General features: G+C 56.0%; 47 protein-coding genes, 1 pseudogene and 1 riboswitch (2 of these 49 only partly in view). Of the genes and pseudogenes, 28 read left to right on the forward strand and 20 right to left on the reverse strand.

Translation table 11 applies throughout. The features are described 5' to 3' along the window. Both ACXIZX_RS24345 and ACXIZX_RS24350 read left to right on the forward strand, forming a co-directional pair. On the forward strand, positions 1-606 hold the 3' portion of the coding sequence (locus tag ACXIZX_RS24345) for a Gfo/Idh/MocA family oxidoreductase (RefSeq protein ID WP_479405305.1). 420 nt of this gene lie to the left of the window's left edge; 606 of the gene's 1,026 nt are visible here — the last part of the coding sequence; its start codon lies beyond the left edge, outside the window; it ends in the stop codon at positions 604-606. A gap of 118 nt (positions 607-724) precedes the next feature. Then, on the forward strand, positions 725-1,216 hold the full coding sequence (locus tag ACXIZX_RS24350) for a GNAT family N-acetyltransferase (RefSeq protein ID WP_479405306.1): 492 nt from the start codon (positions 725-727) through the stop codon (positions 1,214-1,216). Between the two features lie 38 nt (positions 1,217-1,254). Here ACXIZX_RS24350 and ACXIZX_RS24355 read toward each other — a convergent pair whose 3' ends face one another. Beyond that, positions 1,255-1,962: a phage antirepressor KilAC domain-containing protein gene (locus ACXIZX_RS24355; protein WP_479405397.1), complete on the reverse strand. Its 708-nt coding sequence runs from the start codon at positions 1,960-1,962 to the stop codon at positions 1,255-1,257. A gap of 335 nt (positions 1,963-2,297) precedes the next feature. On the opposite strand from ACXIZX_RS24355, the gene ACXIZX_RS24360 reads away from it, so the two are divergent. Further along, positions 2,298-3,290, forward strand: coding sequence for a glycosyltransferase family 32 protein (locus ACXIZX_RS24360; protein WP_479405307.1), 993 nt, complete (start codon positions 2,298-2,300; stop codon positions 3,288-3,290). Positions 3,291-3,294: 4 nt separating this feature from the next. Here the strand turns inward: ACXIZX_RS24360 and ACXIZX_RS24365 are convergent, their stop codons facing one another. Beyond that, a complete protein-coding gene (locus ACXIZX_RS24365; RefSeq protein WP_179452404.1) occupies positions 3,295-4,149 on the reverse strand; it encodes a helix-turn-helix transcriptional regulator in 855 nt (284 codons plus the stop codon). Between the two features lie 115 nt (positions 4,150-4,264). On the opposite strand from ACXIZX_RS24365, the gene ACXIZX_RS24370 reads away from it, so the two are divergent. Further along, complete coding sequence (locus ACXIZX_RS24370) at positions 4,265-5,674, forward strand: MFS transporter (protein ID WP_479405308.1); 1,410 nt, start codon at positions 4,265-4,267, stop codon at positions 5,672-5,674. Between the two features lie 215 nt (positions 5,675-5,889). Beyond that, positions 5,890-8,322: an outer membrane protein assembly factor BamA gene (bamA, locus tag ACXIZX_RS24375; protein ID WP_479405309.1), complete on the forward strand. Its 2,433-nt coding sequence runs from the start codon at positions 5,890-5,892 to the stop codon at positions 8,320-8,322. A 380-nt stretch (positions 8,323-8,702) separates the two neighbouring features. Here the strand turns inward: bamA and ACXIZX_RS24380 are convergent, their stop codons facing one another. From ACXIZX_RS24380 to ACXIZX_RS24405, 6 genes and pseudogenes are all read right to left on the reverse strand, one after another. Then, complete coding sequence (locus ACXIZX_RS24380) at positions 8,703-9,788, reverse strand: ABC transporter ATP-binding protein (RefSeq protein ID WP_479405310.1); 1,086 nt, start codon at positions 9,786-9,788, stop codon at positions 8,703-8,705. A 3-nt stretch (positions 9,789-9,791) separates the two neighbouring features. Then, the gene (locus ACXIZX_RS24385) at positions 9,792-10,736 is read right to left on the reverse strand and encodes a carbohydrate kinase family protein (protein ID WP_479405398.1); all 945 of its coding nucleotides are present in this window, start codon (positions 10,734-10,736) and stop codon (positions 9,792-9,794) included. Then, positions 10,736-11,575 (reverse strand): carbohydrate ABC transporter permease, encoded by an 840-nt coding sequence (locus ACXIZX_RS24390; RefSeq protein ID WP_008108069.1) that lies wholly within the window; start codon positions 11,573-11,575, stop codon positions 10,736-10,738. The genes ACXIZX_RS24385 and ACXIZX_RS24390 overlap by 1 nt, the downstream gene beginning before the upstream one ends. After that, positions 11,565-12,473 carry a carbohydrate ABC transporter permease gene (locus ACXIZX_RS24395; protein ID WP_008108071.1) on the reverse strand — a complete coding sequence of 303 codons (909 nt, stop codon included), beginning with the start codon at positions 12,471-12,473 and terminating at the stop codon, positions 11,565-11,567. Before ACXIZX_RS24395 ends, ACXIZX_RS24390 begins: the two co-directional genes overlap by 11 nt. 9 nt (positions 12,474-12,482) lie before the next feature. Next, entirely contained in the window at positions 12,483-13,730 is a 1,248-nt protein-coding gene (locus tag ACXIZX_RS24400; RefSeq protein ID WP_061719064.1) for an extracellular solute-binding protein, read from the reverse strand. A gap of 610 nt (positions 13,731-14,340) precedes the next feature. Next, a pseudogene (locus ACXIZX_RS24405) lies at positions 14,341-15,248 on the reverse strand (LysR family transcriptional regulator). A gap of 140 nt (positions 15,249-15,388) precedes the next feature. Here ACXIZX_RS24405 and ACXIZX_RS24410 point away from each other — a divergent pair. The 3 genes from ACXIZX_RS24410 (at position 15,389) to ACXIZX_RS24420 (ending at position 18,079) form a co-directional block, all read left to right on the forward strand. Next, entirely contained in the window at positions 15,389-16,285 is an 897-nt protein-coding gene (locus tag ACXIZX_RS24410; protein WP_218889401.1) for an SDR family NAD(P)-dependent oxidoreductase, read from the forward strand. 29 nt (positions 16,286-16,314) lie between these two features. Continuing rightward, positions 16,315-17,415, forward strand: a complete 1,101-nt coding sequence (locus ACXIZX_RS24415; protein ID WP_218889399.1) for a Gfo/Idh/MocA family protein — start codon at positions 16,315-16,317, stop codon at positions 17,413-17,415. A 148-nt stretch (positions 17,416-17,563) separates the two neighbouring features. Continuing rightward, on the forward strand, positions 17,564-18,079 hold the full coding sequence (locus ACXIZX_RS24420) for a DUF2867 domain-containing protein (protein WP_179452399.1): 516 nt from the start codon (positions 17,564-17,566) through the stop codon (positions 18,077-18,079). Positions 18,080-18,136: 57 nt separating this feature from the next. Here ACXIZX_RS24420 and ACXIZX_RS24425 read toward each other — a convergent pair whose 3' ends face one another. Further along, a complete protein-coding gene (locus tag ACXIZX_RS24425) occupies positions 18,137-18,430 on the reverse strand; it encodes a DUF1330 domain-containing protein (protein ID WP_179452398.1) in 294 nt (97 codons plus the stop codon). Between the two features lie 168 nt (positions 18,431-18,598). Then, positions 18,599-19,672, reverse strand: a complete 1,074-nt coding sequence (locus ACXIZX_RS24430) for an enoyl-CoA hydratase/isomerase family protein (RefSeq protein WP_479405311.1) — start codon at positions 19,670-19,672, stop codon at positions 18,599-18,601. Positions 19,673-19,775: 103 nt separating this feature from the next. On the opposite strand from ACXIZX_RS24430, the gene ACXIZX_RS24435 reads away from it, so the two are divergent. Both ACXIZX_RS24435 and ACXIZX_RS24440 read left to right on the forward strand, forming a co-directional pair. After that, positions 19,776-20,042, forward strand: a complete 267-nt coding sequence (locus ACXIZX_RS24435; protein ID WP_479405312.1) for a hypothetical protein — start codon at positions 19,776-19,778, stop codon at positions 20,040-20,042. A 190-nt stretch (positions 20,043-20,232) separates the two neighbouring features. Next, positions 20,233-21,402: an ROK family transcriptional regulator gene (locus ACXIZX_RS24440; RefSeq protein ID WP_479405313.1), complete on the forward strand. Its 1,170-nt coding sequence runs from the start codon at positions 20,233-20,235 to the stop codon at positions 21,400-21,402. Positions 21,403-21,410: 8 nt separating this feature from the next. On the opposite strand, the gene ACXIZX_RS24445 is transcribed toward ACXIZX_RS24440, so the two are convergent. Beyond that, entirely contained in the window at positions 21,411-22,838 is a 1,428-nt protein-coding gene (locus tag ACXIZX_RS24445) for an amino acid permease (protein WP_353655904.1), read from the reverse strand. Positions 22,839-23,331: 493 nt separating this feature from the next. Between ACXIZX_RS24445 and ACXIZX_RS24450 the strand changes: the two genes are divergently transcribed. Continuing rightward, positions 23,332-24,606 carry a Glu/Leu/Phe/Val family dehydrogenase gene (locus tag ACXIZX_RS24450; RefSeq protein WP_008108085.1) on the forward strand — a complete coding sequence of 425 codons (1,275 nt, stop codon included), beginning with the start codon at positions 23,332-23,334 and terminating at the stop codon, positions 24,604-24,606. A 75-nt stretch (positions 24,607-24,681) separates the two neighbouring features. On the opposite strand, the gene ACXIZX_RS24455 is transcribed toward ACXIZX_RS24450, so the two are convergent. Then, the gene (locus ACXIZX_RS24455; RefSeq protein ID WP_479405314.1) at positions 24,682-24,972 is read right to left on the reverse strand and encodes a hypothetical protein; all 291 of its coding nucleotides are present in this window, start codon (positions 24,970-24,972) and stop codon (positions 24,682-24,684) included. 689 nt (positions 24,973-25,661) lie between these two features. Further along, positions 25,662-26,561 carry a LysR substrate-binding domain-containing protein gene (locus tag ACXIZX_RS24460; RefSeq protein ID WP_479405315.1) on the reverse strand — a complete coding sequence of 300 codons (900 nt, stop codon included), beginning with the start codon at positions 26,559-26,561 and terminating at the stop codon, positions 25,662-25,664. A gap of 99 nt (positions 26,562-26,660) precedes the next feature. On the opposite strand from ACXIZX_RS24460, the gene ACXIZX_RS24465 reads away from it, so the two are divergent. Then, positions 26,661-26,969 (forward strand): carboxymuconolactone decarboxylase family protein, encoded by a 309-nt coding sequence (locus tag ACXIZX_RS24465; RefSeq protein WP_479405316.1) that lies wholly within the window; start codon positions 26,661-26,663, stop codon positions 26,967-26,969. Further along, the gene (locus tag ACXIZX_RS24470; protein WP_479405317.1) at positions 26,969-27,349 is read left to right on the forward strand and encodes a tautomerase family protein; all 381 of its coding nucleotides are present in this window, start codon (positions 26,969-26,971) and stop codon (positions 27,347-27,349) included. The genes ACXIZX_RS24465 and ACXIZX_RS24470 overlap by 1 nt, the downstream gene beginning before the upstream one ends. 48 nt (positions 27,350-27,397) lie before the next feature. Here ACXIZX_RS24470 and ACXIZX_RS24475 read toward each other — a convergent pair whose 3' ends face one another. Genes ACXIZX_RS24475 through ACXIZX_RS24485 form a run of 3 tightly spaced genes read right to left on the reverse strand, consistent with a single transcriptional unit; the run spans position 27,398 to position 31,784 of the window. Then, positions 27,398-29,200, reverse strand: coding sequence for an ABC transporter ATP-binding protein (locus ACXIZX_RS24475; RefSeq protein WP_479405318.1), 1,803 nt, complete (start codon positions 29,198-29,200; stop codon positions 27,398-27,400). Then, positions 29,197-30,639, reverse strand: coding sequence for a M81 family metallopeptidase (locus ACXIZX_RS24480; RefSeq protein ID WP_479405319.1), 1,443 nt, complete (start codon positions 30,637-30,639; stop codon positions 29,197-29,199). Before ACXIZX_RS24480 ends, ACXIZX_RS24475 begins: the two co-directional genes overlap by 4 nt. Before the next feature lie 11 nt (positions 30,640-30,650). Further along, positions 30,651-31,784 (reverse strand): ROK family protein, encoded by a 1,134-nt coding sequence (locus ACXIZX_RS24485; RefSeq protein ID WP_479405320.1) that lies wholly within the window; start codon positions 31,782-31,784, stop codon positions 30,651-30,653. 340 nt (positions 31,785-32,124) lie between these two features. Here ACXIZX_RS24485 and ACXIZX_RS24490 point away from each other — a divergent pair, with 340 nt between their 5' ends. The 5 genes from ACXIZX_RS24490 to ACXIZX_RS24510 all read left to right on the forward strand — a co-directional run bounded on the left by ACXIZX_RS24490 (position 32,125) and on the right by ACXIZX_RS24510 (position 37,788). Continuing rightward, complete coding sequence (locus ACXIZX_RS24490; protein ID WP_154156575.1) at positions 32,125-33,660, forward strand: ABC transporter substrate-binding protein; 1,536 nt, start codon at positions 32,125-32,127, stop codon at positions 33,658-33,660. 18 nt (positions 33,661-33,678) lie between these two features. Continuing rightward, positions 33,679-34,599, forward strand: a complete 921-nt coding sequence (locus tag ACXIZX_RS24495) for an ABC transporter permease (RefSeq protein WP_479405321.1) — start codon at positions 33,679-33,681, stop codon at positions 34,597-34,599. After that, the gene (locus ACXIZX_RS24500) at positions 34,599-35,465 is read left to right on the forward strand and encodes an ABC transporter permease (protein ID WP_479405322.1); all 867 of its coding nucleotides are present in this window, start codon (positions 34,599-34,601) and stop codon (positions 35,463-35,465) included. Before ACXIZX_RS24495 ends, ACXIZX_RS24500 begins: the two co-directional genes overlap by 1 nt. Then, positions 35,462-36,397, forward strand: a complete 936-nt coding sequence (locus ACXIZX_RS24505; protein WP_179452386.1) for an ROK family protein — start codon at positions 35,462-35,464, stop codon at positions 36,395-36,397. Before ACXIZX_RS24500 ends, ACXIZX_RS24505 begins: the two co-directional genes overlap by 4 nt. A 158-nt stretch (positions 36,398-36,555) precedes the next feature. Continuing rightward, positions 36,556-37,788 carry an MFS transporter gene (locus ACXIZX_RS24510; RefSeq protein ID WP_008110705.1) on the forward strand — a complete coding sequence of 411 codons (1,233 nt, stop codon included), beginning with the start codon at positions 36,556-36,558 and terminating at the stop codon, positions 37,786-37,788. A 102-nt stretch (positions 37,789-37,890) separates the two neighbouring features. Here the strand turns inward: ACXIZX_RS24510 and ACXIZX_RS24515 are convergent, their stop codons facing one another. Continuing rightward, positions 37,891-38,766, reverse strand: a complete 876-nt coding sequence (locus ACXIZX_RS24515; RefSeq protein ID WP_479405323.1) for a LysR family transcriptional regulator — start codon at positions 38,764-38,766, stop codon at positions 37,891-37,893. Between the two features lie 123 nt (positions 38,767-38,889). On the opposite strand from ACXIZX_RS24515, the gene ACXIZX_RS24520 reads away from it, so the two are divergent. Further along, positions 38,890-39,615: a pirin family protein gene (locus ACXIZX_RS24520; RefSeq protein WP_479405324.1), complete on the forward strand. Its 726-nt coding sequence runs from the start codon at positions 38,890-38,892 to the stop codon at positions 39,613-39,615. A 187-nt stretch (positions 39,616-39,802) separates the two neighbouring features. Then, positions 39,803-41,116: an MFS transporter gene (locus tag ACXIZX_RS24525; protein ID WP_479405325.1), complete on the forward strand. Its 1,314-nt coding sequence runs from the start codon at positions 39,803-39,805 to the stop codon at positions 41,114-41,116. A gap of 93 nt (positions 41,117-41,209) precedes the next feature. On the opposite strand, the gene ACXIZX_RS24530 is transcribed toward ACXIZX_RS24525, so the two are convergent. Further along, positions 41,210-41,647, reverse strand: coding sequence for a 6,7-dimethyl-8-ribityllumazine synthase (locus tag ACXIZX_RS24530; RefSeq protein ID WP_061719087.1), 438 nt, complete (start codon positions 41,645-41,647; stop codon positions 41,210-41,212). 175 nt (positions 41,648-41,822) lie between these two features. Then, positions 41,823-41,942: riboswitch (TPP riboswitch) on the forward strand. Between the two features lie 129 nt (positions 41,943-42,071). Here ACXIZX_RS24530 and ACXIZX_RS24535 point away from each other — a divergent pair. From ACXIZX_RS24535 to fepB, 8 genes are all read left to right on the forward strand, one after another. Further along, positions 42,072-43,016, forward strand: coding sequence for an FAD-dependent oxidoreductase (locus ACXIZX_RS24535; RefSeq protein WP_479405326.1), 945 nt, complete (start codon positions 42,072-42,074; stop codon positions 43,014-43,016). Beyond that, positions 43,000-43,197: a sulfur carrier protein ThiS gene (thiS, locus tag ACXIZX_RS24540; RefSeq protein WP_179452382.1), complete on the forward strand. Its 198-nt coding sequence runs from the start codon at positions 43,000-43,002 to the stop codon at positions 43,195-43,197. The genes ACXIZX_RS24535 and thiS overlap by 17 nt, the downstream gene beginning before the upstream one ends. A 3-nt stretch (positions 43,198-43,200) precedes the next feature. Continuing rightward, complete coding sequence (locus ACXIZX_RS24545) at positions 43,201-43,959, forward strand: thiazole synthase (RefSeq protein WP_008110718.1); 759 nt, start codon at positions 43,201-43,203, stop codon at positions 43,957-43,959. 11 nt (positions 43,960-43,970) lie between these two features. Next, complete coding sequence (locus tag ACXIZX_RS24550; RefSeq protein ID WP_479405327.1) at positions 43,971-44,936, forward strand: ThiF family adenylyltransferase; 966 nt, start codon at positions 43,971-43,973, stop codon at positions 44,934-44,936. Then, a complete protein-coding gene (locus tag ACXIZX_RS24555; protein ID WP_479405328.1) occupies positions 44,933-45,649 on the forward strand; it encodes an ABC transporter ATP-binding protein in 717 nt (238 codons plus the stop codon). Before ACXIZX_RS24550 ends, ACXIZX_RS24555 begins: the two co-directional genes overlap by 4 nt. After that, a complete protein-coding gene (locus tag ACXIZX_RS24560) occupies positions 45,633-46,367 on the forward strand; it encodes an ABC transporter permease (RefSeq protein ID WP_061719093.1) in 735 nt (244 codons plus the stop codon). The genes ACXIZX_RS24555 and ACXIZX_RS24560 overlap by 17 nt, the downstream gene beginning before the upstream one ends. Before the next feature lie 9 nt (positions 46,368-46,376). Next, on the forward strand, positions 46,377-47,309 hold the full coding sequence (locus tag ACXIZX_RS24565) for an ABC transporter substrate-binding protein (protein ID WP_179452378.1): 933 nt from the start codon (positions 46,377-46,379) through the stop codon (positions 47,307-47,309). A 133-nt stretch (positions 47,310-47,442) separates the two neighbouring features. Next, positions 47,443-48,393 carry a Fe2+-enterobactin ABC transporter substrate-binding protein gene (gene fepB / locus ACXIZX_RS24570; protein ID WP_479405329.1) on the forward strand — a complete coding sequence of 317 codons (951 nt, stop codon included), beginning with the start codon at positions 47,443-47,445 and terminating at the stop codon, positions 48,391-48,393. On the opposite strand, the gene entS is transcribed toward fepB, so the two are convergent. Both entS and ACXIZX_RS24580 read right to left on the reverse strand, forming a co-directional pair. After that, positions 48,390-49,652 carry an enterobactin transporter EntS gene (gene entS, locus ACXIZX_RS24575; protein ID WP_479405330.1) on the reverse strand — a complete coding sequence of 421 codons (1,263 nt, stop codon included), beginning with the start codon at positions 49,650-49,652 and terminating at the stop codon, positions 48,390-48,392. The genes fepB and entS overlap by 4 nt on opposite strands. Positions 49,653-49,756: 104 nt before the next feature. After that, positions 49,757-57,671, reverse strand: partial view of an amino acid adenylation domain-containing protein gene (locus ACXIZX_RS24580; protein WP_479405331.1) — the 3' portion only. It continues 476 nt past the right edge of the window; 7,915 of the gene's 8,391 nt are visible here — the last part of the coding sequence; its start codon lies off the right edge, out of view; its stop codon occupies positions 49,757-49,759.

Raw genomic sequence — 57,671 nt, forward strand, 5'->3', positions numbered from 1 at the left:
GGCAAAGTATGGCGCTTGCATAATCGCATGGATTTTGATGATGCGTTGACGCTGGAAGGCGGTGAAACCGGCGGATTGCTGCGCGATCTCGGTAGCCACATCGTGGACCAGGCTATCTGGCTGATGGGGCCGGTGAAATCGGTGTATGCGCTGCTGGATATTGTCGAATTACCCGAAGGCCCCACCGATGCCAGTTTTGTGCTGACGCTAACGCATCACAATGGTACGCACTCCTATGTTTCTGCCACCAAACTCAATCGCATGGTTTGCCGCGAACTGCGCTTATACGGCGAAAAGGGCAGCTATCTGTCGCAAGGCACCGATGTGCAGGCGCAGGCGATTTTTGCCGGTAAACGACCGGTGGATGATTTAGCGGGTTGGGGCTACGAGCAGCGCGATCGTTGGGGCATTTTGCATCATGCTGAAGGCGACGAAGCGGTGCCATCGGAGCAGGGCGCTTATCATGCCTATTATGAAGCGTTTGCCGACGCGGTGCGCAACGGCACCGAACCGCCGGTGACCACTGATCAGGCGATTGAAGTGTTAGAGGTGCTGGATGCGGCTTTTGTCAGTGCACGGGAAAACCGAGTGGTGACGCTGGAATGATCATTTTTCTGGTCGCCATAAATGGCGACCCTACAAAGAATTAGCGCATTTATGCGCACCGGAAAATTCGGCCTGTTAAACTGACCGCCGTTCAGAAGTGACTCGAAGAGGTTTAGTTGTGTCGACGTTAGTATTGAGAGAAGCCAGGCTGGCCGATGTGGATCGTTGTTACGCGATTGAGATTGAGGCTTACGAAGGTGATGAAGCCGCCACGCGTGAAAAGATTGCTACCCGCATCGCGCAGTATCCGCAGGGATTTTTATGTCTGGAAACCGACGGCAAGGTGATTGGTTTTATCAACGCTGGTTGCGCGTGGGATGTGGTGATGTCGGATGAAGCGTTTAAAGAGTTAATCGGCCACGATCCGGCAGCGCCTAACGCCGTCATTATGTCGGTGGTGCTTGATCCTGCTTATCAGGGCAAAGGTTATGCGTCGCTGCTGATGCGCCAGTTTCTCGACCTGATGAAGAAAATGGATAAGCGAACCATTCATCTGATGTGCAAAACCCAGCACGTCGAGCTGTATAAAAAATGGGGCTATCAGTACGTCAAACCGTCCGAATCAGACCACGGCGGCATGGCGTGGCATGAGATGCTGATGACACTGTAATTCGTCGGGTCGCCATTCACGGCGGCCCGAATCTCACCTCACGCAGCCACACTTTTCGGCTGAGCCGATAGATGTCCCGCCCATAAACTGGCCACCCATTTGACACCTTTGGCGGTGAAACGCGCTTGTGAGAAAGCATGCTGATTCTCGCCACGCCCGGAACGCAAGGTGAAATAACCTGCCTGCATATGGTGCTGCTGCGGTGCCAGCGTGCCTTTTTCGCGATACATGATATTGCGTTCTAACAGGAACTCACGAAACTCGGTTTCCTTGACCTTCAACATCTTGCACAGCTGACGAAAGCCGAGCGAATCTTCGATCTCAACAAAGCGATCAAAAAACTCAGCCTTGGGTGCAGACAATGCAAGTTGTTGCTCAGCCGCACGGCGCTGCTCAAACTGTTCCGCCCAGGCGCGGGCCGCTTCCGCCGGATTAGTGAAATCAGGCAGATGAGTAAATTGTTCGCGCTGCTGCCAAAGATCGAGTAGTTCCGCAGTGAAGCCAGGCGAAAGCCGGGCAACGGCAAGTAATGAATCGCGTTTGTTGTGATGAAACTCCTGACGCACTTCACCCTGATGCTCATACAGATTCACCGTCAAAGGTTGGGAAAGACGCTGTGCGGTTTCCAGGCTTTTAACCAGGCGCTTCACTTCGCCATGCGTAATGCCAGTGACACTGGCAATTTCGCGGCTGCTCATCATCATCGATGCATTCAAAGCAGACAGACTTTCCGTTGAGATCATCATCATTATCACCTCTTGCAGACTTACTCAGCCTTGTAGCTGTTGAATAAGTATACTCAGTACTGTTTATATATCCAGTATTATTTTTAACCGTTCACCTAAGTTGTTCGGCTTTGCGTAACGTTTCACAAAGCCAGCTCAGTCCCACGTAATCCCTGCGTATTCTCTTAAAGTGAGGTTTTAGCGGTTTATTAAATTGTCGCGATGAGGGCTGTTTGATAGTTTTGAGCCAATTTTCCGGGCTTTTATCGGCTTTCTGCAGCATTACGTGCAGGGCTGATGTGTGCCTTTTTAACAGCAATAAGTAGTTAACTGGCGGCTATGCTGCTGGAGAAACGATGAAAAAGAATAAATTTAAAACCCATCTGGTCTCATTAGGTTTACTGGCGGAAAAAAAGCTGACCAAACGCCGAACGCTGCCCGATTACAATCCCGCCGCAGAGCAGGATATCAATTTGATTGCGCACCAGACCGCACCCGAAGCCATTCCGCGTCAGATTTGGATGTACTGGGAAAGCGAAACGCTGCCGCAAGAAGTGCAGATTTTTGTTGATAAGATCGTGCGTGAAAATCCCGGTTATCTGGTAACGGTCATCAATAACCTGAATATCCAGCACTATCTGCCCGATCTACACTTCGTGCATCAGGATATGCGTCCTTCTCATAAAAGTGACGTCATCAGGCTGGAACTGCTGCATCGCTATGGCGGAATCTGGATGGATGCCACCATCATTCTCAATCGCACAATGGACGAATTGCTGGCGGTGAATGTTGACGATCGTTATGACCTGATCGCCTTCTACCGCGACAGTTCCACGCTGGATAAAGCCTATCCGGTGATTGAATCCTGGTTCCTGGCCGCGCCGAAAAATAACGCCTTTATTGCGAGCTGGCTGCATTTTTTCCGCCCGATTGTCGAAGTGGGCGCCGACGAATTTTTCCGTCGCCTGCTCGCACTGCCCGATTACGAAACCATTGTTCAGGGCATTACGCCACCGGATTATCTGGTGGTGTATATCGCGCAGCAGCAGGCGTTGCGTGATAATAATCAGTACAACTTCTATCTACGTAAATGCGAGGCCAGCGCGTTGCTGTATCAAAGTCTGGTGGAGTGGCGTCCGGTGAAGCTGAGCCGCATGTTGATGGTGGATCGTCTGCCGGCAGTGTTGCCGCCGCTGACCAAACTGACGGGATTTGATCGCAAATATCTCGACACCAACCTGAAATATGGCGTGGTGAACAAAGACAGCTTGTTGGGTCAGATTCTGTTAACCAGCCAGAAAGGTGCCCGCCCGCAGACACCGATTCCAGCGCTGACGAGCAAGGCATAATACATCAGGGATTGATCAACTGTTGTAGTGCCGCGGCGCTGGTTTCATCGTCCGGCACATACACCAGCAGGCGATCGCCGTTGCGCGACGCTGACCACCAGTTATTTTGCCGCAGTGTAAGTTCACCCACTTCGTCGCGGTAAAAGCGTTTCACGCGATTCTCCACCTGGCCCAATTCATAGCGCTGCCAGGTGTGCGCAAACTCATCTGAACTGTTTAACAGGCGGGCAAGAAAGCTTTCCCAGTGCGGATCGCCAAGGTGCTCGCCCATCTGCCCGCGAAACATCGCCACCATCTGTGGCATTACTTCATCCCAATCATTCAGCGCTTTGCGCCATGCGGGATGATTGAATGCCAGCCAAATGCAGTTGCGATCTTCCAGCGCGATCTCGGCCAAATCGACGCCCATCAAGGCACACCACGCGGCGTTATAACCGAGAATATCAAAGCGCGGTGTCTCAATAATTGCCGGTAACTGGATAGCGTCGAGCATCTGTTGATTGTGCGCGGCAATTTTGCAGCAGGCCGCTACCACGCGTACCGAAGGTAACGCATGTCCGGCAAGCGAAAACAGGTGCTGCGTTTCCACATCGTTGCACTGCAACGCGCTAGCAATCGCCGTCAGGGTTTTCGGCGAGGCTTTAATATCACGCCCCTGTTCCAGCCACGTATACCAGGTCACGCCAACATCCGCTAACTGCGCGACTTCTTCACGGCGTAAACCCGGCGTGCGGCGATGGCGCATGCGCGGCAAACCGAGCCGATTGGGATCGAGGTTTTCGCGGCGCGTGCGCAGAAAAGTACCAAGTAATTTGCGGTTGTTTTGTTCGGTGGTAACAGGCGCGGATGCCAGGCTCATAAGCAGATCCTTCGACAAGACGGGTAGTATTTATACCATGATAAACAAGAACTGGTACCCGTTTAATGGTTAGGTGATGCTATGCCGTACTGACAGCAAAAACAAGGTAAAACCGATGCAGACATCGCAACTTCAACGCACAGGATTGATGGTCCTGCTTGCCGGGCAGCTGCTGCCCATGATTGATTTTTCTATCGTTAACGTAGCGTTAGACGCGATGGCCCACACGCTGCAGGCCACGGCGATCGAGCTGGCGCTGATCGTCGCGGTATACGGCATCGCCTTTGCCATCTGTTTGGCGATGGGCGGGCGCCTCGGTGACAATTATGGCCGCCGCCGCGTGTTCCTCGCCGGAGTATGGATCTTTGGTATTGCATCTTTATTATGCGGCATCGCCAATAGCGTCGGCCTGTTGATGTTTGCCCGTGCGCTGCAAGGTGTGGGCGCGGCCTTTATCGTGCCGCAAATCCTCGCCACGCTGCACATCACGCTGAAGGGCAGAGCGCATGCGCGCGCCATCGGTTTGTACGGCGGCATTGGCGGGCTGGCGTTTATCATCGGTCAGGTGCTGGGCGGATTTCTTATCAAAGCGGATATCGGCAGCTACGGCTGGCGCAGCGTGTTCCTGATCAACCTGCCGATCTGCCTGTTTGTGCTGATCACCGCGCGCCGCTTTGTGCCGGAAACACAGAACACCCAGCGCGTGCCGGTGGATGTCAGTGGCACCTTGCTGCTGGCGGGCGCGATTGGCTGCCTGATGCTGGCACTGGCGCTCGGTCCGCTGCTGCATTGGTCGTGGCCGTGCATCTTGCTGCTGGTGCTGTTCCCACTGTTTCTGCATCGTTTGCGCCAGAGTTCGCTGCGTCTGGAAGCGGCCAACGGCGCGCCGCTGCTGCCGCCTTCACTGCTGCGTCTGCCGAGCGTGCGATTTGGCCTGACGCTGGCGGTGCTGTTCTTCTCCTGCTGGAGCGGCTTTATGTTCTCAGTCGCGCTGACGTTGCAGGCCGGTTTAGGGCTGACGGCGTTTCAGTCCGGGAATGCGTTTATCGCGCTGGGCGTGGCCTATTTTATCGGCGCGATGCAATCGACACGTATCGTTGAGCGTTTAGGTAAGCGCGGTGCCTTGCTGATGGGCTGCGGCATTCAGATGGTTGGGCTGCTGGCCCTGATCGCTACGCTGCAACTCGCCTGGCCGCAGGTCGGTATCTTCACGCTGATCCCCGCGACGGTACTGATTGGTTTTGGTCAGTCGTTTATTGTCAGCACCTTCTATCGCATTGGCATGAGCGGCGTGCCGCATCATCAGGCGGGCGCGGGCAGCGCGGTGCTTTCAACGGTACAGCAGTCGGCGCTGGGTTTAGGCCCGATGCTGCTGGGCGGTGTATTCACGCAGATCTACACGCACGGCAATCATCTGGCGGCAATCACCGGTACGCTCGGCGTTGAGCTGGCGATGATGGCATTGCTGATGATTTTCACCAGCCTCAATCGCCGCACGTTTCAGCCGGTAACGGCGGAAGGGTAATTCTTGTGAACAGTTTTCAGCAGGAGCTTTCCACCTTATTGTAAAACAACCGAAAATCCGTGAGTCGCGCTGAATTTACCTTTGGCTCAGCGGTCTTTTTTCCGGAACATATCGCCGCAGTAAACGGGCTGAACCGCGTGTTTAGCCCGTTTTTTATGTGGTGCGGAAGCAAGGCGCTTGAATCAGGCACAGGAAAAACGGCAGGCTCACAACAGATGAAGAAGATGTTAACCGGGTTACTTTTCATGGTAACCACCACCGCCTTTGGTGCAGATGATTTCACCCTAAAGGATATTCACTTTGCTGGGCTCCAGCGCGTCGCACCCGGCGCGGCACTGCTGCATATGCCGCTGCGTATTGGCGATCGCGTCAATGATGATGATATTCGCAACACCATCCGTGCGCTGTTCGCCACCGGCAATTTTGAAGATGTGCAGGTGCTGCGTGATGGCGATGCATTGCTGATTAAAGTTAAAGAGCGCCCGGCGATTGCCAGCATCTCGTTCTCTGGCAACAAAGCGATTAAAGAGGATCAGCTCAAGCAGAACCTTGATGCCTCAGGCGTACGCGTGGGTGAAGCGCTGGACCGCACCACGCTGGCGGATATGGAAAAAGGGCTGGAGGATTTTTACTACAGCGCCGGGAAATACACCGCCAGCGTCAAAGCGGTGGTCACGCCATTGCCGCGCAACCGCGTCGATCTGAAGTTCATTTTCACCGAAGGCGTGTCAGCAAAAATTCAGCAGATCAATATTGTAGGCAACCAGGCTTTTTCATCGGATGAACTGATTTCGCATTTCCAGCTGCGCGATGATGTGCCGTGGTGGAATTTCATCGCCGACCAGAAATATCAGAAGCAGAAACTCTCCGGCGATTTAGAGACGCTGCGCAGTTATTATCTTGATCGTGGTTACGCACGATTCAATCTGGATTCCACACAAGTCAGTTTAACGCCGGATAAAAAACATATTTACGTTACGATAAATATTCATGAAGGCGATGTTTACCATGTTAGCGGCGTAACGCTAACCGGAAATATGGCCGACTATTCCGCCGAGATTGAAAAACTGGCGCAGTTGCCAGCGGGCACCTTATACAGCGGAGCAAAAATCACTGAAAACGAAGAGGCGATTAAAAGCCTGCTCGGTCGTTACGGCTATGCATTCCCGCAGGTGAATACCCAATCGGAAATTAACGACAGCGATAAAACCGTACAGTTACATGTGAATGTCGATGCCGGGCGACGCTTCTCGGTGCGGCAGGTGCGTTTCTCGGGCAACGACACTTCGAAAGATGCGGTGCTGCGTCGTGAAATGCGCCAGATGGAAGGCGCATGGCTGGCGAGTAATCAGGTAGAGCAGGCCAAGGCGCGACTCAATCGTACCGGCTATTTTGAGAGCGTGGATGTTGATACACAGCGCGTGCCGGGCAGCCCGGATCAGGTTGACGTGGTGTACAAAGTGAAAGAGCGCAATACCGGCACTTTCAATGTTGGATTGGGCTACGGCACCGACAGCGGCATCAGCTATCAGCTTGGCGTCAGCCAGGATAACTGGATGGGCTCCGGCAATACCGTAAGTTTTAGCGGCACCAAAAACAGCTATCAAACTTATGTCGAAATCGCTGCCACCGATCCCTATTTCACTGTGGATGGCGTCAGTCTGGGCGGCAAGCTGTTCTATAACGATTACAGTGCGGAAGATAACGATCTTTCCGAATACACGCTGAAAAGCTTCGGTGCAGGCAGCACCTTAAGCTTCCCGATCGGAGAAAACAGCAGCGTTAACAGCGGGTTGGATTACGTCTACAATCGTGTCAGCAATATGGCACCGCAGGTGGCAATGTGGCGCTATCTGGGTTCGCAGGGGATTCATCCAAAAGTCATCAGCAGTGATGACGACGATGACGATGCCACCGTGGCGGACAAATTTACCGCTAACGATTTCTTCTGGAATATTGGCTGGAGCTACAACTCACTGGACCGCGGCTTCTTCCCCACCTCGGGCGTGAGCGCCGGTTTCAACACCAAAGTGACGATTCCAGGTTCCACCAACAGCTATTACAAAAGCACGCTGACCGCCAACGGCTACTTGCCGCTGAGCAGCGATCATCGCTGGGTGTTAATGGGTCGCAGTAAAGCCGGTTACGCCGACGGCTTAGGCGGCAAAGAAGTGCCGTTCTACGACAACTTCTATGCCGGCGGCTCTAGCACAGTACGCGGATTCTCCTCCAACACCATCGGGCCAAAAGCCGCCTATTACCGCTGCAGCGGCAGTGAAAGCAGTTACGGTGCTTGCCCAGTGGAGAAATCGGATGATGCGGTGGGCGGCAATGCGATGGCGGTGGTAAGCGCAGAACTGATTGTGCCAACGCCGTTTATCAGCGAGCGCTATGCCGATTCGCTGCGCACCTCATTCTTCGTCGATGCAGGCACCGTGTGGGATACCGGCTGGCAGAACACTGCCGCCACCAAAGCGGCGGGTATTCCCGATTATGGCGATCCCAGCCAAATTCGCGTGTCGAGCGGCGTGGCTTTGCAATGGCAATCACCGTTGGGTCCGCTAGTGTTTTCTTATGCCTTGCCGATTAAGAAATATGAGGGCGATAAGTCGGAGCAGTTCCAGTTTAATATCGGTAAAACCTGGTAGCTGTATTTAAATCGTTAAATAATGAGGTGAGTTTTACATTATCTTTAAACGGTGAAGACAGAACAAATTAGCCATCAGCGTAAAATACCGCTTGTGAAATGCTTAAGGAATGAGTGTTCGCGAATATCGTTGTTATGCATCTGATTAATTGTATTTCGCCACCCAGAGTTGGGTGGCTTTTTTATTTGTTAGAGTGGTCGCCATAAATGGCGACCCTACAGAATGTGCAAATGCGCACGATCGCTGCGATGACGATCACAACGGGTCAGGAAAGGCCAGCCCGAAGAGCAAAGCGTCCGAGCCATGGATGGCGAGGCCGATCTGCATGGATGCAGGGTTTCTTTGCGATCGGGCTGGCCTTTTCTGGCCTTAGCATCAACTTAAAGCGACTCAACCAACCTCAGCCCTGTTTCGGCATCAAACAAATGAATTTTCTCGGCGTTAAAGCCCAGCATAATGCTCTCGCCGCTCACCGCCGGATGGCGGCCAGCGATCTGCATATGCAGCGGCTGACCGTGCCATTCGAGATGCAGCAAAGTGGATTCGCCGGTGATCTCCACCACTTTCACCAACGCCGCTGCATTGCTGTTGGCTTCCAGCAGATCGTGCGGGCGAACGCCGAGCGTCACGGCTGCACCTGCACGCTCGCGCGCCGCCGCTTGCCAGCGCGCGGGCAGCGGCTGCCACAGATCCTGACACTGCACGCCAGGCACGCCATCGCGGGCGATCAGCTGTGCCGGTAACAGATTCATCGGCGGTGAGCCGATAAAGCGCGCGACAAAGGTATCCGCCGGACGATCGTAAATTGCCAGCGGTGCGCCTTGCTGCACGATGCGCCCATCCTTCATCACCACAATTTGATCGGCCAGCGTCATCGCCTCAACCTGATCGTGCGTCACATAAACCATGGTGGTTTTGAAACGCTGATGCAGCGATTTGATCTCGGCGCGCAACTCCATGCGCAGCTGCGCATCAAGGTTCGACAGCGGCTCATCGAACAGGAATACTTTGGGATTTCGCACCATCGCACGGCCCATCGCTACACGCTGACGCTGTCCGCCCGACAGCGCACGCGGATAGCGTTGCAGCAGCTTATCGATACCAAGAATCCCGGCGATGCGCGCAATTTTAGTTTGCTGCTCCTCGCGCTTCACCTTCTTCACCTGCATGTGAAACGCCAGATTCTCCGCCACGGTTAAGTGCGGATAGAGCGCATAGCTCTGAAACACCATGGCGATATCGCGGTCGGCCGGATCGCGGTCGTTGATCTGCACTTTATCCATCAGGATCGCGCCATCCGACAAGCTCTCCAGCCCGGCCAGCAAACGCAGCAACGTCGACTTCCCGCAACCGGATGGGCCCACCAGCACGGTAAAACTGCCGTCAGGAATAGTGAGATCGAGCGGATGAAGCACCGACTGTTTTGCGTAGCGTTTGGCCACTTTTACGAGTTCAACACTGGCCATAATTTAAAACTCCTGGGAAAGTTGCAGTTGATGCCAGTCGGGATAACGACGCGGCAAGGTGCTGATAGCCAGTGACGCCACCGAAATACCCCATTGCAAAGCCGTATTGAGATCTTGCTGATGCAGCAGGGCGGTGAGGAATCCAGCGTTAAAACTGTCGCCCGCGCCGATGGTATCCACCACCGTGACCGGACGCGCAGGCTGACTCACTGCATGTTCAGCCTGCCAGCAACGCGCGCCCTGCGGGCCGCATTTCACTACGCAGCCGCCGCGTCCGCTCAGCTGTTGCGCCAGCATGTGCGCGCTGGCAGGCAAGTCGTCTTTCGCCGCCAATCCCAGCGTTTCCACTTCATTGAGCAGCAGCCAGTCACACAGCGGCAGCCATTGCGTGACCTGCTGACGCACCTCGTCCGTCCAGCCCTGCGGCGGCCAGCCGGTATCAACAGCGGTGATAAAGCCGCGCTGCTGTAGCTCAGCCAGCAACGCCGGATATTCGTCATACAGATGCAGGCACAAAAAGGTGCCGCACAGCAACACGATATCGCCGTCAGCCGCTTTAGCAGGCAGCTGATCCAGCACATCCTGCGCGGTGAGTTGCACGATATGGCCGAGATTACTCAGGAAGGATCGCTCGTGATCCGAATGCGTTACGCCAACGGTAAGCGAGGTTTCGCAGCTGTAGCGCGTCCAGTGCGCGGCGCTGTGCGGAAAATGACTCGCCAGCCAGGCGCTCAGGCCATCATCGCCCTGATTAGCCACCGCGCGATGGCGCACCTGCATCGCTTCCAGCGCCAGCGCGCAGTTGCCCGCCGATCCGCCAGGACGCAGTTCGCTGTGATTCAGCATCACTTCGGTACCGCGCTGCGGCCAGTTATCCAGCGTGCCCATGATCAAATCGACATTAATATTGCCCACCACATACAGCGTGGCGGTGAGTTTATGTTCCATCATCCTTTACTCCCGCCACTGGCAAGGCCGCTGACCAGCGTCTTTTGCAGCCAGATGGCAATAAATAGCGGTGGCACCGACGCCAGAATGCCGACGGCAGCGATTAAGCCATCATCGGTGGCGCGCCCGGCGGTGAATCCGGCAATGGTGACCGGCAAGGTTTGTGCGGCGATATTGCTGGTAAACAGCAGCGCATAGAAAAACTCGTCCCACGCCAGTAGCCAGCCAAACAGCGCGGCGGCACCTAGCACCGGCTTCGCCAGCGGCAACGTAATGCGCAGCAGCACTTGCCAGACGCGCAGGCCATCGAGTCGCGCCGCCTGTTCAATATCCTGCGGCAGCGTATCGAACTGGTTTTTCAGCATCCAGGTGAGGAACGGCAGAATCAGCGAGCAGTAGACGATGATCAAACCGGGCCGCGTGTTAAGCAGATCGAACTGCTGCAACAGGAAGTAGAGCGGTAGCACGAACGCCACCGGCGGCACCATATAGATGGCAAGTGAGGCGAACAGCCAGCCGTCGCGCCCGCGATAGCGCGAGAAGCTGAACGCCGCTGGAATCGCCAGCAGCAAGCAGATGATTGTCGCGCCCGTGGCGACTAACAAACTGTTGCCGAGCGCATGCAGGAACAGCACGCCGGGCTGGCCTGGCTCCAGCGACAACAGCTTGCCGTAGCGGGTGAAATCCCACTGGCGCGGTAGCCACTCGAGCGGCACGCGGGTGAGATCGCTAGCGGCGCTGACGCTCATCAAAAACAGCCAGCCCATTGGCGCTAACACCGAAAACGCCACCAGCAGCGCGGCGGCGTATTTGCCAACATGGCGCATTTTAACCTTCATGAGCGCTTCCTTTGCGGCGCTGGCGCCACAGTAACAACATGTAAAGCGTGATCAGCACCGCGCACAGCAAGGTCATCAACATGGCGTAAGCCGCGCCGCTGCCGGCTCGCAAGTAGCTAAACGACTCCTGGTAAACGTAGAAACTCAGGGTTTTGGTGCTATCGACCGGGCCGCCGCGCGTCATCACATAGATAATGTCGAAGATTTTGAAGGCGTCGATGGTGCGCAGAACCAGCGCCACGCTGAGCGGGCCAACAATCGCCGGGAAGGTGATGGCACGAAAACGCCGCCACGCCGACGCGCCATCCAGCCGTGCGGCTTCAAACAGATCGTCGGGAATCGATTGCAGTGCCGCCAGCACCAGCAAGGTCACCAGCGGATAGTTTTTCCAGATATCGGCGAACATCACCGCGTTAAGTGCAGAATCCGGCGATCCCAGCCAGCTGCGATAGCCATCAATAATGCCCAACTGCGTCAGCAGCGCGTTGATGCTGCCGTAATCTGGGTTGAAGTTCAGACGCCACATCATGGCGTTAACGATGGTCGGCAGCGCCCACGGCAGAATCACCAGCACGCGCAACAGGTTGCGACCGGCAAATTTCTGGTTCAGCAACAGCGCCACCAGCACACCGATCACGCCTTCAATCGCCACAGATACCACGGTGAAATAGAGCGTGCGCCACAGCGAGCTGCGAAAATCCGCATCGGTGATCGCAAACAGGTAGTTTTCAAAGCCAATCCAGCCCGGCGCTTCACCGCTGCCAATCAGGGCGGCATCGGTGAAACTTAGCCAGATAGTGCGTAACAGCGGCCATGCGGTGAGCAACAGCATCACCAACAGCATGGGTGCTAGCAGCACCCATGCCTGCCGTTGTTCGCGTTGACGCAAACTCAGCATTGTTGCCCCTTAGCGCAGACGCGCCGCACTCTTATCAACCGCTTGCAGCGCGGCATCTGGCGTTGCGCTGCCAACCAGCACCTGCTGCAACTGCTGCTGCAGCGTGTTGGAGAGACGCGAATAGTCGGCGGTTTCCGGACGCGACAGCATCACGTTGAGCGACTTATCCGCCGCCGCGATCAGGCTTTCCTGGTTTTTCAGCACCGCCGGATCCTGATAAGAGCTTTTCCAGATCGGCAGACTCAGCGTGGCGTATTTATTCTGCACCGGCTGCGAAGTCATGTAGCTGATGTATTGCCATGCCTGATCCGCGTGCGTGCTGCCTTTGGTGATGCCAAGGCCCATCGAACCGTTTACGGCACCGAATTTGCCCGGCGCATCGCCTGGCGCAGGAACAATGCCCACCTGACCGGCGACCTTACTTTGCTTCGGATCGTTGGCCATGTTGTACATGTAGGTCCAATTGAGCGCGAAAGCCGCATCGCCATTGGAGAAGGCTTTACGCACATCTTCTTCCAGATATTCGCGTGACGCCGGGTTGCTCAAGCCTTCATCCAGCGAACTTTTCATCAGCTTCACCGCTTGCAGCGAGGCCGGGGAGGAGAAATCGAGTTTGTCGTTGTTATAGAATTTGCCACCGAAACCCGACACCAGCGTGGTGTAATCGCATACCAGCGCTTCGGCCTGCGACCAGCTCCACACCAGCGGATATTTCACGATGTTCTTCTGTTTGATGATGCGTGCGTCATCCATCACCTGCTGCCAGGTTTGCGGCGGCGTAGTGATACCGGCTTTTTCCAGCATCGCTTTGTTGTAGTAGAGATATTTGGTGTCGAGGATCCACGGCATGCCGAGGGTTTTGCCTTTGAACTCAACGGTGTTCATCGCGCCAGGGAAAATCTGCCCCTTTTCGTCGGCGCTGATGCGGCTGCTGACGTCCTGCAACAGATCAAACTTGGTGAATTCTGCCGGCCAGATGGCATCGAACAGCACCACATCGTAGCCGTTACCGCCCGCGCCACGCGCCGCGACAATTTTGTCGTGCAGCGCTTCGTACGGTACAAACTCAAGATTAACCTGCACGTCCGGGTGCGCTTTCTGAAACTCCTGCGTCATAGCGCGGATATCATTTTCGCTATACGCCGCCTGCGTCATAAACAGCGCATTCAACGTGGTTGCTGCTGCTGCGTTGCCCACGCTGGCTAACAGAACCGCTGCAAAACATCCTTTTATGACTGGGTTGAATCGGATTTTCATGGTGTTTTCCGCCTTGATGCAAAAAGAGGGTGTTTTATTAAATCAATTTGATGGATTTAATAACGCGCACAGGTTGTCAGGTTGCTGCGGCTGACATCGGTTAGCTAAAGCAATTGACGTGCCAGGGCATAAATCTCGTTTGCCACTGGACATTACTTTGCACTGATTTTTGCCGCTGTCATGTAAACAGGTTGTAAAATGTGTGGGTGATCATAGATATTTGTATGGGTTTGAAGCATGCCGATTGTGAAAAGGTGGCGATAACTCTTTTCAGGATGCATTGTTTAGGTGCAGATGCGTTGGGACTTGCTACATGAACGTGCATTCCACAGCGGAAAAATAGCGTTCGTGGTAGCTGGTTATGCTGAGCATGTTCATGCTGATAGAACAGATTTTAGGTATTCATGCCGAGCATGATAACGAGCATTAGCAGCGCTGAGTAGCTGGATAAACAACGTTCGATATCCAGCTAAACAAAATAACCTTTAGTCCGCTATGAGCGAAAAGCGGACGTTCTTACTCAATCTATGAAAGTATGCATCGGTTCTGGCGTCAGGGGATGTTTATCTAATGTATATCGAGTTATAGCTGGCAGACTGATGTAATCATCCTATTTATTTTTTTTAACCAAATACTGATTAAATACTTCTGTAATGAAATCCACGAAAACGCGGACTTTTGGCGTCATTTGACGGGTGCTGGGCCAGAGAACATGAAATGTGGTTATCCGGGACATATAGCTGTCCAGTACCGTCTGTAACTGGCCATGAGAAAGTCCATTCCTGATGGCAAAGTCTGGCAGGCAGGCAATGCCCCGTCCTTCTTCCACCAGAAACAGTAACGCTTCCAGACTGCTACAAATCATTGTTGAAGGTAGAGCGTGTCCACCCAGGGTTGCTGTTTTAAGTTTAAGCGGCCACTGTTCCAGTTTTCCGGAACTGGGGTAGCGATAATGCAGGCAGGCATGGGTAGCCAAATCGTCTGGGCGAACAGGAACACCGTGCTTCCCGAAATAGCTTACCGATCCCGCCAGGCAAAGACGAAATGAACCCAGCCGTCGTGAAATCAAGCGGGAGTCATTGAGTTCTCCCCCCGGATAACGACATCCATTCCCTCATCGATGACGTCACTGAGACGATCGGAAAAGTCGAGATCCAGCTCAATCTCCGGGTATCTCTGCATAAAGTCCGAGATCATCGGCAACATCAGTCCTCCTGCCAACGGAAGTCCGATACGGAGCCGGCCTCGCGGCTGTTCGGTCATAGCCAGCAGTTCATCCTCAGCAGCCTGAATTTCATCAAAAATCCGGCGGCATCGTTCCAGAAACACCTCACCCTCAGGCGTTAAATGCACCGAACGCGTGCTGCGCTGAAAGAGACGAACACCAAGTCGGTCTTCCAGTCTGGAGATACTTTTGCTGACTGCTGAGGATGAAATGCCTTTGACGCGGCCGGTGGCGATAAAGCTGCGGGTTTGTGCTACATGAACGAATACTTCCATACCGTTCAGGCTTTCCATCGTACTCTCTCGTAAATGATATTGATGACACTTTTGTCACATATGTTATGCCTGACAACTGCGTTAATTTCAACAGATAATCAGATTAGTATCTTTCTACAGGCAACAACCTGCGTGCTGTGGCCTCAATAGATAACGTAATGATGCTCGTCTTTAAACGCATCAGCGTTCAGACGCATAAAACTTTTCAGGAGTGGGCAAATATGTCATCAGAAAACAGCGGTAAAGTCTGGTTCATTACCGGGGCATCCAGAGGCTTTGGCTTGCTGTGGGCAACCGCAGCACTCGAACGCGGCGATCGGGTGGCTGTGACTGCGCGAAATGTGGATGCGCTTGATCATCTTTCGCAGAAGTACGGTGACGCCGTATTACCGTTGTCGCTTGACGTCACAGATCGTGGTGCAACTTTTGCTGCAGTTAACCTGGCAACTCATCACTTTGGTCATCTGGACATTGTTCTGAACAATGCGGGTTACGGCCATCAGGGAACCGTGGAAGAGGCAAGTGAAGAAGAAGCGAGAGCACAGATGGAAACCAATTATTTTGGCGTGCTCTGGATCACTCAGGCAGCGTTACCTGTTTTCAGAGCTCAGGGTTTTGGTCACCTGCTGGCCGTTTCTAGTGTGCTGGGTGTATTTTCCGTGCCGACTTTCGGAATTTACAGTGCCTCCAAATTTGCCGTTGAAGGGCTGTTCGACGCACTTTCCCAGGAAGTTAAAAATTTTGGAATCAACGTAACACTGATCGAACCAGCCGGTTATGCCACCGATTTTGGCAACGCTTCTTCCGCTAAGTATTCCGAGCAGATACCCGCCTATGCGCCGGTGCGTGAATCGCTGGCTAAGATGGCAAGCGGCTACGCTTATGGCGATCCGGCTGCAACGTCTCCAGCCATTCTTGCTCTGGTTGACAGCACCAATCCGCCGGTGCGACTTGGTCTGGGGCAAACAGCAGTGCCCGACATGACGGCAACCAGCCAGCAAAAAATTACGACTTGGGAAGCCTGGCGTGACGTATCTGCTGCCGCCCAGGGATAACTTTTTCAGTATCCAGATAATGAGAGGACATGATGAATAACGGTAGAATTCGCGTCGGCATCATCGGTACCGGCGGCTGGGCACGTTACGGCCATATTCCGGCCCTGCAGGCGCTGGATAATTTCGAGGTTGCGGCTCTGGCGGGCAGAAATAAAGACAAGGTAGAGAATTACGCGAATCAGTTTGATATTGGCAAGGCCTACGGCAGCCCGGAGGCTTTGCTGGCCGATCCTGACATTGATCTGGTAGTGGTTCTGGCCCCCACGCCTGAGCACGGGCGTTTGGTGCGGGCGGTGATTGAAGCAGGTAAAGATGTTTACAGTGAGTGGCCGCTTTCCACCTCCACAGCGGAGTCGGAACACGTCATGAGAATGGCGCGTGAAAGAGGGGGCAGGCATATTGTGGGGCTGCAGCGCCGGTTTTCACCCAGCTCACGCTACTGGCATGATTTGCTGAAGCAGAACGCTATCGGACAGATTAGGGCCGTACGCATGTCTGTTGGTGTGAACGCCTTTGGTCAGGTGATGCCGGAGTTTGCTAAATGGGCGCTGGATGCAGCTAACTTCACAGAGCTCTTGTCGATTTATGGCGGCCACTTCAACGATATGCTGTTTCACGGCGTCGGTTTTCCGCAAAAACTCACTGCAGTGATGGAAAACCAATTCCCGGTTACGACGATCGCGGAAACGGGTGAGAAGGTGCCTTATACCAGCCCGAATGAGGTAATGATAATTGGGTCTCTTTCTCACGGAGGGTTGTTCTCAATCCAGTTAGAGGGAGGGCAGAAGCACCGTACCGGTCTTCAGATTGACATTACCGGAACAGAAGGCGTTTTGCGTATCACCAATGCGCGCGGCTTTGAAAACGAAAACGACAACGAGATTGCTATTATGCGTAATGGCATTGAAACGTTTGAAACCCTGGCGGTGCCTGCGGCATACGCATATTTACCCGTATCCCATCTTGATGCCAGCTCACAGGATGTAGCTTATCTCTACGCGGCTTACGCGCGGGACAAAGCGACGGGAACTCATGACGCGACTACTTTTGAGGACGCGTTGCGTCAACATCAGCTTATCGATCAAATCACTGAATCATCCGCACGCTTTTCAGCTGAACAGTCGCTATAAATGCGACTGCTGGAAGGAGCAAGTAATAAAGCGCCAGCGATTGGCATGAGTGGCGGGTTTATCATATAACATTGCGAAGTTAACCCGTCCGGACAGCCGCTATGCTGTCGGATGGGTTTCACTCTGATAAAGGCTGCGAGGTAGTGCTATGCAAACCATTCGTGCTGTTACCCTACCGTCTGAAAGCCGGATCGCTGGCCTTTTTACTTCACCCGAACTGGCCGATGCGTTTGCCATAACTCTTCCATCAGATGCCCCTTCCGGAGTCGAAAGCCTGGCGCGTATTCTGCTGGAAACGCCGCCTCTATGGTTCAGAATGCTACTCGGCTGTCGGGATGCTTTCGTAAAGCCATTCGGAATTCAGACCTCATCTCAGTTACGCAAAAAGCTTATTGACAGCGCAGCGGCACATATTGATTTCTTTCCGGTCATATCCGTGGAGCCACATGAACTCGTTATTGGTGAAAATGACACTCACCTTGATTTCAGGACTTCTGTTCTGGTGCGTAAATGCAGAGAATCAAATAAACAAGAAGTGGTAGTGACGTCAGTTGTGCGTTGTCACAACACATTGGGGAAAGGGTATATCTTACTGATAGCGCCTTTTCATCGCATGGTTGTCCGCTCGATGCTGAAAAGAGCGGCCAGGAAAGGCTGGCGGTGATGCTGTTAACTGGCGGAAGTCGGGTACGGCCTTTGAAAATACAGCCGTACCTCACCACTATCCCTTAATGCCTTCGACGATGAAGACCCGATATTCTGCCCCTTTCAGCCGGTGTTTAAGCGCCTCCTGATAGAGCGGGCTTTCATATGACGCTCTGGCATCGGCAACAGTAGGAAATTCAAGAATGACCGCACCGTCTACCGGCGCGCCCTCCAGAGTTTCAACTGCGCCATAAAATGCCAGTGGTGTAATGGGATGTCCTACCGAAGCGGCCGGAGCACTTTCCTCATATTTTTTGAACTCATCCGGATCGGTAATACGGTCGCGGACATAAACAATGTAAGCACTCATAGAGACTCCTTCACAATAAAAGGGGTGTCAGAACTTCCTGAACAAACATGCTTTCTGCCGCACTGGATTTGTCCACGCAGACAGTAGTCGCTGGCAGTTCTGATAAAATTTGTATCGCGACCTAACAGATCGCGATTACACAGCGCCATATCAGCTATGCGGACTTTTTCAGGCTGCAGGTTCGTCGCCCAGACGTTCACCCATGTTAAGTTCAAAATCGCCGACCTCTCCGAAACCGGCAGCGGTAAGTCGGGTAAAAGCTTTTTGCGCTTCAGGCCAAGAATCCACACCCTGCAAAATGTGGTTAGATGTCCACAGCTCTCCTTCAGACGGAACTCCGGCGCGTGCGTTGACCATTTTTTTCCCCGTTTCCAGCGCTCTCTTTTCAAACCGCGACATACGGCGAGCAAAGGCATCGACGAAGTCATCCAGCTCGGCGTCAGGAACGGCGCGGTTAACGAAGCCGTAGCGCTCGCCAGTCTCAGCATCAAAGTCGTCGGCACCGCAGACAATTTCCAGTGCTCGTGAACGGCCCGTAAGCGCGGAAAGCCATTCCACACCACCACCTCCGGGAATAGATGAGCCGCCTACCTCAATCAGGGCAAACTTTGCGCGCTCTTTTGATGCAAAACGCATGTCACAGGCCAGCGCAAATTCAAAGCCCTGAGCCCGGGCACGTCCGCGCACCTTGGCTATGCTGATAACGGAAGACTGCACCAGACGCGTAACAAACGTAGGCCAGTGATTAAAAAACGGGGCGGCACCCGGCTGGTCGGGAATAATGGTGCGGCTGACAACGTCATGATGGTTCATAAAGAACTCTTCATCGCCGCTTTCAAAAACGACCACTTTAAGATCCTTATCTTTCTCAATATCGTCCATAAGAACGTTCAGCTCAGCGAACATCCACGGATCAAAAAGGTTAAGCGGAGGATTATTAATGATGATGCGCCAGTAAGCCTGTGATTCACGTACAATATTTAAGCGTTTAGCAGTGTTCATAATGATTTCCAGCCTGAGATGACCTTGCGCAAGGTCACTGATGTTGAGTTTCAGATGCAGCAACCTCTGCAAAGAAGGGCATGCACTGACAAGGTTTACGTGCTCAATATAATGCTTTGGCTGAAAGTGATTAAGATGAGGAAACCTCAGAACACCTGTGACAAAAATGTCATTAATAGCATTCGTAGTTGTGCTGATGAGAATAAAAACTTGCCGGGTGACATCGGCAAAAATCGCCAATGTCCGCTTATAGCACTATGCGGACATTATGCGGACATGATGACGCGGTCATACCTGCTCAGATATGTTATTTCAGACATCAACTTTTTCCTCGGAGGTTCTCATGCCAGAGTACTTCTTTTTTAAAAAGGGTAATCACATCAATGCGCTGGAGAGATCTGATATAGCAGGCGCTTCCGATCTTACGGCTAAAGGCTATGAAAAGCAGTTTGAAGAATTAAACGCCCCGGATGTAAAACGCGCGCTGGCCAGGTTTACTGACATCCGCAAGGAAGAGCAGACTACAACTCATTCATTCGTAACAGGCGCGGTATTCGCATCGTTGTTAGTGGGCGTGGTAGCCGTGGTTAGTTGGTTCTTTGTCAAATAACAGTCGGGATGGTTACTCAACGTTAAAATTATCGAAATCCCCGCCCAAACCCTCAAAACCACCTTGCCAGTTCATGGCCGTAAAGGCGTTAATCCCATTCACCTTACCGAAAGGGTTGTAAAATGTGTGGCCGATCATAGATATTGATGCGGCTATCCGCAGCGCGTGGAATTAAAGGGAAGGGAGCAAGGTGAAAACGTCGGGAACCAATCTGGAACATGCACGGGCGCACAATCGCCGCGTGATCATTGAAGCCATTCGCCTGCACGGTGAACTGACCCGCGCCGAGCTGGCTCGTCTCACCGCTCTGACGCCGCAAACCGTGTCGAATATTGTGGCGGAGCTGGAGCAGGCCGAACTGCTTACCAGCCGCGCGCCGCGCAAACAGGGACGCGGTCAACCGGCGATTCCGGTGACGCTTAATCCCGCCAGCGCCTTTTCGATCGGCATCCATCTTGATCATCAAACACTGCTGATTGTGCTGGTGGATCTCACCGGCGAAATTCACTTCCGCCGCCTTATTCTGGTACAAAAGCCGCAGCCGGATGCCACATTAGCGCGCATTGCCGAGGTGCTTAGCGAGATCAAATCCCAACTGGGTGATCGCTGGCAGAAAGTGCTGGGAATTGGCGTGGTGATGCCTGGTCCGTTTGGCGTTGAGGGCATCTCTTCGATGGGGCCAACCACGCTGCACGGCTGGGAACAGGTGGATATTGAAACCAAACTCGCTGCGATGAGCGGCGTGCCGGTGACGCTGGAAAACGATGCCACCGTGGCGGCAATTGGCGAACGCTTTCATGGCGTGGCGCGACAGCTCAATTCGTTCGTCTATCTCTACATCGGCACCGGGTTGGGCGCGGGAATCATTATGGATGGCCACGTCTATAGCGGCCATGCGCATAACGCCGGTGAAGTCGGTCATGTGGTGGTGGAGCCGGGCGGACGCGAATGTTACTGCGGTAATCAGGGCTGTCTGGAACGCTACGTCTCTTTGCAGGCAGCGTACGAGTTTTGCGGGCTCGATCCGATGACCGCTTTGCCGGAAGATTTGCTGGAAGTCGATCCGGCGCTGTTCGATAAATGGATCGATACCGTGTTAACGCCGCTACGTCAGGCGATTAATCTGCTGGAGTGCATCTTCGATGCCGAAAGCGTGATCATTGGCGGCATGATGCCTGCGGTGCTGCTGGATAAGATTATTCGCCGCCTGCCGCCGCTGTATCAATCGGTGCGCGGTCGCTACCTCACCGGCACACGCGTCAAAGTTGGTATGACCGGCAGCGATACTGCCGCGTTAGGTGCCGCCGCGCTGCCGATTTTCGACGAGTTCAATCCACAATTTCAGGTACTGATGAAGTAACGGCCCGATCAGGCCGCTACCTTCACAGCCGTTTTCCGCTTCTCCTTCATCTTCCAACACAGCCACAGCGCAATAAACCACGCCGGTGAAGCGGCTAATGCGGCGAGCGTGTCGGGATCAAATATCATGATCACCACTGAGAACAGGAAGAACATCAGTGTTCCCCAGGCCGTCACTCTGCCGCCGGGCATCTTAAATTTGGATTTTTGATGCAGGTCTGGACGCTGCCTGCGATACACCAGATATGAGACCAGAATCATGCCCCAGCAGTAGATCACCAGAATCGCGGCCAGCGTTGAAACGATGGTGAACAGCGTTGTCACGTTCGGCACCAGGAACAGCAGCAAGGTGCCGCTCAGCATGCAGAAACAGGAAAAAAGCAGGCTGCGCAGCGGAATACGCGTGGTGCGCGACAGAATACGGAACTGCCAGTGCGCATGCTTCTCGACGGACAAGCCATATAACATGCGGGTACTGGAGTAGACGCCACTATTGGCGGAAGACATTGCCGAAGTGAGCGCCACGAAGTTAATAATCGCCGCTGCAGCGGGCAATCCGGCTTTGGCAAACAGTGTCACGAATGGGCTGGTATCGGGCGACACGCCTTGCCATGACGTCACCGCGATGATCACCATCATCGAGAGCATGTAGAAAATCACAATCCGCAGTGGCAGAGAGTTAATTGCACGCGGCAAAATTTTCTCGGGATCGCGCGTTTCTGCCGTCATGGTGCCGAGCAGCTCAATGCCGGTGTAAGAGAAAATCGCGATTTGGAAACCAGCAAGAAAACCGGTGATGCCATGCGGCATAAACACGGCGGGATCGGTGAGGTTATGTACCGAAGCTTTAACGCCATCCGGCGAGGTCCAGCCGCTAAACACCATCCATCCGCCGGTGAGAATCAGCGCGATGATGGTAATCACTTTGATCAGCGCAAACCAAAATTCAGCTTCACCAAAAGCCTTCACCGACAACATGTTAAACAGACACAGAATGCCGAGGGTGAACAACGCGGGTATCCACGCCGACATTTCCGGGAACCAATACTGCATATACGCGCCGCACACCACCACATCCGCAATACAGGTCACTACCCAACTTAGCCAATAAGACCAACCGAGAAAGAAGCTGGCTTTCGGCCCAAGGTAATCACCGACAAAATCGGCAAAAGAGCGATAGTCGAGCCGACTAAGCAGCACTTCGCCCATCGCCCGCATCACCATATAGCTGAAGAACCCGACCAGAATGTAGATGATTAATATCGAGGTTCCGGCCACCGCAATATTGCGTCCCGCGCCCATAAACAGCCCGGTACCGATCGATCCGCCCAGCGCGATCATCTGAATATGACGTTCGCTCAGTCCTCGCTGCAGTTTTTGCGGGGCGTCGAGAGCCCGAGCAGGCTGAATCTGCCCTTGTGTAGGTTTGTTAGACACAATGATTCCTTCAGTCTGGCAAAAAGACGCATGACGATGCCTGCCCGCAAGCATCAATGGCAAATAAGGGGTTGAACCTTAAAGAAGCACGTTTAAATAGATGAAAGAAAAACGAAATTAATAAAACGCTAATTCATGATGGAGGTTTCCGGCTAGGTTTTACTCATCGTGGTGGCGTGAGTTAACAAAGTCAATGCGGAAAAATAACAGTTTATTCACTTTTTGATGATCATCAAAGAACTGAAAAATAGGAATAAAATCAAATTTTATGCAATTTAGTGAATATATATCGCATATTTATGCGTCATAGGAGGGGGTTTTTTAATGCTTATTTATTCACTCATTCGCGAATTTTTGTATCGAAAAAGTTAAATCCTCCTTATTCAACGCAACCCGCTTTTCTTAAAAGGTGTTAAATTACACTCCGTCTAGTGCAATGCATCACCTTTCCACGTCTTTTCAATATAAATAACTCTGAACCTACAGGCTTCTCATGGAAAAGTTATCTTACGCTTCTGAAAGCAGTACATCTCCCTGGACTACCTACCTGAGCCAAATTGACCGCGTTGCGCCTCATCTTGGTGAATTGTCTCGCTGGATAGAAACCCTGCGTCATCCGAAAAGAGCACTGATTGTCGACATCCCGGTGCAGATGGATGACGGCTCGATTCGCCACTTTGAAGGCTATCGCGTACAGCACAATCTTTCGCGCGGACCGGGCAAAGGGGGCGTGCGTTACCATCCTGCAGTTGACCTGAATGAAGTGATGGCGCTGTCAGCCTGGATGACCATCAAATGTGCCGCAGTCAACCTGCCTTATGGCGGCGCGAAAGGCGGTATTCGCGTCGATCCGCACTCGCTGTCTGAAGGTGAGCTGGAGCGCTTAACCCGCCGCTACACCAGTGAAATTGGCTTGATTATTGGTCCGCAGAAAGATATTCCCGCGCCCGACGTTGGTACCAATGGCAAAGTGATGGCGTGGATGATGGATACCTACTCGATGAATCACGGCACCACCATTACTGGCGTTGTCACCGGTAAACCGATTCATCTTGGCGGCTCGTTAGGCCGTGAGAAAGCCACGGGTCGCGGCGTATTTATTACCGGTCGTGAAGTGGCAAAACGCTCCAACATCACCATTGAAGGCGCACGCGTGGCGTTGCAGGGCTTTGGTAATGTGGGTAGCGAAGCGGCGCGTCTGTTCGCCGAAGCCGGTGCGCGCGTGGTGGTTATTCAGGACCACACCGCAACCTTACTAAACGAAGGCGGCATTGACTTAGCGGCGCTGACTGCTTGGCAGATCGAACATAAACAGATAGCCGGTTTCCCGGGTGCGCGTGAGATCGACAGAGAGCAGTTCTGGACCACCGCCATGGATATCCTGATCCCGGCTGCGCTGGAAGGGCAAATTACCCGTGAGCGCGCTGAAATCATCAGTGCAAAACTCGTGCTGGAAGGGGCTAACGGCCCAACGTATCCGGATGCGGATGATATGCTGGCAAGTCGCGGTGTGCAGGTGGTGCCAGACGTAATCTGTAACGCAGGCGGGGTAACGGTGAGTTACTTCGAATGGGTACAGGATATGGCGAGCTTCTTCTGGAGCGAAGATGAGATTAACCAGCGTATGGACCGCATCATGACTGAAGCGATGGTTCACGTTTGGGATAAGGCCGCTGAAAAGCGCTGCTCATTGCGTACTGCTGCTTATATCGTTGCCTGCGAACGTATTCTGTTGGCACGTAAAGATCGCGGTATTTATCCAGGCTAATTAATTAAATTTTAAGTTTATTCAAATTAGCAGATAAACGCCGTCTTTGCCGTGAGAGGGCGTTTATCTTATCTTTCATGCGAGGTTTACGCCGCGCAACCCTGACCAGCACCTCGCGGCAGATTGGGTAATCATCACCGAAGGATCTTCGCTAAATTCACTCACCAAAGTGACAATTCTGTCAGTTAAACTCCTTATATTCTCGCTACCTACATAAACATATTCATTGGTGGGTAACACATACGCATAACCTTTCTCACAGACTAAACTGCGCGTAAAACCATTCTCAAGCATCGCATAGAGCAGTTCTATTTGCGTGCCAGCGGTGGGTTCTTTCAATTCGACACGGATAGTGTAACTGAACATAGTATTATCTCCGGCGTTTAAATTTAAGTTTACTTAAGTATAAATAATCAAAAATAGTGATCTTTTTTTTAAGATAAATCTTAGTGAATATTTATAAATAATCACCGCCATTAACAGTAAATATTGGCCCTGTTAAGCGTAACGACAAAGGGAGAATTAAAATATAATTATTTAAATTTCAATTTTATTGCGCTCTGCTTAAATAATCTCTTTTTCTTTTATTAAAGACAGCAGGTTTCTCGCAGGCTATAATTAACTTCAGCTCACTGTGAGCTGGTTGCTAAAAAGTTCGAAAATAGTATCCGCAACGGGCGATTTTAAAGATTTTTATTCATTAGTATTTATCTCTGCCCACGAGGTGTCGCGGATGAAATTAACTACAACGGATTTTTACGTCTTTGCTCAGGAAGATAGCGAGGGTTGCTGTGACTTGCACCGTGAAAGCTGTCGTATGGCGCCGGCCTACGATAATCGTGTTTTTATGGGATCTTTTTATTCACCGGAACACGCCTGGCAATATTTCCACACTCATCATCCTAATAGCCGAGCGGTATTTTGTCTGTTGTGTATGAGAGAATAATGCGGGAAACATTCTGCCTGCAAAATAGCAGCGGAAGGTTTGATTTAACTGAAGCGTGCAGGGCGGAAACTAGCAGGAATGGGCCGCACCTCTCCGCTTTATCCCAGTTTCACTTTAATGTCGGTTTGATAAGCGGAAGATATCCCGCCACCGCATGTCGCGTAAGCTGCGCCAGCATTTGCTGGGCGGCATCGTTAGCATTATGTTGCCACAGTGCGATACCCATACTTCCCACGGCGGGCAGTTGAGCGTTCAGGGAATGCAATCCCGCAGGTAAACCAATCTGGCTACGCAAGGTGATCCCCAATCCAGCCTGCACCGCCGCCCACACGCCACTCAAACTGTGGCTGGTAAACACCACGCGCCAGTCGAGTCCAGCCTGTTCCAGCACGCTCAGCGCACGTGTCCGCATGAGACACGGTGCTTCAAACATCACCAGCGGTATAGCTTCACCACGCGCGAGCAAGCCGCGAATATCAAACTCTTGCGCGCCAATCCACGCCAGCGGCGTCTGGCCTAGCAACTCACTTTGCGCAGGTAAATTATCACCTTGCCAAAGTAGCGCCATATCGAGACTTTGTTCGGCCATCGCTTGCAACAACGGCTGATTGCGATCGACGCGCGCGCTGATACGCACACTCGGATGCTGGCGGCTAAATGGGCCAAGAATGCCGGGCATCAGCGATTCACCGAAATCTTCCTGCATGCCGATACGCACATCACCCTGCAACAACTCGCCGCGCACCGCGCGCCAGGCTTCATCATTCAAGCTAAGCAGACGACGCGCATAGCTCAGCAAGATTTCACCGCCGGGCGTGAGCGCCAGATGACGACCGCGTTTGGTCACCAGCGCCATACCGCATTGCTGTTCCAGTTTTTTTAACTGGGCGCTGACCGCCGACGTCGAGCGGCACAGTTGCTGCGCCGCCAGCGCGAAGCTGCCGCACTCGATTCCCAACACAAAACTGCGCAGCGCATCGCTATCAAGCGAGACCGGAATCTTCTCCATAACCATCCTTCAAAGCGGGACTATAAGTCCTGAATAATGCGATTTTCAGGATTGTAGCAGCGCGCCACAATCGCTGCCTATTCAATGCCGGAGAAAATCATGAGTAAGTCACTGGATCGCGATTCTTTACAGCAGGTCGCACCGAAGTTAGCCGAGTTAACCCAGCAGGTGTTGTTTGGCGATATCTGGCAGCGCGCGGTGCTGTCACCGCGTGAGCGCAGTTTGATCACGCTCGCCACGCTTAGCGCTTTGGGCCGCGAGCAGCAACTGCCGTGGCATCTTGAATTTGCGCAGCAGAACGGACTTAGCCGTGAAGAGCTGGTGGAATTATTTACCCATCAGGCGTTTTACGCCGGTTGGCCCGCTGCAGTGACGGCGCTGGCTTTATTGCAACAGGAGAACAACTGATGCCATTTACCCGGATTATCGTGCGCGACGTTTGGAGCGATGCCGATCTGCAAATCTTATCGGACACGTTGCATGAGGTGCTGGTGGCCGAGTTCAACGTACCGCCCGACGATCGTTTCCAGGTGATTGAATCGCTGGCGGCGCAGCGTTTTATTTATGATCGCCACTATCTTAGCGGCGGTCGTAGCGATCGCTATGTGTTGCTGAACATCGTGGCAGGCAAACCGCGCAGTGTGGAACAGAAGTGTGCAACCTATCAGGTGTTGAGTGAACGCCTGCAGCAGCGCCTCAATCTTGATCCCAATGATTTAATGATCATTATTCAGCAAACCCAGCCCGAAGACTGGAGTTTTAGCGGCGGAAAGATGTTTGCGCTGTAACTGCGTAGGGTCGCCATTCATGGCGACCTTCTTCCGGGCATTGCCAGATCACTCCATCACCCAATGTCCCTCACTCACCTCGCGATAACGCCGCGTTTCAGGCACAAATCCCAGCGCACGCACCGGGCTTTTCAGCTCGCTGATGTCAATCTGGCGCTTCACATGACGGCGCGCCGGATCGGGCACCGGCACCGACGACAGCAGTTTGCGAGTGTAATCGTGCTGTGGATTTTCAAAAATCGCCGCGCGCGGGCCGATCTCGACGATTTCACCGAGCAGCATCACCGCCACGCGATGGCTGATGCGCTCGACCACCGCCATATCGTGCGAGATAAACAGATACGACAAGCCGAGGCTTTGTTGCAGGTCGAGCAGCAGATTGATGATTTGCGCTTTTACCGTGACATCCAGCGCCGACACCGATTCATCGGCGATGATCATTTTCGGGTCGAGCATCAACGCACGGGCGATACAGATACGCTGGCGCTGGCCGCCGGAAAATTCGTGCGGATAGCGTTTCATCATGCTGGCGGATAATCCGACGCGTTCCATCAGTGAAGCGGCTTTCGCACGCGCCTCGGCTTTGCTGCCCAGGCGATGTTGCAGAAAAGGTTCGGTGAGCGCTTCCAGCACCGACATGCGCGGATTGAGGCTGGCAAACGGATCCTGAAAAATCATCTGCATGGCGCGGCGCAAGGTGCGCAGTTCGTGAGTTGATAAACTCAGCACGTCGTAACCATCAAAGGCCACTTCGCCCGCGTCGGGTGTAACCAGGCGCGTCAGCGAACGTCCGGTGGTGGATTTTCCGCAACCGGATTCGCCGACCAGCGACAAGGTTTCGCCCGGCATCAAATCAAATGAGATATTTTCCACCGCATGTACCGCGCCGGTTTTACGGCTGAACACGCCTTCGTGGATGCTGAAGCGGGTGATGAGATTCTTTACCGACAGCAGCGGCTGCTGCGATGTCGCTACGCGGCTGGCATCAGGCGCGTCGTGCTCATCAAAGGAAAACTTACGCGGTCCAGCAATGCCGCGCATTGCGCCGAGCTGCGGCACGGTCGCAATCAACGTGCGGGTATAATCGGCGGCAGGCGCGGAGAAAATCGCGGCGGTGGTGCCGGTTTCCATCACATCACCTTGATACATCACCAGCGTGCGATCCGACACTTCCGCCACCACGCCCATATCGTGAGTAATAAACAGCACCGCCGTGCCTTCCTCTTCCTGCAACGTCTTGATCAGGTCAAGAATTTGCCCCTGAATAGTCACGTCCAGCGCGGTGGTCGGTTCATCGGCAATCAGCAGTTTGGGTCGCAGCGCCAGCGCCATGGCAATCATCACGCGCTGGCGCATGCCGCCGGAAAAATGGTGCGGATAATCATTAAAGCGTTTCGCCGCATTGGGAATGCGCACTTTCTCCAGCAGCCGAATGGTCTCTTCACGCGCGGCGCGTTTGCTGATTTTGCGGTGATTGATCAGCGCCTCAGCAATTTGATTGCCGATGGTGAACGACGGATTCAGGCTGGTCATCGGTTCCTGAAACATCATTGCCACCGCATTGCCGCGAATATCACCCATGGCGGATTCGCTTAGCGTCAGCAGATCAACGCCGTTCAGCAGCACTTTGCCGCTGACGCGCGCGTGGCGCATGTTGAGTAAGCGCATAATCGCCATCGAGGTGACGCTTTTACCCGAACCGGATTCACCCACAATTGCCAGCGTTTCACCGGCATTCACGGTGAGCGACAGGTTCTTCACCACTTCGCGCCATTGATCCTCAACGCGAAAGGCAACGGTCAGGTTTTCGATGCGCAGCACCGGTTCGACTGCGGAGGCTGGCATGTTCATTTTGCTTTCACAAAGCGTGCGGACAAGCTGCTTACCGGCAGGAAGCTGAAATCCGTATCAAACGGATAGGCGGGCTGCAATTTGCGGTTGCGGGTTAAGCGTTCCACGTACTGATCGACCACGCCTTCTGACAGCGCCATCAGGTTTGGATTGGCTAGCGGTGCCAGCTCCGGCGACAAATAACCCGACTTCACCACCACAATTTTAGCGGTGGCGGGATCGAGACCGAGCAGGGCGAAATCCGCCAGGTTGTGATATGGGCGGCGACGATCGGCGACCACCAGCGTAATGCCGCCGGTTTGCAGCAGCGCCTGTTTCGCCAGCGAACGCGGATCGTCGCTGAGATGCTTCACCACAAACTCGGCTTGCACTTTGCCGCCGGCCGGATCGAGCGACGCGCCAACGGTCAGCGTTAAGGTTGCGCCTTCACCGGCAGCAAATGCTGCATCGGTGGCGGGTTTATCGGTAATACCGGCGACGATAACGTCCTGTGCATCCCGGCGAATCAGCTCCGCCAATACATCCGCGCGATCGCCAACGCCGCCGCCGGTCGGATTATCACCGGAATCGGCCAGAATCACCGGCGCGGTTTCGCTGGCGATAGCCATGCTGACGCACTCTTCAATGCTGCCAGTGACGCAGCCAAAGCTGAATTCATCACGCGCCTGCCAGTAAGCCAGCGCCAGTTTTGCCGCCTGTTCCGCCAGCACATCGGCATCGGTGCCGGTCATGATCGCGGCAGCGGTGGCGCGCGGTTCATCGGCCCAGACGTAACCGACCATCAGCGAGGCGTCCCAGATGTGCTCCAGCTGGTTTATCGCGGGCAAACGGGCATACAAACTTTTAGCCGGTTCATCTTCGGTGCTGGTGCGCTCGCCGGGTAACACCACCGGAATCGGTGCCCACACCACGCCAGGTTTGACGCCGGTTTGCAGACTTTTCACCAGCATTGATACCGAGCGGCGCATGGTTTCTTCCACATCAATGTGTGGCGCGGTGCGATAGGTCGAGAACATGTCGATGGCATCGATGATGCGCTGTGTGACATTGCCGTGCAGATCGTAGCTGACGGTGATCGGGCAATCCGCGCCGACCAACTCGCGCGTGGCGCTGATCCAGTCGCCTTCAGCATCTTCCATGCCTTCAACATAAACCGCGCCGTGCATGGCGAGATAGACGCCATCCACCGGCAAATGTGCCGCGAGGCGTGTCAGGAAATCCTGCTTAAAATCGTCGTAGGTGATGCGCGCAACCGGACCACCGGCGATGGCGCGCGCGTGGAAGGTGGGCAGAAATTCGGCATCATAATCCTGCAGAAAGGCGAAGTAAGGATTGGTGGTGAGTTCATCCCCGCGCACGATGCGGAAGTCGTCGGCATAATTCAGCACCGGATTATAAGTACTGCACTCAGTATGAATTCCACCAAAAGCAATGCGCATAGCAGCCTCCGCTAGTCGGGTAAGTGAATGATAAAACGATACGCCGCCACACTGGCTGCGGCTCTGGCCCAGCTCTCTTCGTTGATTGCCATGCTTGAAATCGGCGTTTTGCCGATGATCGACGGCAGCACATGGCGATCGACTGCCTGCATCACCACGGTTTTTAGCAAGCCATCAAACGCATCAGGTTGATGCGCAATCACAATTAATTCGGGGTCATTCATCTGGATGATATTGGCGATCGATAAACCCAGCGCATGGCCAGCCTGATGCAAAATAGCAATCGCCGCGCTGTTGCCTTTCACCGCCAGCGCTTCCAGCTCGGCAATCGATTCGCTTTCCAGCGCTTTGTCACGCACGCTTTCGCGGATGGCGGTTAACGAGGCCAGCGTATCGAGGCAGCCGCGTTTGCCGCAGCGGCAAGGACGTCCGCCGGGTTCGATGGTGCAGTGGGCGATTTCACCGGCAGCGCCGTGCGCGCCACGATGCAGCTGGCCCTGAAAGAAGTGTGCCGATCCAATGCCGTCACCGTGCGAAATCAGGGTGAAGTTGCGCGCCTTTTTCGCCACGCCGAAAATCTTCTCGCTCACCGCCAGCGCTTTGGCATCGTTCTCTAACGACACTTCCAGCCCGGTTTGCTGTTTCAGCAGTTCTGCCAGCGGCACGTTTTTCCAGCCCAGCAGCGCCGACTGCACGCAAATCGCCTGATGTTCATCGACAAATCCGGATAACGTCACGCCAAGCCCGATCAACTGATCCTGCGAAATCGATTTCTGCGCAATCAGATCCGGAATCGCCGCCGCAATCATTTTTGCCAGCTGCGGCGGATCGAGATTCAACGGCATTTGCGTAGCGGCCAGCGTGCGGCCGTGCATATCAATCAGCACTAAAACTACGCGCTCGCCAAGCAGCGAAGCACCAAGAAAATAGGCGCTGTCGGCACGCATTTTTAATAACACCGATGGACGACCCTGGCCGCTGGATTCCGGAACACTCTCTTCCAGCAATCCAGCCTGCAGCATCTCTTTCACCAGCGGGCTAATTGCGGCTTTGCTTAATTTCATTTTTTCCGCAAGCGCGGTGCGGCTCATGCCATGCGACGCAATAAGTAAGCGCAGAATTTGTTGCTGGTGGGCATTGAGCATTGAGGTTCTCACGGCGTTAGCACTATGCGCTGACAATAATAAGGACAGAAAACAAATACAACGATATTTAGTTAAATTTCTGAATGCAGATCTGATTATAAGTAAATTATATGAACCAACCTATTGGCTTTTGTTTAGTGAGTGTGGCTTATATAGCGCAATGCGACAGTCGTCGGGACGGAATTAACGGCAATCTACCGGTGCGCATTAATGCGCACCCTACGAAAACCTCGCCTGGCGATCGTAGGGTCGCCATTAATGGCGACCGTCCGGAATGCCTCACTGCATAACAAATAAATGTTCATTCACCGATCGTTTCAATGATTCATTGAGGGCCTTCATGGAAAGCAAACACAAGCATTTCAAGGTACTGACGCTGGCCGGTTGTTTACTGGCGTCGATGGCGAGCGCCACGGTTTTTGCCAGCCAGCTGGTGATCATGCAGAACGAACCGCCGCGCAGCATGGACCCCGGCAACCAAACCGCGACCTTTACCGGCACGGTGCTGGACCCGATGTACGAAGGCCTGACGCGTCTCGGTGATGACGGCAAAATCATTCCAGCGCTGGCATTATCCTGGACATCCGATGACAGCGGACTTAACTGGACCTTCACCCTGCGTCCAAATGTGAAATTCCACGACGGCACGCCATTTAATGCCGACGCGGTAGTGGAAAACTTCCAGCGTCATTTAAATACGCAGCGCGGATTAGCCGGCAGTGGAAAAATTCGCACCTTTATTCAGGACGTGAAGAAAAAAGACGATCTCACCGTCACGTTTCAGCTGAAAAAAATTAATCCGGCCTTTTTAACTGTTTTAGCCTCCGGTCCGGGATTAATGGTGAGTCCAACAGCGGATAAAGCGGGCAGCATCAACAATAAAGCCGATGGCACCGGGCCTTATAAACTGGTGCAGTACAAATCCGGCGAATATGTACTTGAACAAAAGAATCCTGACTATTGGGGGAAATCTTCCGGTCCGGATGAAATTAAATGGACGTGGAGCAGCGAGCCTTCAGTGATGAATATGGCGCTGCAATCGGGGCAAGTCGATATTATTAACCCGGTGCCGCCGCAGTTTGCTGGCATGTTGAAAAACAACGCTAACGTTAATCTCAAACAGTCGCCGGGTGCGGCGGTGTTCTGGGTCGATCTCAACACCCAAAGCAAAGCGCTAAGCGATGTGCGCGTGCGTCAGGCGTTGAATCTCGCCACCGACCAGCAGGCGCTGGTAAAAGCCATCATGTTTGGTTATGCGCAACCGGCGAACTCTGCGCTGGCTCCGGTTGATCCTAACTACGACAAAGCGCTGCATGACTATCCGTATGATCTGCAAAAAGCCAAAGATTTGCTGAAAGCTGCGGGCTACGCCGACGGTTTCCCGATGTCGATTGCGGTGCAGGCACCTGACGCACGTACCGCACAAGTGCTGCAGGGTATGTGGAGCAAAATCGGCGTGAAACTCAACGTGCGCCAGATGGAGAGCGGCGTGTGGACCAAAGCGGCGTTTGCCGATGGCAAAGAGAAAGCTGCACAGGGCACCGATGCGGTGCTGGCGTCCTGGTCTTCTGGTTTGTATGGTTCGGATCTGCAGCTGCGTCCGCTGTATCACACCAGTAGCTTTGCGCCGGGCGGGGCCAATCTCGGCTTCTTTAGCGACAAGCAAACCGATGATCTGATCGACACCGCCGCATCCACGCTCGACGATGCCAAACGCAAAGACCTCTACTTCCAGGCGCAAAAACAGATCAGCGGATTAGCGCCGCAGGTGCTGCTGTTCTATCAGGACGATCTCTATGCCGCACGTAAAAATATCAGCGGCGTGGTGATGCAGCCGGGCGGACAAATCGTCGTACGCGACGCGGTGAAGCAATAACCCAATGGTTGATGTGATATGAAAGCGTACGTCGCAAAAAAGGTGCTTTCGCTGCCGTTAATCATTTTCGGCGTATCGATTATCGTGTTTATCGCCATCCGCGCGCTGCCGGGCGATCCGGCGCGGCTGATGGCGGGACCGGAAGCGCCGCAAGAAGCGGTGGACAGCATGCGCATGCGGCTGGGGCTCGATCAGCCGCTGCCGCTGCAATATGTCAAATTCGCGGCGGAAGTGCTGCACGGCAACCTTGGCTTGTCGTTGCAGTCGCAGCGTCCGGTGATGACCGAGATCAGCGAGCGGTTGCCGTACACCTTATCGCTGGCGGCGCTGGCGTATCTGCTGGCGATTGCAATTGGTGTGCCGGCGGGCATGACCGGCGCCATCTATCGCCAGCGCATTCCGGATCAAATCGTGATGGTGCTGACCATTGCCGGTGCGTCGATTGCCAATTTCTGGCTGGCGCTGCTGGCGATGAACTACTTCGCCGTTGAGCTGGGTTGGTTACCGCTGCTGGGCGCCGATTCGTGGAAAAACTACATCATGCCGACTGTCACGCTGGCGATCTTGCCGATGGCGATGATCGCGCGCATGACGCGTTCCAGCATGCTGGATGTGCTGAGTCAGGATTACATCCGTACTGCCAAAGCCAAGGGATTATCCTCCGCCAGCATTAACTGGAAACATGCGCTGCGTAATGCGCTGATCCCGATTGTCACCATCGTGGCGCTCAACTTCGGCAGCCTGATTGGCGGCGCGGTGGTGACCGAATCGGTGTTCAACTGGCCGGGCATTGGCCGCTTGCTGGTGGATTCGGTGCGCTACCGCGATTATCCAGTGATTCAGGGCGTGACGTTGGTGGCGGTTACCGGCGTGGTGCTGATGAATCTGGTCGGTGAAATCCTGATTGGCCTGCTCAATCCAAAAATAAGGTTCGACTGATGAACAGCATTGAAACTTCCGTGCTGCCGCCGCGCTCGCGCAGCCGACACCTGATTAGCATTTTGATGACGAATCCGTCGATTGCCATTGGCGGTGCGTTAGTGCTGCTGGTGGTGCTGGCCGCCGCGCTGGCTCCGCTGATTACGCATTGGGATCCGGTGGAGCAGGATCTGCTGAATACCTTGCAAGCGCCGTCGGCCGCGCATTGGTTTGGTACCGACGATTATGGCCGCGACATTTTCTCGCGCGTGATTTACGGCGCGCGCATCACGCTGTTTGAGGTGAGCCTCAGCGTCGCCATCTCAATGGTGATCGGCATTCCGCTCGGCATCATTTCCGGCTTAGCCGGACGCAAAATTGATGCGCTGATCATGTGGGTGATGGATATCATCTTCGCCTTTCCCGGCATCGTGCTGGCGATTCTGATCGTTAGCGTGCTCGGTGAAGGGCTGACCAATATGCTGATCGCCATCTCGCTGTTCTCGATTCCGGTCTATGCGCGTCTGAGCCGCAACCTGACGCTGGGCCTGAAGAACATGGAGTACATCGAAGCGGCGCATATGCTCGGTGTGCGCTATCCGCGCATCGTTACCCATTACATTCTGCGTAACTCAATAGGCCCGCTGATTGTGCAATCAACGCTGACGGCGGGCGCGGTGGTGCTGTCTGCCGCTAGCCTGTCATTCCTCGGTTTAGGCGTGCAGCCACCGATGCCGGAGTGGGGCACCATGATGAGCGATGGGCGCAACTTCCTCGGGCTGAATATTTATGTGTCTCTCTTCCCCGGATTGGCGATTTTGATTACCGTGCTGGGCTTCAATGTGCTGGGCGACGGTTTGCGTGATGTGATGGATAAACGTTTATGAGTAGACAATCTGCGGTGATTTGCCTCGATCTGGGCGGCTCTTTTATTAAGTTAGGCGTAATGAATGCGCAGGATGAATTAACCCTTCTCGATCAGCAAAAAATCCCGGCGGCAAGCTGGGACGAGTTCACAGCGCTGGTGAGTCGCATGATTGCCCAATATCACCTGCATTTTACTGCCAGCAGTCCGGTGGCGATTTCTACGGCGGGCATTGTGGCACCGGATTCCGGCGAGATGTTTGCCAGCAATATTCCCGCGTTTCATCAGCGCAGTTTGGCGAACGAGCTGGGCGCGATCCTGCAACGCGAGGTGATTGTGCATAACGATGCCGACTGTTTCACGCTGGCGGAAGCGCTGGCGGGTGCGGGCAAAGGGCACAAAGTGGTATTTGGCGCAATTCTCGGTTCGGGCGTTGGCGGCGGATTGGTGGCGGATGGCCGCATCATCACCGGGCAGAACGGTTTGACCGGCGAATGGGGACATGGGCCGATCACGCTAACCGAAGTGGAGATCGATGGCGTCACGCGTCGACTGCCGCGCAAGGCGTGTCCGTGCGGCCAAAAAGGCTGTCTCGACAGCTACGGCGGCGCGCGCGGGCTGGAAAATCTGCATCAAACGCTACATGACCGCACGGCGAGCAGCGTGGAAATTATTGAACGCTGGCAGCAACAGGATGTGCAGGCGCAGCAAACCATTCAGGCATGGTTGCAAATTGTCGGTCAGCCGCTGGCGTACAGCATCAACATCACCGGCGCGTCACGCGTGGCGGTTGGCGGCGGATTGGCTTCAGTGGCTCCGCTAATCGCGGCGTTAGATGAGGTGGTGCAGGGCTACGCGCTGCGTCGCACCGCGCATCGCTTAGTTGTGCCGGGCGAGTTCGCGCATCACGGCGGCATGATGGGTGCGGCGTTGTTAGCACGTCAGACAAGGTAGGGTCGCCATTTATGGCGACCTCTGCCGCATCGTAACGCCAACCCTTCACACATTTTTGCGCTATCATACGCCGCTCATACTTCTCGGTCTCGACGATGGCTGTCGCGTTAAGCGCCCACGATCCTGACTGAGTTCTTCACTTGTGGTTCGGAAAACTCATGTCATCAGTACAGCCCCAACTTACTCAGCTGCCGGATGAGGCATCGCTGCCGCGTCAGAGCGTGTTAAAAGCCTTGTTCGCGCTCGGCACCGGCGGCTTTGCCATTGGTACCGGCGAATTCGTTATCATGGGCCTGCTGCCCGATGCAGCCAAAGGTCTTAACGTATCGATTCCCTCGGCCGGACATCTCATCAGTATCTACGCACTTGGCGTGGTAATTGGTGCGCCGCTGCTGGCGGTATTGGGCGCACGCGCCTCACGCCGTAATTTCCTGATGACGCTGATGGGCCTGTTTGCCGCCGGTAACCTGCTGAGCGCCATTGCGCCGGGGTACTACTCAATGCTGCTGGCGCGTTTCCTCGCCGGTTTTCCGCACGGCACCTTCTTCGGCGTGGCAGCGTTGGTCGCAGCCGGTTTGGTGGAACGGCGCAAACGCGCGCAAGCGGTATCGATGGTGCTATTTGGCCTGACCATCGCCAACTTACTTGGCGTGCCGGCCGTGACGGCGATCGGCCAATGGTTTGGCTGGCGTGATGCCTTCGCCATTGTCGGCGGTCTGGCTGTAGTGACCTTACTGCTGATTTGGTTGTGGGTGCCGAACGTGGCGGGCGACAAGAATGCCAGCCCGCTGCGCGAATTGTCGGCGCTAACGCGCAAACAGGTATTGCTGACGTTGGCGATTGGCGCGGTAGGCAGCGGCGGTTTGTTCTCGGTGTTTAGCTACGTGAAACCAACCATGACCGAACTGGCGCAGATGCCGGTAAGCTGGATCCCGGCGGTGCTGGCGCTGTTTGGTTTAGGCATGATTATCGGCAACATCGCCGGTGGTCGTCTGGCCGATCGCGGCATTGAAAAGACCATCCGCATTCTACTGATCTGGTCATTTCTGGTGCTCAGCGCCTTCGTGTTTGCCGCGCACTATGCGCTGGCAGGCGCCATCAACGTGATGCTGGTGGGCACCATGGTGGCGCTGGCGGCGGTGCTGCAAATCCGTTTAATGGATGTTGCCGGTGACGCGCAAACCATGGCGGCGGCGATGAACCATTCGGCGTTTAACCTCGCCAACGCGCTCGGCGCATGGTTGGGCGGCGTGACTATTTCTGCCGGTCTGGGATGGCAATCTACCGGTTGGGTGGGCGCGATTTTGGCGGTGTTGGGTCTGTTGATTCATGCGGTAGCGATGCGCGATGCACGCCGTAAGTCGATTACCTTTGCGCACGAAAGTCATTAAAAGGTTGCGGTCGCCATTAATGGCGACCCTACGAAAGCGTGGGATGCGCGATTATAGGGTTTTGGGTTTTGTAGGGTGCGCATTTATGCGCACCTGGTCAAATTAAGCCAATTTCTGCTGCAAAAATGCCATAAACACCCGATTGATCTCACTGCGCTGGCGATGCTGCGGATAGAGTGCATTGAGATGCAGCGAGGTCGGTTGCCACTCTTCTAATACCGTCACCAGCTCACCGCTTGCCAGCGCCGGCGCCACAATAAACTCCGGCAACAGAATCAGCCCGAGCCCGGCAACCGCCGCGTCACGTAACATTTCCCCGTTATTACTCACCATCGGCCCATGCACGCTAATCACTTTGCGCTGGTCGCCATTAAACAGTTCCCAGCCGGTTTGGCTTTCGCGTCCGTAGCGTAAACACAAATGCTCGCTCAGCTCCTCCGGCGTACGCGGCGCGCCTGCGCCTTGCAGGTATGATGGGCTGCCGCAGATCACGCGGCGAAACTCGCCCAGCCGCTTAGCGATCAGGCTCGAATCGGGCAGCGTACCGATGCGAATCGCCATATCAAACCCTTCACCGACCATATCGACATGCCGATCCGCCAACTCAACCTGAAACTGCAAACCCGGATGCAAGCTAAGAAACTCGGCAATAAACGGCGACAGATGGCTGATGCCAAACGACATCGGCACGCTCAGGCGGAAGCTGCCTTGTAACACCTGGCGACGCCCCGATACCGCCAGCTCGGCTTCCTGCACATCATCCAGAATGCGCTGCGCGTGCTGCGCAAACAGCTGGCCGTTATCGGTCACCGACAGCTTACGCGTGTTGCGATTCAGCAGTCGCGCGCCGAGTGACTCCTCCAGCGCGGCGATGCGGCGGCTGACATACTGCTTTGACAGCATCAGCTGTTCAGCGGCGGTGGTGAAGTTACCGGCTTTAATCACGGCTACATAAATGCGGAGATCTTCAATCTGCATATTGTCCACTTATCGGTGACAGTCATTGTCATTATGACGCATTGTTAGGCAAATCAGTTTACGTATACTTATCTGCAACGGGAAGGGCAATCGCCCCCCAACAGCAAATTTGAGGAGCAGACCATGATTGAACAACGCCTGTCAGAACAACGCGGAGTGGGTGACCACGGTTGGTTGAATTCGCATCATACGTTCTCTTTCGCCAGTTACTGGGATCCAAAACAAACCGGCTTCTCAGATTTGCTGGTGATCAATGATGACCGCGTTGCACCGGGTCGCGGCTTTGGTGCGCATCCGCACAACAACATGGAGATCATCTCCTACGTGCTGGAAGGCGCGCTGGAGCATAAAGATTCCATGGGCACCGGTTCGGTGATTGTGCCGGGTGATGTGCAGCTGATGAGCGCCGGTAGCGGCGTGACGCACAGCGAGTTTAACCACTCGAAAACCGACAACGTGCACTTCCTGCAGATCTGGATCGTGCCTGGCGAACGTAATTCACCTCCGGGTTATCAGCAGGTTTCGGTGGCGGAAAGTGACAAACGCGGTCAGCTGCGCCTGATTATTTCGCCGGAAGGGGAAAACGGTTCGCTCAGCGTGCGTCAGGATATCCGCATTTATGCCGGCCTTTTTGACGGTGTCGAGCAGCAAACCCTCGCGCTGGATGCCGATCGTTACGCCTACATTCACGTAGCACGCGGCAGCATCGAAGTGAACGGCGTGAAGTTCAAAGAAGGCGACGGCGCACGCGTTCGCAACGAAAGCGCGCTGCAGTTTGCTAATGGTGATGATGCGGAAGTGCTGGTGTTTGATCTGCGTCCGCTGGAAGTGAATCATCCGCAGCGTTAATGATTAAAAACAATACAAAGAGCAGTGCGAGCCATCGCGCTGCTTTTTTTTATGTGCGATCACAGCGGTTGTAACACTTTTTCTTAACATTAATTGCAGTGATTAAGATCGCAATAATTATTTCCATACTCTCTTTAATAGTTAGCCAATGAACCTAAGCATCACGGCTTAACATGGAGAGGGCAGCATGCAAGAAAAAATCCCCGGAACGCGCTGGTATCGCGTCATCGCCCCGATTCTCATCACCTGCATTGTCTCATTCATGGATCGCGTCAATATCAGCTTTGCGCTGCCTGGCGGCATGGATCAGGATTTGGCGATCACCAGCCAAATGGCCGGCGTGGTGAGCGGCATCTTCTTTATTGGTTATCTGTTTTTACAGGTGCCGGGCGGACGTATCGCGGTGAATGGCAGCGGCAAACGCTTTATTGCCTGGTCACTGACCGCGTGGATGGTGGTGTCGATCGCCACCGGTTTTGTCACCAACCATTATCAGCTGCTGGCGCTGCGTTTTGTGCTGGGGATTTCCGAAGGCGGCATGCTGCCGGTGGTGTTAACCATGGTTAGCAACTGGTTCCCGGAAAAAGAGCTGGGTCGCGCCAACGCCTTTGTCATGATGTTCGCGCCGTTAGGCGGCATGTTCACCGCGCCGATATCGGGTTACATCATCAATGTGCTTGACTGGCGCTGGCTGTTCATTATTGAAGGCCTGCTTTCCGCCGTAGTGCTGCTGGTGTGGTGGCTGGTGATCGCCGATCGTCCTGAAGAGGCGCGCTGGTTACCGGCACGTGAAAAGGAATATTTGTTGCGCGAACTGGCGCGCGAAAAGGCACAGCATCTGCAAAAGGAACCGATCAGCAAAGCGCCGTTGAAAGCGGTGTTTCGCAACTCGGGCCTGATGAAGTTGGTGGCGCTCAACTTCTTCTATCAAACCGGCGATTACGGTTACACGCTGTGGCTGCCGAGTATCCTGAAAAATCTCACCGGCACCAATATGGCGGGCGTCGGCCTGCTGGCAGCGATTCCTTTTGTGGCGACGGTGCTCGGCATCTACGCCATTTCATGGTTAAGCGATCGCACCGGCAAGCGCCGTTTGTGGGTGATGGTGTCGCTGTTCTGCTTTGCTGCCGCCTTGCTGGCGTCGGTGGTGCTGCATGACAACGTCGCCGCCGCCTATATCGCGCTGGTGGTGTGCGGCTTCTTCCTCAAAGCGGCAACCAGCCCGTTCTGGTCGATTCCCGGACGTATCGCTGCGCCAGAAGTGGCGGGCAGCGCGCGTGGCGTAATCAATGGGTTGGGTAATCTGGGTGGATTCTGCGGACCGTACTTAGTCGGGATCATGACGCTGCTGTATAGCCAAAATGTGGCGATTTGCTGGCTGGCGGGTTCGCTGGTGATCGCGGGAATCTTTACGCTGTTACTGCCGAAAGAGTGCGATATCAATCCATCTGAAACGCGCCGACCTATGAAAGAAAATCATTTGATGAGTGTGAAACACTGAGTGAAGCGAGGCTGGCACTATTCTGAATATTAACAGTAGAAAGTCATATTAAATAAAAGGGAGCGCCTGATGAGGTGCTCCCTTTTTAATGCATCAATCAATCGACAGATTGTGAATAGCTAGCGCAGCGCGCGCCGCTTCTTTGCCTTTCTTAATAAAATGCTCGGTATAGAAGTTTTCGATAACATCAACCGGCTGGAAATTATGCGGCGTTAATGACACGGAGAACACCGGCACATTGGTGGTCAGCTGCACATTCATCAGGCCATCAACCACCGCAGCGGCAACGAAATCATGGCGATAGATACCGCCGTCAACCACCAGCGCGGCGCAGACAATCGCATCGTATTTGCCGGTTTCGGCCAGACGCTTAGCCAGCAGCGGCATTTCAAATGCGCCAGGCACTTCAAGCACTTTTAATTCTGCTTCTACGGATTGATCGGCTAATTCTTTTTCAAAACCCACCAGGGCATTATGGACAATTTCTTTGTGCCAGCCGGCTTTAATAAATGCAATTTTAATATTCTTCATGGATATTCCGACATCACCTGTAATTGGTTCTTGCGCATAAAATAATGTGTTTGTATACCATATGTTACGTTTGTGATCCACAAAGCCCAGGTAGCGATAAATGCCTTGCTGCTTATTTCCCTGTAAACGATCTGGTTATTCCGCGCTTGACGGCGACCATCGCCTGCAATACAAATAGACGCGTCGGGGGAGTCTCGCCAAAGAGACTGAGAGGCTAATAGCGCACTGCGCGGCTTAGCGACCCTTTGAACCTGACCCAGTTGATACTGGCGTAGGAAGACTGACAGTCTTGTTCTTTGGGCTGTCTGGCGCTCAGGCAAGCTCGATGGTTGCGCCATTTCCCTTCTCCTGTATCTGCGGGTCTCAGCTAACACTGAGAGGCCGATGTGAATTCCCCCTTTTTGAACATCCCGGAACCGGCGCTGTGAGCCGCTGGAGCGTGCTCGGCTGCGGCGTGGCGGGTTTGTGCGTGGCTACCTTGCTGGCGGAACGCGGCGAAGACGTCGAGGTGATTGGCGATGATGCGCGTCGCCCGGCATCGTGGTTTGCTGGCGGCATGCTGGCGCCCTGGTGTGAAGCCGAAAGTGCGCCGCGCGACGTCATCACCCTAGGACAACACGCCGCCGCATGGTGGCAACAGCGCGTCAGCAGCGTCAAGCATCAGGGCACGTTGGTGGTTGCGCCGCCGCGCGATAGCCAGGAACTCAACCGTTTCGCCCGTATGACCGAGCAGCACCAATGGGTCGATCCCGCCGATATCGAACCGGCGCTGGAAGGGCGCTTTGCGCGCGGTCTGTTTTTCGCCGGGGAAGCGCATCTCGATCCGCGTCTGGCGTTGCAGGAGATGCGAGACAAGCTGATCGCCCACGGCGTGCCATTCAACAATCACGCGCCGAGCGGCCAGATTATCGATTGTCGCGGCATCCACGCCGCGCCGGAACTGCCGCGCCTGCGTGCGGTGCGCGGCGAAATGCTGATTCTGCACAGCGAAGAAGTGCAGTTTTCCCGCCCGATTCGTCTGCTGCATCCGCGTTTTCCCTGCTATCTGGTGCCGCGTCGCGGTGGCCACTTTATGCTCGGCGCCACCATGATCGAGAGCGACGATGCCAGTGCCATCAGCGCGCGCGCCATGATGGAGTTGCTCAGCGCCGCCTACGCCATCCATCCGGCCTTAGCCGAAGCGCGCGTCATTGAAAGCGGCAGTGGGCTGCGTCCGGCTTATCCGGCGAATCTGCCGGAAATCCACTATCACAATCACATCTTTTATCTCAACGGCATGTATCGCCACGGTTTTCTGCTGGCACCGATGCTGGCAGAGCAGCTGATGCAGCGTCTTTCTGGGGAACTTAAAAATGAACATTCAGCTTAACGGCCGCCTCATCAGCACGCAGGCAAAAAGCCTGAGCGAATTGCTGATCGAGCAGCAAATCGACGTGGCCTGCGTCGCCACCGCCTACAACGGTGCGTTTGTGCCAAAAAGCCAGTACCACACGCAGTTGCTGGATGAAGGTTGCCAGCTTGAAGTGCTGTCACCGATGCAGGGAGGTTAAGCGATGTTTTACGATTTTGACCCACAATCACGCTTCCTGCTTGGCACCGCCGGTTATCCTTCGCCCGCCATTTTGCAGCAGGCGATTGCCGCCTCCGGCACCGATATCATCACCGTCAGTTTGCGGCGCGAAGGCGCGGCGGGCGCGGCTTTCCGCGAACTGCTGACCGGCCTCAACATCCGCGTGTTACCGAATACCGCCGGTTGTCACACGGTGAAAGAAGCCGTCACCACCGCGCACATGGCGCGCGAACTGTTCAACACCGCGTGGATCAAGCTGGAAGTGATTGGTCACGCCGACACACTGCAGCCCGATCCCTTCGCACTGGTTGAAGCCGCGCGCATCCTCAGCGCAGAGGGTTTTCAGGTGTTTCCGTACACCACTGAAGATCTGATCGTTGGCGAAAAGCTGCTGGCGGCGGGCTGCGAACTGTTGATGCCGTGGGGCGCGCCGATTGGTTCCGGTCAGGGCTTGCGCAACATCGACGGTCTGCGCGCCATGCGTGCGTGGTTCAGTGACATTCCGCTGATCATTGATGCTGGCATTGGCGCGCCGTCGCAGGCGGCGCAGGCGATGGAGATGGGCTTCGATGGCATTCTGCTTAACACCGCCGTCGCCAAAGCGGGCGATCCGATCGGCATGGCCAACGCCTTCCGTTTGGCGATTGAAGCCGGGCAAGCCGCGCGCGCTGCCGGATTGATGGAGAAGCGCGATATGGCAGCCGCTTCCACGCCGATCTTTGGCCTGGCAAATCTGAGTTGAGGCAGGAAAACATGCAACGTTATCAACGCCAGATGATGCTGCCGGAAATCGGCGAAGCAGGGCAGCAGAAGCTGCTCGACGCGCGCGTGCTGGTGGCGGGTGCGGGCGGATTGGGCGCCACGTTATTGCCGCAGCTGGTGGGCGCGGGTGTTGGCCATATTCGACTGTATGACGACGATGTGGTGGCGCTACATAACCTGCATCGGCAAACGCTGTTTACTGAGCAGGATATCGACCAGCCCAAAGTGCTGCGCGCGCAGCAGGCATTGCAGCAGCGTAATCCGCAAGTGCAGATAGAAGCAGTGCAGCAGTCGCTGAGCGCTAGCAATGTGCAGCAGGCGCTCGCGGGCTGCGATCTGGTGATCGATGCCGCCGATAACTTTGCCGTCACCTATCAACTTTCGGATGCCTGCATGAAGGCGGGTATTCCGCTGATCAGCGCCTCGGTGTTGGGCAGGCAAGGTTACGTCGGTGGATTCTGTGGCGGATCGCCGAGCTATCGCGCGGTATTTCCGCGCTTGCCGTCATCGGCGGCGAACTGCAACACCGCCGGCGTAATGGGCCCGGCGGTGGCGACGCTCGGCGCGATGCAGGCGCAGATGGCGCTCAGCGTGCTGCTGGAGTTACAGCCTTCACCGCTTGGTTGTCTGGTGAATTGCGACTTCGTGAACTGGCATTTCCGCCAGTTCCGCTTTGATGATGCGGAAGAGCCGGAACATGCGGTGCCGTTTATCGACCCGTCAATGCTTGCCGCCGATGACTGCATTGTCGAGCTGCGCAGCTGTGAAGAAGCGCCGGTCAGCGTGGCGGATGGCGTTGAGCGCATCTTGCCGCAGGCGATTGCGGCGTGGCAGCCGCCCGCCCAACAGCGCATCGTGCTGGTGTGCGCCAGCGGCATCCGCGCCGCGCAGGCCGCTAACACGCTGGCGCAGCGTGGATTTCATCAGTTGGCGATTCTGGCGGCCAATCGCCCATGAATCAGGACATTTTCTTCAACGATGTGAGTTTTAGCTGGGGCGATAAACCGCTGTGTCAGCGGCTGAACCTGCAACTGCGCGGCGGCAAAACCACGGTAATGCTGGGGCGCAGCGGCATCGGCAAAAGTACGCTGCTGCGGTTGGTGGCCGGTTTACTCAAGCCGCAGCAGGGCGCGGTGCAGGGCTTAAGCGGCAATGTGGCGTGGATGGGCCAGCAGGATCTGCTCTATCCGTGGCTGACGGTGCTCGACAACGTGATGCTGTCGGCACGGCTTAGCGGCGAAAAGCCAGATCGTCCGCGCGCGTTGGCGCTGCTGGAGCAGGTGAAACTCAGCGACGTGGCGCATGCGCCGCCACAGCAACTTTCGGGCGGCATGCGGCAACGCGTGGCGCTGGCACGCACGCTTTATGCGCAGCGCGACGTGGTGCTGATGGATGAACCCTTCGCCACGCTGGATGTGATGACCAAACTCAGCCTGCAAACGCTGACTGCCGAATTACTGCAGGGTAAAACCGTGCTGCTGGTGACGCACGATCCGCTGGAAGCGTGCCGCATGGCCGATGACATTCTGCTGCTGCAAGGCCAGCCGCTGGCCATCGAAAGCTGGCCGGTTCCCGCCGGTGACGCGCCGCGTGCGTTTGATCATCCCGACGTGCTGCAGGCGCAGGCGCAACTCTTCTCCCGACTGAATACCTATGAAAACATTGTTTAGCGCGATCTACCTGATCGTGGTGCTGCTGTGCGGCTGGTTGCTGGCGCGTCACAGCGGCGTGCCAACTTTCCTGCTGCCCGCGCCGCAGGCAGTGCTCGAAGCGCTGTGGCTGCATCGTCAACTGCTGTGGCATCACGCGCTTTATACGCTGGCGGAAATTGTGCTGGCGCTGCTGCTGGGCGTTGGCGCGGGCGTGACGCTGGCGGTGCTGATGGCGGCCAGTCCGCTGCTGCGTCGCGTGCTGTTTCCGCTGGTCACCGCCAGCCAGGCGATACCGGTGTTTGCTCTCGCGCCGCTGCTGGTGCTGTGGCTCGGTTTTGGTATCGCCTCGAAAGTGGTGGTGGCAGCTTTGATTCTGTTCTTCCCGCTGTGCTTATCGCTGTTCGATGGATTGTGCCGCACACCGGGCGGCTGGCTGGAACTGGCGCAAACCAGCACGTCATCGCGCTTCCGTATCTTCTGGCGTGTACGTTGGCCCGCCGCGTTACCGCAATTTTTCTCTGGCCTGCAAATGGCGGTGGTTTTGGCTCCGATTGGCGTGGTGATTGGCGAATGGGTTGGCGCCAGCGAAGGGCTCGGCTATCTGATGATGCAATCCAACGCGCGACTGGAAACTGCCACCAGCTTCGCAGCATTGCTGCTGTTACTGATTCTGGCGCTGCTGCTTTCGGGCAGCGTGGCGCTGATGCGTAAGAAAATCCTCTGGCAATCTACATAAGGAAGTACCGTGAATACCCTACGAATCGCATTGACCGCGTTGCTGCTGCTGGCGACCGCTAACGTGCAGGCTGCGGAAAAAGTTCGCCTGCTGCTCGACTGGTTTATCAACCCCAACCACGCGGCGATTTTTGCTGCCCAGCACAGCGGCGCATTTAAGAAAGAGGGGCTGGATGTGGAGATGATCGCGCCCGCCGATTCCGCTTCGGTGCCATTGCTGCTGGCGGCAGGCAAAGTCGACCTCGCCATCAGCTACCAGCCGCAGCTCTACACGCTGGTGGATAAAGAGGTGCCGGTGATCCGCGTCGGCACGTTGATTAATCAGCCGTTGAATACGCTGACCACGGTGTCAGGCGATATCCACTCGCTGAAAGATTTCGCTGGCAAAACCATCGGCTACGCGGTGCCGGGCACCGAAGATGTGGCGATCCGCAATATGCTGAAATCACAGGGCGTTGATGCTGACTCGGTGAAGCTTATCAACCTGAATATGGATGGCACCTCCGCGCTGCTGACGCACAAGATTGATGGCGCGATGACTATCTTCCGCAACTACGAGCTGCTGGATCTGAAAGACAAAGGCGCCAAGCCAACGGTGTTCAAGCCGGAAGATTACGGCGTGCCTGCTTATGACGAGCTGATCATTGTGGCGAACCAGAAGACCGCTGCTCAAGACAAACGTATTCCGGCGTTTTTACGTGGTCTGGATGAAGGTGTGGCGTGGCTGCGCGCGCATCCGCAGGAAGCGTGGCAGGCGTTTATTAAACAATATCCCGAGCTGAATACGCCGCTCAATCACGAAGCGTGGCAGGCAACGCTGCCGTATTTCGCCGCTCACAGTGCGGAATTTGATCAGGCACGTTATCAGGCGTTTGGTGAATATATGAAGGCCAATGGCGTGATTAAGGATGTGGCGCCGATGGCGCGATATTCACTGCAATAATTTCAACCAGGTGCGCATGAATATGTAGGGTCGCCATTCATGGCGACCGCTCTCACATAAAGAATTTCCCTTGCACCCGCACTTATTTTTGATAATGATATTTATTCTCAACTATCAAGTGATGGACAACCTGATGCGTTTCCCCGCTCTTTCTCTGCTGCTTAGCCTGTTTTTCATCTGCACCCATGTACAAGCCAGCGCCGATTGGCCGCGCACTATCGGCACACCGAAAGGCCCGTTCACGCTGCAACAGCCGCCGCAGCGTATTGTCTCTACCAGCGTCACGCTGAGTGGCACCTTGCTGGCGATTAACGCGCCGCTGGTCGGTTCCGGTGCCACCAGCCGCAGCAGCAGCGTGTCGGATGCGCAGGGCTTTTTCACGCAATGGAGCGCGGTGGCCAAAGCGCGTCAGGTTAAGCCGCTTTACATCTCGCAGCCGAACGCCGAAGCCATTGCTGCCGAAGCGCCAGATTTGATCGTGATTGCTGCCACCGGCGGCGATTCGGCGCTGCGCCTTTACGATCAACTGCAAACCATCGCCCCGGTGTTAGTGATCGATTACGGCGATAAGAGCTGGCAAGCCCTGGCTTTGCAGCTGGGTGAGATTACCGGCCATGAAGCCGATGCTAAAAAGGTGATTGCAGCGTTCGACCAACGAGTAGACGCGGTGCGTCACAAGATCACGCTGCCGCCGCAGCCGACCTCTGCGCTGGTCTATTACGAAGATGGACGCGGAATGAACTTGTGGACGCCAGCATCGGCGCAGGGCGCGCTGTTACAGGATTTGGGCTTTACGCTGGCCGCACCGCCCGCCAGTTTTCAGGGCAGCACCAGCATGGGTAAGCGCAATGACATAATTCAGCTGAACGGGGAAAACATGGCCGATGACATCACCGGCAACACGCTGTTGTTGTTTGCTGCCGATGAGAAAACCGTGCCGCAGGTGGCGAAGAATCCGTTCCTCGCCCATCTGCCTGCAGTACAGCAGCACGACATCTTTGCCGTGGGTAACGATACTTTCCGCCTCGATTACTACAGCGCCAGCAATATGCTCAGCAGCATCGAGCGGCAGTTTAGCCGTTAAGCATCTGCCGTAGCGGCTTGCGGCGCGTCCGGTTGTTCACCGAGGCGCGCCGTACGCAGGCCGCGCGCCGCCAGCGACAGCAGCACCAGCAATCCCGCCGCCAATCCGCCAAACCACAGCACGCTGCTGAGCGGTGCCAGCGCCCGAGCCAGCGCACCTAAACCTAATGCACCAACGGAATCACCGGTGACATCCTGCGCGGTCCCGAGGCTGTTGACGCGTCCCAGCAGCGCATCCGGCGTGTGATGCTGCGTCAGCATAAACTGCAACAGCGAGGCGATGGCATTGCTGTAGCCGTAACACACCAGCGCCAGCAGCGCGGGCAGCAGATGGCTATAAAGGCCGAGCGAGGCGATGCAGGCAAACGCCAGCAGCGCGCAGCCAATCAGCACCCATCCGGGACGCACCAACTGCTGCACCCAGCCGCTGGTAAAGGCACCGATCATTGCACCCAGCGGCACCGCCGAGTACATCAATCCTAATGCGGACGCATCAGCGTGATAGGTCAGCGCCAGCGCCGGGAACAGAATACGCACCGCGCCAACCATACTGAGCAGCAAGCCAACCAGCACTACCGCGCCGACCACTTTATGCTGGCAGACAAACTGCATGCCGCTTGCCAGCGCGCGCAGCGGATGTTCGGGTTCCTGCTGTTCGGGCTTCATCGACGGTAAACGCACCAGCGGAATCAGCGTCGCCAGCGTGCCAATCGCGGCGACCGCAAAAGCCCAACCGACACCCGCCGCGACGATGATCATACCGCCGAGCGCGGGCGACAGAATCGCGCCGAGGCGCACCGTTAGCATGCTGAGCGCACCGGCTTCTGCCAGATGTTCACGTCCAACGATTAATGGGATCACCGCCATTAGCGCTGTCATGCCAAGCGCGCCAAAGAAGCCATCCCAGAAAGCGAGGAAGTAGAGCGCCAGCAACGACGGCGCTGGGCTGAAGGCATTGAGGCTGAGCAGCACAAAGCCGATGCCGCAGGTGCCACGCGCGAACAGGATTAGCTTGCGGCGATCGTAACGATCGGCGAGCACGCCGCCGAGCAGCAGGCCGATGAACATGCCGATGCCGTCGAGCATTACTGCTACGCCGACCTGCAGGGTGGAGCCAGTCATTGCCTGAATTTGCACCGGCACGCCAACCGCCAGCATGCCAAGGGCGAATACCGAGAGCATGCGCGCGCAGAATATCGCGCGGAACGATGCGTTGTTTTTAAGCAAACTGAAATCTAAGAATATCGAGGGCTTAGCCATGATTCTCCAGTGTATTTGAACGAGGTCGCCATTAATGGCGACCCTACGGTGCGCGGTTGTTGCCGGTCGCCATAAATGGCGACCCTACAAAAACGTATCTAACCTCAACCTGCCAACAAACGATTAATCAACGGTCCCAGTACCTTTAACGAATCCGCCGAAAGAATATCGGCGTGCTCGCAATCCAGCGGGAAGATGGTCAATTCATCAACGAACGGTGCCCAACTGGCGCGCACATCCATACCTTGCGGCAGCGTTTTCTCGGCCATAAACAGCGTGGCATTGCCGGCGTAACGCGGCGTGCGTGCTTCGGCGAGGCGTGCGACCGCGTCTTTGTAGTTAGCGACGATGGTGCTAAACATCGCCGCCTTCTCCTCACGCAGCAGCGGATCGCGCTCATCTTCGGTCGCAGCCATAAATTCGGCCTGCTCGCGCGCCACTTCCTGTTCTGCTTCGTCGGCGTCCGGCGTGCGCCAGTCCTGACCTTCTGCCGGATAGGTATCCAGCAGACCGAGGAATGCCACCGTTTCACCCTGCGCCTGCAAACGTGCCGCGATGCCTTGCGCCAGCGTGCCGCCGAGTGAATAGCCGAGCAGGAAATAAGGTCCGCTCGGCTGCTGCTGGCGAATCACCTGCAGATGGCGTTCGCACATCGCTTCCACGCTGTGACACGCAGCAATCACACCATGTGGACGCGGCGATTGCAGGCCGACAATCGGGAAGTCGCCGTCGAGATAGTGCAGCAGGGCGCTGTACTGCCAGGCGAAGCCGGATGCCGGGTGGATGCAGAACAGCGTCGGGCCGTGACCGGCACGCAGCGGCAGCAGTTCGCCGTTACCACCGCTTTCACTGTTGGCACCGCCGTCGAGCAGTGCCGCCAGTTTCTCCACGCTGCGCGCGGCGATGATCTGCCCAACGCTAAGTGGCGGCACCTCACGACGACGCAGTTCCGCCGCCAGACGCATCGCCAGCAGCGAATGACCACCGAGCGCAAAGAAATCGTCATCGGCAAATACGCTGTCGCAACCGAGCAATTGCTGGAACAGATCCGCCAGCAGACGTTCATTGGCGCTGTGCGGCAGGCGACCGCTGCGCGCGTTGAGCTGCGGCATCGGCAGCGCTTTGCGATCCAGCTTGCCGTTGGCGCTGAGTGGCAGATTGTCGAGCAGCAAATAGCTGACCGGCTGCATATGCGCCGGCAGACGTTCGCCCAGCTGCTGCTTCACCGCGTCGATATCCAGCGCCACGCCCGTTTCGGCCACCAGCCAGCCGAGCAGCTGACGGTTATCGACGCCCGGCGCCGAGTGTTGCGTCAGCGCGCGCGCCGCGACCACTGCCTGCGCTACGCCCGGCAGCGCCACTAACGCCTGTTCGATTTCACCCGGCTCGATACGCTGTCCGCGCATCTTCAGCTGGTCGTCGCTGCGACCGAGATACTCAACCACACCGTCGGCGCGCCAGCTGGCGATATCGCCGGTGCGATACATGCGCTCGCCTTCGGCAAACGGCGCGGCGACAAAGCGCTGTGACGTAAGGTCGGCACGATGCAAATAGCCATCGGCCAACTGCACGCCGCTGAGATAGAGATCGCCTGGCACGCCAACCGGCACCGGACGCAGCAGGCTATCGAGAATATGCAGCTGCGTGTTCCACACTGGACGACCAATCGGCACGCCCGGTCCGTTGAGGCCATCCAGCGCGCTGCCGCTGGCCGGCTGCCAGGTGACATCGACGGCGGCTTCGGTTGGGCCATACAGATTGTGCAGCGGCGCAGCGATCACCTCCTGATAGCTGCGCGCCAAATCGCACGCCAGCGCTTCACCGCTGCAGAATACGCGGCGCAGCGTTGGGCAAGCCCGTTCGGTTTGCGCGGCGAGATGGCCGACAAAGGCCGCCAGCATCGAGGGCACAAAGTGCAGGGTGGTCACGCGATAATCGTCGATCAGCTGCCACAGCGCCTGCGGATCGCGATGTGCCTCCGGCGGTGCCATCATCAGCTGCGCACCGGTCATCAGCGGCCAGAAGAATTCCCACACCGAAACATCAAAGCTGCACGGCGTCTTTTGCAACACCACGTCGTCAGTGCGCAGCGGATAGCTGGCCTGCATCCAGCGCAGGCGATTGACGATGGCGCGTTGATTCACCACCACGCCTTTCGGTTTACCGGTTGAGCCCGAGGTATAAAGCACGTAAGCCGGGCGATTAGCATCCGCCTGCGGCAAAGGGTGACGCGGCTGAAGCTGCTCAACGGCTAAGCCATCAAACATCATTAGCGTGCCAAATGTGGCGAAGCGGGTTTCCAGTGCGGATTCGGTGATCAGAACCCACGGCCGCGCATCTTCCACCATGTAAGCCAAACGTTCATCGGGATAACCGATATCCAATGGCAAATAGGCTGCACCCGCCTGCAGGATGGCGGTGAGCGCGATGCTGAGACGCACCGAGCGCGGCAACGCCACGGCAACGATATCGCCCGGCATCACGCCCGCTTCAATTAAGCGATCCGCCAGCAGCATGGCCTGACGCTGCATTTCGCCGTAGCTCAGACGATGCTCCATATCCATCAGCGCCAGCGCATCCGGCGTGCGTGCCGCCTGCTGGGCAATCGCCTGTTGCAGGGTTTCATTTTCCAGCTGCACGCCGGTGTTGTTGACCCAGGCGAGCAGCGATTGCTCAGCCAGCGTTTGCAACTTCCACTGTGTCAGCGGCAGATCCGGCGTGCTGACCAGCTGTTGCAGCAGCAGTAACAGCCGCTCGGCCAAACGTTCCGGCTCGCTGACGCAGTCGCGATATTCCATCAGCAACGTCAGCTGTTCGCCCGGCAGCACCAGCAGCGTTAGCGGATAGTGCGTGTAACCACGGTTGTGAATCGCTTCGCAGCGCACGGCGGCGTTGGCGTCCAGCAGCGTTTGGTTGTCCGGATAGTTCTCCACCACCAGCAAGGTATCGAACAGCGTTCCGGCACCGACCAGCTGCTGGATCTCGGCGAGACCGAGGCAATCCTGCTCAATCAGCTGGATTTGCTGTGCCTGATGATCGGCGAGCTGCGCCAGCAATGGACGCTGATGATCGAAGCGCATGCGCACCGGCAGCGTGTTGCTGAACAGGCCAACGTGCTGATCGATGCCGTCAATCTGGCCAAAACGGCCAGAAACCGGCGCACCGAACACCACGTCTTGCTGGCCGCTGGCGACCGACAGCATCAAGCCCCACAATCCCTGCATCACGGTGTTCAGGGTTAAGCCGCGCGCCCGGCACAGCGCATAGAGTTCCCGCTCCAGCGTGGCATCCAGCGTAATGCGCTTTTCGTTGACCGCGCTGTCGGCGGCCTGCGGATAGAGCAGCGTCGGACGCACCTCTTGCAGGCATTCTTGCCACTGCTGCCGCGCTTCCTGGCTGTCGCGCTGGCTGAGCTGACGCACAATGTCGGCGTAGCTGCTGCTGTGCGCGGGCAAAGTGTGCTGGCGCAGCGCGCTCAGCAGATCGTTGAGGATCACCGGCGTTGACCAGCCATCCACCACCAGATGATGCGCGTTGAGCAGCAGCGTCCAGCGCATGCCATCGCGATGGGCGATCAATGTGGCGTGCAGCATGATCGGCTGGCTAAACAGATCCTGCGCCAGCGCCTGATGTTCCAGCGCTACAAGGTCATCTTCGTCGGCTAGCTGATGCAGCGTCAGCGGCCAGTGCAATTCCGTTTCAGGTATCAGCTGTAGCGGTTGCAGGCTGAGTTCGGCATCGAAGCGCGCGGCCAGCTGCGGATGGCGCTGTAGTACCGCGTCGAGCGCAGTTTGTACCGCTGCGGCGCTGATGTCGCCGCTGATTGTCAGGCGGGTTAACGAGTTATAGCTACCTTGCTGCGCGGTGGTTTGCGCGTGGAACAGCAGACCTTTCTGCAACGGCAACAGCGGCAGCGCATGGCTGAACGCGCCGTGACGCGCATGCAGCTGTTGCAGCAACGCATCATCGACGCCATCCAGCGCCACCTCAGCGGCCACCAGCGTATTGGCGGCTTGCTGCGGCTGCTGGTGTGCCAGCGTGATCAGAGCCTGTGCGGCAGCGGCCATTGCCTGATGCAAATCGGCAATCGCCTCGGCGTTCAGCACGCCGTCCGCCCAGCTCCAGTTCAGCGCCAGTTGCGCCGCGTTCGGCTGCTCCTCAACGAAGACGTTGAGTTCCAGCGCATGCTGCAGCGGCAGCGCTTCATCCTGCAGCACCGCAAAGGTGTCGCGGAACTGCTGCGCGGTGCGCTGTGGCGACCAGTCACCGCTACGCGGCGTGAAGCGTCCAAGGTAGTTAAACAGCACCTGCGGCGCGTGTTGTGCCGCCAGTTTTTCCAGCGTCACGCCGCGATGGGCATCGAGCCAGCGCAGCTGCCCGTAGCCAATACCGCGATCCGGCACCGCACGCAGTACCGCTTTTACAGCGCGTACGCACTCATTGAGCGGCGCGTGTGGATTTTCTGGCAACGGCAGCAGCAGCGGGAATTCCGCCGTCAGCCAGCCAACGGTGCGCGCCAGATCCTGCTGCGCATGCAGTTCGGCTCGGCCATGCGACTCCAGCGTGACGCGCTGCTGTGCGCTGCCGTTAAGTTGGCGCAATGCCATCGTCAGCAACGTCAGCAGCAGCTCTTCGCTGGTGGCGCGATAGTGTTGCGGCAGCGTGTTAAGCAGCGCGTGCGTGGTGGAGGCATCGAGCAGCGTGCGTTGATGCTGTTGACGATCGCTGCGCTGAATCGCTCGATCACCGATAAGCGGCAGCGGTTCGGCCAGCATCTGCTGCCAGAATGGTAACTCGCTGGCGCGCGCCGAAAGGTTCGCCAGCAGCGCCGCCGACCAGTCATGCAGCGAGGTTTCCTCGGCGGGGATCACCAGCGGCGTGTTATTGATCAGCGCGTCACCGGCCTGTTGCAGCTCATCCAGCAATACGCGCCAGGAGACGCCATCAACAATCAGGTGATGCAGCGTTAGCACCAAACCACAGCTGATGCCGTCTTGTTGTAGCAGCGTGGCGCGAAGCAGCGCGCCGTTTGCCGGATCGAGCGCCTCAGCATCTTCGCTAAACGCCTGTTCTGCTGCGCGGTCGCGTTCCTGCACTTGAAGCGCACGAGCACGGGCAGGGCGCGACGCCAGCGCTTCGCCGACAATCAGCTGGTCACCGCGCGTAAAGGCAATGAGCGCCGGATGCGCCTGCGCCAGCTGATCAATCAGCTGTTCCAGCTGTGCGAGCTGCAACTGCGGCGGCACCGACAGCAGTACACCGTGCGCAAAGCGCGCATTGATACCGGCTTGCGCATTGAACCAGTGCAAAATCGGCAAGCCGCCAATCGCGCCCTGTTGCGCCACGCGCGCGCCGGTGTGGTGCTGCGCCAGCGGCTGCAAACCCCGCGCCATGCGTGCGGCGGTGCGTTCGGCGAAGATTTCGCGTGGACGCAGCAGATAACCGGCGCGACGTGCGGCGGTGCTCAGCCCCATTGCGGAGATGCTGTCGCCGCCGAGTGCGAAGAAATCATCTTCCGCGCCAATGCTCTCCAGCCCCAGCAGGCTGGCAATCGCGTGGCAAATCAGCTGCTCCTGCGGCGTGCTGGCGGCGCGACTCTGGCTCTGCTGCGCCTGTTGCGGCTTCGGCAGCGCCTGGCGATCAATCTTGCCGTTAACGTTGAGCGGCAACTCGTCCATTACCATCAACACCGCAGGCACCATGTAATCCGGCAGCTGCGTGGCCAGCTGCGCCAGCAAACGGGCGCTGAGATCGGTATCGGCGCGCAGCACGTCATCCTGCACCGAGCAGTAACCAATCAGGCGATGCGTAGCGCCCATCACTTCGGCGATCACCACGGCGGTGCTGACTTCCGGCAGCGCCACCAGCGCGTTTTCCACTTCACCGAGTTCAACGCGGAAGCCGCGCACTTTGATCTGGTGATCGGTACGCCCAATAAACGCCAGCTGACCATCCTGACGCCAGCGCATCAGGTCGCCGCTGCGGTACATCACATCGCCATCGCGGAAGGGATTGGCGACAAAGCGTCCGCTAGTAAGATCGGGACGGCGCAGATAACCGCGCGCGATGCCGGTTCCGGCGATATACAGCTCGCCAGCGCAGCCAATCGGCACCTGACGCAGCTGGTTATCCAACAGATAGACTTCGCTGTTGCCCACCGGACGACCAATCACCGGCTGCGGTGACGCCATGACGCTGGCACCCAGCGTATCGATGGTGTATTCCGACGGGCCGTAATAATTGTGGATCTCCATCTGCTGCTGTTGCTGCATCAGCTTCCACAGCGTTGGCGTGGCCGCTTCACCGCCAATCATCACAAAAGAGGGACGATGGTTATCGGCTTCCAGCAGGCCGCTGTCGATCATCTGCGAGAAGAACGACGGCGTGATATCCAGCAAGTCAACCGGCAACGCATTCATCTGCTGAATCAGGCCCCACGCATCGCGGCGCAGTTCTTCGTCGAAGATATTCAGCTCGCAGCCCATTAGCATGCAGAACAGCGGTTCCCATGAGGAATCGAACGAGAAGGAAGCGGTGTGACCGGCGCGCATGCGGCGCGGGCTGCTGGCGGTGAAGCGCGCAATCGCCGGACCGAACAGATGCTCGCGGTGCGACAGAAACAGGTTGAGCAAACCTTGATGGGTGCTCATCACGCCTTTCGGGCGGCCGGTTGAACCCGAGGTGTAGATCATGTAGGCCAGATCGTCACCGCACAGTTGGGTGTCAGGTCGCGCGGTGGAATAATCGCTCAACGCAAGCTGGTCAATCATCAGATGCGGCAACTCAGGCATTTGCGCCAGCGTGCTGGAGTGCGTCAGCAGCAGCTTAGGCTGCGCGTCATCGCACATCAGCGCCAGGCGTTCGCGCGGATAATCGAGATCGAGCGGCATATAGGCCGCGCCGCTCGCCAGCACGCCGAACATCGCTACCAGTGAATCTACTGAACGCGGAATACCAATCGCCACCACGTCGTCTGCTTGTAAACCGCGTGCGATCAGCAGATGCGCCAGTTGCATCGCGCGATCGGCGAGCTGGCGATAGCTCAGGCTGCGATCGCCGCACACCACCGCAGTTTGCTCGCCGTATTGCTCAGCGGCTTGTAGCAGGATATCGACGATGGTGCGGGTATTTGCGGGCGGCACGATGGTGGGTCCGGTCGACCAGCGTTGCAAATCAATCTGTTCCTGCGGTGCCAGCAATGACAGCGCGCCTACGCAAATGCTGGCATCCGCCGCGAACTGAGTTAGCAGATGGCTGATGCGATCGGCATGACGTTGTAGTGTTTGTGCATCGTAGCGGCGCGGGTTTGCTACCAGCGTGAGCTGCAATGCGCCATCGCGGAAGCCGACTTCAAACTCCAGATCGTCCACCGGGCCCATCGCCAGCGTGTGCGTTGGGGTAGGCTGGCCGTCGAATTGCAGATCGTCATGGTAAACCTTGACGTTAATCACCGGGCCATACAGCGCCTGGCTGCTGCCGACCAGGCCGAGATCGCGGCGCAGCTGTTCTGCTTCATAACGTTGATGGCGACGCGCTTTGCGGATTTCGCCCTGCACCTGCTGCACCAGCATCGGCAAGGTCATCTCATCGCTGACGGTGAAAATCAGCGGCAACACATTGACGACCGGGCCGAGGGTGGAAATTGCCGCCGAACCCATGCGGCGCATAAACGGGAAGCCAATCGACAAACGCTGGTTGTTGCTGAAGCGGGCCAGATAGGCCACCAACAGCGCACTGACGATATCGCCTTCACTGCTGTCGGCCAGTTGTTGCTGCTGACGCAGCGTGGCCAGTTGCGGCAGCGTCACCTGACAGCTGATCGGGCGATCGCCGCGATCGCTCACATTTTCGCTGGACAGCGTCAGGGTTTCTGGCAGATCCGCCGCATAGCTTTGCCAGTGGCTGGCGGAGCGGGCAAAAGCAGGCGAATCCTGCCACTGCTGAATCTCTTCAATCACCGTGGTGAACGGTGTAAACGGCGAGGGCGCGGGCGTTGCTCCGGCGCAAAGGGCGGCGTAA

Source organism: Candidatus Pantoea symbiotica (assembly GCF_056491525.1).

Bases quoted from the DNA above. Each gene is read 5' to 3' on its own strand.
- ACXIZX_RS24355 (WP_479405397.1), bottom strand. From the start codon at position 1,962: ATGATGATCTCAACGGAAAGTCTGTCTGCTTTGAATGCATCGATGATG.
- ACXIZX_RS24360 (WP_479405307.1), top strand. From the start codon at position 2,298: ATGAAAAAGAATAAATTTAAAACCCATCTGGTCTCATTAGGTTTACTG.
- ACXIZX_RS24365 (WP_179452404.1), bottom strand. From the start codon at position 4,149: ATGAGCCTGGCATCCGCGCCTGTTACCACCGAACAAAACAACCGCAAA.
- ACXIZX_RS24370 (WP_479405308.1), top strand. From the start codon at position 4,265: ATGCAGACATCGCAACTTCAACGCACAGGATTGATGGTCCTGCTTGCC.
- bamA (WP_479405309.1), top strand. From the start codon at position 5,890: ATGAAGAAGATGTTAACCGGGTTACTTTTCATGGTAACCACCACCGCC.
- ACXIZX_RS24380 (WP_479405310.1), bottom strand. From the start codon at position 9,788: ATGGCCAGTGTTGAACTCGTAAAAGTGGCCAAACGCTACGCAAAACAG.
- ACXIZX_RS24385 (WP_479405398.1), bottom strand. From the start codon at position 10,736: ATGGAACATAAACTCACCGCCACGCTGTATGTGGTGGGCAATATTAAT.
- ACXIZX_RS24390 (WP_008108069.1), bottom strand. From the start codon at position 11,575: ATGAAGGTTAAAATGCGCCATGTTGGCAAATACGCCGCCGCGCTGCTG.
- ACXIZX_RS24395 (WP_008108071.1), bottom strand. From the start codon at position 12,473: ATGCTGAGTTTGCGTCAACGCGAACAACGGCAGGCATGGGTGCTGCTA.
- ACXIZX_RS24400 (WP_061719064.1), bottom strand. From the start codon at position 13,730: ATGAAAATCCGATTCAACCCAGTCATAAAAGGATGTTTTGCAGCGGTT.
- ACXIZX_RS24410 (WP_218889401.1), top strand. From the start codon at position 15,389: ATGATGCTCGTCTTTAAACGCATCAGCGTTCAGACGCATAAAACTTTT.
- ACXIZX_RS24415 (WP_218889399.1), top strand. From the start codon at position 16,315: ATGATGAATAACGGTAGAATTCGCGTCGGCATCATCGGTACCGGCGGC.
- ACXIZX_RS24420 (WP_179452399.1), top strand. From the start codon at position 17,564: ATGCAAACCATTCGTGCTGTTACCCTACCGTCTGAAAGCCGGATCGCT.
- ACXIZX_RS24425 (WP_179452398.1), bottom strand. From the start codon at position 18,430: ATGAGTGCTTACATTGTTTATGTCCGCGACCGTATTACCGATCCGGAT.
- ACXIZX_RS24435 (WP_479405312.1), top strand. From the start codon at position 19,776: ATGCCAGAGTACTTCTTTTTTAAAAAGGGTAATCACATCAATGCGCTG.
- ACXIZX_RS24450 (WP_008108085.1), top strand. From the start codon at position 23,332: ATGGAAAAGTTATCTTACGCTTCTGAAAGCAGTACATCTCCCTGGACT.
- ACXIZX_RS24455 (WP_479405314.1), bottom strand. From the start codon at position 24,972: ATGTTCAGTTACACTATCCGTGTCGAATTGAAAGAACCCACCGCTGGC.
- ACXIZX_RS24460 (WP_479405315.1), bottom strand. From the start codon at position 26,561: ATGGAGAAGATTCCGGTCTCGCTTGATAGCGATGCGCTGCGCAGTTTT.
- ACXIZX_RS24465 (WP_479405316.1), top strand. From the start codon at position 26,661: ATGAGTAAGTCACTGGATCGCGATTCTTTACAGCAGGTCGCACCGAAG.
- ACXIZX_RS24470 (WP_479405317.1), top strand. From the start codon at position 26,969: ATGCCATTTACCCGGATTATCGTGCGCGACGTTTGGAGCGATGCCGAT.
- ACXIZX_RS24475 (WP_479405318.1), bottom strand. From the start codon at position 29,200: ATGAACATGCCAGCCTCCGCAGTCGAACCGGTGCTGCGCATCGAAAAC.
- ACXIZX_RS24480 (WP_479405319.1), bottom strand. From the start codon at position 30,639: ATGCGCATTGCTTTTGGTGGAATTCATACTGAGTGCAGTACTTATAAT.
- ACXIZX_RS24485 (WP_479405320.1), bottom strand. From the start codon at position 31,784: ATGCTCAATGCCCACCAGCAACAAATTCTGCGCTTACTTATTGCGTCG.
- ACXIZX_RS24490 (WP_154156575.1), top strand. From the start codon at position 32,125: ATGGAAAGCAAACACAAGCATTTCAAGGTACTGACGCTGGCCGGTTGT.
- ACXIZX_RS24495 (WP_479405321.1), top strand. From the start codon at position 33,679: ATGAAAGCGTACGTCGCAAAAAAGGTGCTTTCGCTGCCGTTAATCATT.
- ACXIZX_RS24500 (WP_479405322.1), top strand. From the start codon at position 34,599: ATGAACAGCATTGAAACTTCCGTGCTGCCGCCGCGCTCGCGCAGCCGA.
- ACXIZX_RS24505 (WP_179452386.1), top strand. From the start codon at position 35,462: ATGAGTAGACAATCTGCGGTGATTTGCCTCGATCTGGGCGGCTCTTTT.
- ACXIZX_RS24510 (WP_008110705.1), top strand. From the start codon at position 36,556: ATGTCATCAGTACAGCCCCAACTTACTCAGCTGCCGGATGAGGCATCG.
- ACXIZX_RS24515 (WP_479405323.1), bottom strand. From the start codon at position 38,766: ATGCAGATTGAAGATCTCCGCATTTATGTAGCCGTGATTAAAGCCGGT.
- ACXIZX_RS24520 (WP_479405324.1), top strand. From the start codon at position 38,890: ATGATTGAACAACGCCTGTCAGAACAACGCGGAGTGGGTGACCACGGT.
- ACXIZX_RS24525 (WP_479405325.1), top strand. From the start codon at position 39,803: ATGCAAGAAAAAATCCCCGGAACGCGCTGGTATCGCGTCATCGCCCCG.
- ACXIZX_RS24530 (WP_061719087.1), bottom strand. From the start codon at position 41,647: ATGAAGAATATTAAAATTGCATTTATTAAAGCCGGCTGGCACAAAGAA.
- thiS (WP_179452382.1), top strand. From the start codon at position 43,000: ATGAACATTCAGCTTAACGGCCGCCTCATCAGCACGCAGGCAAAAAGC.
- ACXIZX_RS24545 (WP_008110718.1), top strand. From the start codon at position 43,201: ATGTTTTACGATTTTGACCCACAATCACGCTTCCTGCTTGGCACCGCC.
- ACXIZX_RS24550 (WP_479405327.1), top strand. From the start codon at position 43,971: ATGCAACGTTATCAACGCCAGATGATGCTGCCGGAAATCGGCGAAGCA.
- ACXIZX_RS24555 (WP_479405328.1), top strand. From the start codon at position 44,933: ATGAATCAGGACATTTTCTTCAACGATGTGAGTTTTAGCTGGGGCGAT.
- ACXIZX_RS24560 (WP_061719093.1), top strand. From the start codon at position 45,633: ATGAAAACATTGTTTAGCGCGATCTACCTGATCGTGGTGCTGCTGTGC.
- fepB (WP_479405329.1), top strand. From the start codon at position 47,443: ATGCGTTTCCCCGCTCTTTCTCTGCTGCTTAGCCTGTTTTTCATCTGC.
- entS (WP_479405330.1), bottom strand. From the start codon at position 49,652: ATGGCTAAGCCCTCGATATTCTTAGATTTCAGTTTGCTTAAAAACAAC.